36 protein-coding genes are annotated in these 41,083 nt (G+C 72.0%); 21 read left to right on the top strand and 15 right to left on the bottom strand.

Features of this window, described 5'->3' with window-relative positions; all coding sequences use genetic code 11:
* The 3 genes from ACFVYK_RS09565 to ACFVYK_RS09555 all read right to left on the bottom strand — a co-directional run.
* Positions 1-652: chaplin (locus ACFVYK_RS09565; RefSeq protein WP_389770716.1), on the bottom strand; the 652-nt coding region annotated here is incomplete at its 3' end.
* A gap of 105 nt (positions 653-757) precedes the next feature.
* The gene (locus ACFVYK_RS09560; protein ID WP_389770713.1) at positions 758-985 is read right to left on the bottom strand and encodes a chaplin; all 228 of its coding nucleotides are present in this window, start codon (positions 983-985) and stop codon (positions 758-760) included.
* 324 nt (positions 986-1,309) lie between these two features.
* Positions 1,310-1,723, bottom strand: coding sequence for a rodlin (locus ACFVYK_RS09555; RefSeq protein ID WP_389770710.1), 414 nt, complete (start codon positions 1,721-1,723; stop codon positions 1,310-1,312).
* A gap of 230 nt (positions 1,724-1,953) precedes the next feature.
* On the opposite strand from ACFVYK_RS09555, the gene ACFVYK_RS09550 reads away from it, so the two are divergent.
* The 3 genes from ACFVYK_RS09550 (at position 1,954) to ACFVYK_RS09540 (ending at position 4,030) form a co-directional block, all read left to right on the top strand.
* On the top strand, positions 1,954-2,364 hold the full coding sequence (locus ACFVYK_RS09550; RefSeq protein ID WP_329410071.1) for a rodlin: 411 nt from the start codon (positions 1,954-1,956) through the stop codon (positions 2,362-2,364).
* A 106-nt stretch (positions 2,365-2,470) separates the two neighbouring features.
* Positions 2,471-3,502 carry an LCP family protein gene (locus tag ACFVYK_RS09545; RefSeq protein ID WP_389770707.1) on the top strand — a complete coding sequence of 344 codons (1,032 nt, stop codon included), beginning with the start codon at positions 2,471-2,473 and terminating at the stop codon, positions 3,500-3,502.
* Positions 3,503-3,622: 120 nt separating this feature from the next.
* Positions 3,623-4,030 (top strand): rodlin, encoded by a 408-nt coding sequence (locus ACFVYK_RS09540; RefSeq protein WP_389770705.1) that lies wholly within the window; start codon positions 3,623-3,625, stop codon positions 4,028-4,030.
* A 149-nt stretch (positions 4,031-4,179) separates the two neighbouring features.
* Here ACFVYK_RS09540 and ACFVYK_RS09535 read toward each other — a convergent pair whose 3' ends face one another.
* The 8 genes from ACFVYK_RS09535 to iolC form a co-directional block, all read right to left on the bottom strand.
* Positions 4,180-5,034: an ABC transporter permease gene (locus ACFVYK_RS09535; protein ID WP_389770703.1), complete on the bottom strand. Its 855-nt coding sequence runs from the start codon at positions 5,032-5,034 to the stop codon at positions 4,180-4,182.
* Positions 5,031-7,676, bottom strand: coding sequence for an alpha/beta fold hydrolase (locus ACFVYK_RS09530; protein WP_389770701.1), 2,646 nt, complete (start codon positions 7,674-7,676; stop codon positions 5,031-5,033). Before ACFVYK_RS09530 ends, ACFVYK_RS09535 begins: the two co-directional genes overlap by 4 nt.
* A gap of 118 nt (positions 7,677-7,794) precedes the next feature.
* Positions 7,795-9,192: an APC family permease gene (locus tag ACFVYK_RS09525; protein ID WP_389770698.1), complete on the bottom strand. Its 1,398-nt coding sequence runs from the start codon at positions 9,190-9,192 to the stop codon at positions 7,795-7,797.
* A gap of 255 nt (positions 9,193-9,447) precedes the next feature.
* Positions 9,448-10,950, bottom strand: coding sequence for a CoA-acylating methylmalonate-semialdehyde dehydrogenase (gene mmsA / locus ACFVYK_RS09520; protein ID WP_389770697.1), 1,503 nt, complete (start codon positions 10,948-10,950; stop codon positions 9,448-9,450).
* A 14-nt stretch (positions 10,951-10,964) separates the two neighbouring features.
* Complete coding sequence (iolD, locus tag ACFVYK_RS09515; protein ID WP_389770694.1) at positions 10,965-12,842, bottom strand: 3D-(3,5/4)-trihydroxycyclohexane-1,2-dione acylhydrolase (decyclizing); 1,878 nt, start codon at positions 12,840-12,842, stop codon at positions 10,965-10,967.
* Complete coding sequence (gene iolB / locus ACFVYK_RS09510; protein WP_389770691.1) at positions 12,839-13,669, bottom strand: 5-deoxy-glucuronate isomerase; 831 nt, start codon at positions 13,667-13,669, stop codon at positions 12,839-12,841. The genes iolD and iolB overlap by 4 nt, the downstream gene beginning before the upstream one ends.
* A gap of 7 nt (positions 13,670-13,676) precedes the next feature.
* Entirely contained in the window at positions 13,677-14,561 is an 885-nt protein-coding gene (locus tag ACFVYK_RS09505) for a deoxyribose-phosphate aldolase (protein WP_389770689.1), read from the bottom strand.
* Positions 14,558-15,526: a 5-dehydro-2-deoxygluconokinase gene (iolC, locus tag ACFVYK_RS09500; RefSeq protein WP_389770686.1), complete on the bottom strand. Its 969-nt coding sequence runs from the start codon at positions 15,524-15,526 to the stop codon at positions 14,558-14,560. The genes ACFVYK_RS09505 and iolC overlap by 4 nt, the downstream gene beginning before the upstream one ends.
* A 177-nt stretch (positions 15,527-15,703) precedes the next feature.
* On the opposite strand from iolC, the gene ACFVYK_RS09495 reads away from it, so the two are divergent.
* The 3 genes from ACFVYK_RS09495 to ACFVYK_RS09485 all read left to right on the top strand — a co-directional run bounded on the left by ACFVYK_RS09495 (position 15,704) and on the right by ACFVYK_RS09485 (position 17,788).
* Complete coding sequence (locus ACFVYK_RS09495; RefSeq protein ID WP_389770683.1) at positions 15,704-16,621, top strand: sugar phosphate isomerase/epimerase family protein; 918 nt, start codon at positions 15,704-15,706, stop codon at positions 16,619-16,621.
* Between the two features lie 310 nt (positions 16,622-16,931).
* Positions 16,932-17,132, top strand: a complete 201-nt coding sequence (locus tag ACFVYK_RS09490) for a helix-turn-helix transcriptional regulator (RefSeq protein WP_389770681.1) — start codon at positions 16,932-16,934, stop codon at positions 17,130-17,132.
* An 80-nt stretch (positions 17,133-17,212) separates the two neighbouring features.
* Entirely contained in the window at positions 17,213-17,788 is a 576-nt protein-coding gene (locus ACFVYK_RS09485) for a GNAT family N-acetyltransferase (RefSeq protein WP_389770678.1), read from the top strand.
* Here ACFVYK_RS09485 and ACFVYK_RS09480 read toward each other — a convergent pair.
* Positions 17,769-18,812, bottom strand: a complete 1,044-nt coding sequence (locus ACFVYK_RS09480; protein ID WP_389770676.1) for a zinc-dependent alcohol dehydrogenase family protein — start codon at positions 18,810-18,812, stop codon at positions 17,769-17,771. The two genes, ACFVYK_RS09485 and ACFVYK_RS09480, sit on opposite strands and share 20 nt — an antisense overlap.
* Positions 18,813-19,114: 302 nt before the next feature.
* On the opposite strand from ACFVYK_RS09480, the gene ACFVYK_RS09475 reads away from it, so the two are divergent.
* Together ACFVYK_RS09475 and ACFVYK_RS09470 are read left to right on the top strand one after the other, a co-directional pair.
* Entirely contained in the window at positions 19,115-19,354 is a 240-nt protein-coding gene (locus ACFVYK_RS09475) for a heavy-metal-associated domain-containing protein (protein ID WP_389770673.1), read from the top strand.
* A gap of 143 nt (positions 19,355-19,497) precedes the next feature.
* The gene (locus tag ACFVYK_RS09470) at positions 19,498-21,789 is read left to right on the top strand and encodes a heavy metal translocating P-type ATPase (RefSeq protein WP_389770670.1); all 2,292 of its coding nucleotides are present in this window, start codon (positions 19,498-19,500) and stop codon (positions 21,787-21,789) included.
* 806 nt (positions 21,790-22,595) lie between these two features.
* Here ACFVYK_RS09470 and ACFVYK_RS09465 read toward each other — a convergent pair.
* The 3 genes from ACFVYK_RS09465 to ACFVYK_RS09455 all read right to left on the bottom strand — a co-directional run bounded on the left by ACFVYK_RS09465 (position 22,596) and on the right by ACFVYK_RS09455 (position 26,767).
* Positions 22,596-23,894 carry a citrate synthase gene (locus ACFVYK_RS09465; protein ID WP_389770667.1) on the bottom strand — a complete coding sequence of 433 codons (1,299 nt, stop codon included), beginning with the start codon at positions 23,892-23,894 and terminating at the stop codon, positions 22,596-22,598.
* A gap of 240 nt (positions 23,895-24,134) precedes the next feature.
* Positions 24,135-26,393: an ATP-dependent RecD-like DNA helicase gene (locus tag ACFVYK_RS09460; RefSeq protein ID WP_389770665.1), complete on the bottom strand. Its 2,259-nt coding sequence runs from the start codon at positions 26,391-26,393 to the stop codon at positions 24,135-24,137.
* A gap of 50 nt (positions 26,394-26,443) precedes the next feature.
* Positions 26,444-26,767 (bottom strand): hypothetical protein, encoded by a 324-nt coding sequence (locus tag ACFVYK_RS09455; protein ID WP_389770663.1) that lies wholly within the window; start codon positions 26,765-26,767, stop codon positions 26,444-26,446.
* Positions 26,768-26,989: 222 nt separating this feature from the next.
* Here ACFVYK_RS09455 and ACFVYK_RS09450 point away from each other — a divergent pair, with 222 nt between their 5' ends.
* From ACFVYK_RS09450 to ACFVYK_RS09390, 13 genes are all read left to right on the top strand, one after another.
* Positions 26,990-28,024, top strand: a complete 1,035-nt coding sequence (locus tag ACFVYK_RS09450; protein ID WP_389770660.1) for a LacI family DNA-binding transcriptional regulator — start codon at positions 26,990-26,992, stop codon at positions 28,022-28,024.
* Entirely contained in the window at positions 28,021-29,565 is a 1,545-nt protein-coding gene (locus tag ACFVYK_RS09445; RefSeq protein ID WP_389770657.1) for a sugar ABC transporter ATP-binding protein, read from the top strand. The genes ACFVYK_RS09450 and ACFVYK_RS09445 overlap by 4 nt, the downstream gene beginning before the upstream one ends.
* Complete coding sequence (locus ACFVYK_RS09440; RefSeq protein ID WP_389770654.1) at positions 29,555-31,507, top strand: substrate-binding domain-containing protein; 1,953 nt, start codon at positions 29,555-29,557, stop codon at positions 31,505-31,507. Before ACFVYK_RS09445 ends, ACFVYK_RS09440 begins: the two co-directional genes overlap by 11 nt.
* 74 nt (positions 31,508-31,581) lie before the next feature.
* On the top strand, positions 31,582-32,493 hold the full coding sequence (locus ACFVYK_RS09435; RefSeq protein WP_389770651.1) for a ribokinase: 912 nt from the start codon (positions 31,582-31,584) through the stop codon (positions 32,491-32,493).
* Positions 32,490-32,879: a D-ribose pyranase gene (rbsD, locus tag ACFVYK_RS09430; RefSeq protein WP_389770648.1), complete on the top strand. Its 390-nt coding sequence runs from the start codon at positions 32,490-32,492 to the stop codon at positions 32,877-32,879. Before ACFVYK_RS09435 ends, rbsD begins: the two co-directional genes overlap by 4 nt.
* A gap of 290 nt (positions 32,880-33,169) precedes the next feature.
* Complete coding sequence (locus ACFVYK_RS09425; RefSeq protein WP_389770646.1) at positions 33,170-33,502, top strand: hypothetical protein; 333 nt, start codon at positions 33,170-33,172, stop codon at positions 33,500-33,502.
* 46 nt (positions 33,503-33,548) lie between these two features.
* Entirely contained in the window at positions 33,549-33,860 is a 312-nt protein-coding gene (locus ACFVYK_RS09420; protein WP_389770643.1) for a pore-forming ESAT-6 family protein, read from the top strand.
* Positions 33,861-33,918: 58 nt separating this feature from the next.
* A complete protein-coding gene (locus ACFVYK_RS09415) occupies positions 33,919-34,308 on the top strand; it encodes a DUF6507 family protein (protein ID WP_389770641.1) in 390 nt (129 codons plus the stop codon).
* Positions 34,305-36,908 (top strand): hypothetical protein, encoded by a 2,604-nt coding sequence (locus tag ACFVYK_RS09410; RefSeq protein ID WP_389770639.1) that lies wholly within the window; start codon positions 34,305-34,307, stop codon positions 36,906-36,908. The genes ACFVYK_RS09415 and ACFVYK_RS09410 overlap by 4 nt, the downstream gene beginning before the upstream one ends.
* Before the next feature lie 118 nt (positions 36,909-37,026).
* Complete coding sequence (locus tag ACFVYK_RS09405; protein ID WP_389770636.1) at positions 37,027-37,788, top strand: immunity 49 family protein; 762 nt, start codon at positions 37,027-37,029, stop codon at positions 37,786-37,788.
* Between the two features lie 24 nt (positions 37,789-37,812).
* Positions 37,813-38,082 carry a hypothetical protein gene (locus tag ACFVYK_RS09400; protein WP_389770633.1) on the top strand — a complete coding sequence of 90 codons (270 nt, stop codon included), beginning with the start codon at positions 37,813-37,815 and terminating at the stop codon, positions 38,080-38,082.
* 31 nt (positions 38,083-38,113) lie between these two features.
* The gene (gene eccD, locus ACFVYK_RS09395) at positions 38,114-39,484 is read left to right on the top strand and encodes a type VII secretion integral membrane protein EccD (protein ID WP_389770630.1); all 1,371 of its coding nucleotides are present in this window, start codon (positions 38,114-38,116) and stop codon (positions 39,482-39,484) included.
* A 13-nt stretch (positions 39,485-39,497) separates the two neighbouring features.
* Positions 39,498-40,970: a hypothetical protein gene (locus tag ACFVYK_RS09390; protein WP_389770627.1), complete on the top strand. Its 1,473-nt coding sequence runs from the start codon at positions 39,498-39,500 to the stop codon at positions 40,968-40,970.
* The last annotated feature ends 113 nt before the right edge of the window (positions 40,971-41,083 follow it).

The raw sequence follows: 41,083 nt of genomic DNA, 5'->3' as shown, positions 1-41,083 counted from the left end.
ACGAGTGACCACCACCGGGCGGACTGCTGTGCCCGCCACCCGGAGGCGACGAGTGACCACCACCGGGCGGACTGCTGTGCCCGCCACCCGGAGGCGACGAGTGGCCGCCCCCCGGAGGCGAGGAGTGACCGCCACCGGGCGGGGTGCTGTGACCACCACCGCACGTGTCGCCGTAGCCCCCGCAGTCCTCGTCCGGGGCGTGGCTGCCGGTGACCTGGTCCCCGTACCCGGAGTGGCTCTCGTCGGCGCCCCCGTACCCGGAGTCGCTGTCGTCGGCGCCCCCGTACCCGGAGTGGCTCTCGTCGGCGCCCCCGTACCCGGAGTCGCTTTCGTCGGAGCCCCCGTACCCGGAGTCGTCGTCGCCGTAGGGGGTGGCGGCCGAGCGGTGGCGGTGCGCGGCCGTGGCCGACCGGTCGGCGCAGGAGTCGCCGAACGCGGGGTCGAGCGCGGCGACGACGTCGACGGAGTCGCCGCAGGCGTTCGCCGGGACCCGCACCAGCGTCCGGACGTGGTCGCCCGACAGGACTCCGGGCGCTTCCTTGGCCGCCCCCTCGGCCTGCGAGTCCGCGAGGGCGTAGCCGCCCCCGCACAGGGACAGCATGCTCGTCGCGGCGGCCGCCGCGACCATTCCCCTGCTCAGGGTCTGTCGCAATCTCGTGGTCTTCCTGCTCGAAGAAGTGGGAAAGCCGGCCCTGGACCACAGGAATGTCGTCCAAGGCCGGCTCGATCCAGCCGTACAGCCGGAGGTGTCGCGTCGTCAGTCGTTGACGCAGACGTTGCCGCCGGTCGGGTTCAGCGCGGCGATGACGTTGATCGAGTTGCCGCACACGTTGACCGGGATGTGGATCGGAACCTGGACGACGTTGCCCGACAGGACGCCCGGCGAGCCGATGGCCGCACCGTTGGCGCCCGCGTCGGCGAAGGCGGGGGCGGCCCCGCCCATGGCCAGGATCAGACCCGCGACAACAGCAGCGCTCTTCTTCATGGATTTCCCTTCTCTGCGGTCATGCCCAGATGACGGTCGAAACCGAGCGAGCGCAACCGGAAGGGCTCGCACCATGACCCGCAGGCTGCAAACGAGAGATAGACGGCGGAAGAAACTGAGGAACACGCGGCGCGCGGGAATTCACTCGAACGCCTTCATATAATCGACAGGTCGGGCCCATCAGGGGAGAAACGATTCACCTGAACGGCTGGGCAGAACCCGGAAAGAGGGCCGGAAAGAGGGCCGGAAAAGAACCGCGAAAAAACCGGACCGCCGTACGGCCGCCGGAAGAGCGGCGGACCGTACGGCGGTCGGCGGTGAACGTCAGCCGTTGGCCACACCGTTGCCCGAGAGGGCGGAGATGTCGTCCACGAGGTGCGACAGCGGCTCGTCGCCCTTGGCCTGGGTGCTGTTCTCGGCGCACTGCTGGTTCTGCGGAGCGGACAGGACCGGGATGTCCTGGACGCCGATGTTGGCGAGGACGGCGACGAGCGACTGCACGTCGGCCTTGACCGGCAGGCCCACACAGAGCTTGTTGGCGGTGCCCTGGACCAGGGTCGCCTGGGGGCTCATGTCGCCCTTCGTCACCGAGTTGCCGAACGCCTCGTGCGCCCCGTTGCCGCTGGCGGAGGTCGTGCCCGCGTCGTCCCCGATGGCAAGCGCCTGGGGGGCGACAGCCGCCGACACTCCGATGACGGAAGCGGCGACCGCAGCCGCGGCCATTGCCTTCTTCAGCATTTCGCTAGTCCTTTCCCTGTCCTGGCTCCGGGCCAGGACCATGTGCCTGCCACCGAACCAACCGGATCTTCCCCGTTTGGTTGCGGAGCTTCACCCGATCGGTTTTCCCGGAACGCCGGGCCGCGTTCACTCCGATGGGCCATCGGAGTGAATTCGAGGAACCAAAGCGCGAGTCTGCGGTTGAACCAGAGCGCTCCGGTGGACGGGGTTTTCACGAAAGGGACTTACAAGTGATCAAGAAGGTACTGGCCACCGCTGCTGTCGCCGCCTCCGTCGTCGGCGCTTCCGCCGTCGCAGCGGCCCCGGCTCTCGCCATCGGCAACGACAGCGGCACGACGTCGGCCAGCGGCAACGGCGCGAGCCAGTCGTTCGGCAACTCGGCAACCTTCGGCAACATGAGCCCCCAGATGGCGCTCGTCCAGGGCTCCCTCAACAAGCCCTGCATCGGTCTGCCGGCGAAGGCCAACGTGCAGTCGATCCTCGCGCTCGTCAACGTCGGCGTGCAGGACATCCCGATCCTGTCGGCGCCGCAGAACCAGCAGTGCGTCGAGAACAGCACCCAGGCCAAGGGCGACGAGCCGCTGTCGCACATCCTCGACGACATCTCCGCCCTCTCGGGCAACGGTGCGGCCAACCACTGACGCCGACGTGGTGAACGGGTTCTTTTCCTGAGCCCCGGGGTGGATCGGTCCGCCCGGACAGCGGGCCGCCGGATCATCGGCGGCCCGCTGTTCTAGCGTGCGGCGCGTGACGACGAAGAGAAACCTTTGGCCCCGCCGCCTGGCGATTCCCGGGATCGTCCTGGTCTCCGCCGGCGCGCTGCTCGGCAGTTCCGCGCTGCCCGGCCGGTCGGACGCCCCGCGGCCGATGAACGTCCTGCTGATGGGCACCGACGAACGGGACACCATCAGCGAGGCCGAGAAGCACGAGTTCCACGCCGGCGGCCAGCCCTGCGGCTGCACGGACGTCCTGATGCTGGTCCACCTCTCGGCCCACCGGGACCGCGTCAGCGTGATCGGTCTGCCCCGCGACTCCGCAGCGCAGATCCCGCCGTACCGCCAAGGAGCCGACGGCAAGGAACGGCCGCCGCATCCGGCGAAGCTCAACGCCGCCTTCCAGGAGGGCGGACCGGAGCTCGCCGTGCGGACCGTGGAGTCGATGACCGGGGTGCGCGTCGACCGGTTCGTGCAGGTGGACTTCCGGCGCTTCATGGACACGGTGAACGAGGCCGGCGGCGTCGAGGTGTGCACGCCGCGACCGCTGAAGGACTCCGCGACCGAGCTGGACCTCGCACCCGGCAAACACCGGCTGGACGGCGGCCGGGCCCTGCAGTACGTCCGGTCGCGGCACGTCGACTCCAGCGCCGACCTCGGCCGCATCCAGCGTCAGCAGCGGTTCCTGGTGCAGGCGTGGCGCGGGCTGCAGGCGCGCGGGCTGCTCGGCGACCCCGTGCGCACGCTGCGCCTGGTGCGCACGCTGCTCGGGTCCGGTCAGCAGGGTTTCTCGGTGAACGAGCTCGCCCAGGAAGCGGCCGCGCTGCGCGGGCTGCCCGCCTCCGCCACGGAGTTCACGACCGTGCCGATCGCCGGGTTCGTCCCGGCGTCCGTGGGGATCGGCTCGGCGCTGGCCTGGGACGAGCACAGGGCCGAGGCGCTGTTCGCGAAGGTGCGCGCGGACCAGCCGCTGGTCGACGACGGCGAGGACCCCCGGCCCGCCGACCCGCCGACCGTCCTCGGCAGCACGGTGCCGGTGCGCGGGAGCGCGTACGCGTGCACCTGAGGGGTGCGCGTCCGCCGTGCGCTGGGCCGATCGGGGCACACCACGCAACCCGGGGCGGGTTCCGGGCGTTGTGGATCACGCAGCTCCTCCTCCGGAGTCCGCCTTTCGAAGGGAACGAACATGAAGAAGCTGTGGGCATCCGCGGCGCTCGCCGTCTCGGTCGCCGGTCTCGCGGCCGTGACGGCCCCGCAGGCCCTGGCCATCGGCGACGACAGCGGCACCACGTCCGCCAGCGGCAACGGCGCCTCGTCGGAGTTCGGCAACTCGGCCACCTTCGGCGACATGAGCCCGCAGCTTTCGCTGGTCCAGGGATCGCTGAACAAGCCGTGCGTCGGCCTGCCGGTGAAGGCCAACGTGCAGTCGCTCATCGCGGCCCTCAACGTCGGCGTCCAGGACATCCCGATCCTGTCCGCCCCGCAGAACCAGCAGTGCGTCGAGAACAGCACCCAGGCCAAGGGCGACGAACCGCTGTCGCACATCCTGGACGACATCTCGGTCCTGGCCGGCAACGGCGGGGGCAACGGCTGAGCCGCAGCCCCACATAGCGCGACGGCGGGTCACCGGTTCTCCGGTGGCCCGCCGTTCCGTGTGCCGTGCGCCCCGTCGCCCGCGGCAGAGATCCTCGGTCGGGCGCCGGGGGCGGCGGCCGAGCCGACGACAGGCCGCCGGGACGGGCCCTAGGACACCACGTCCTTGCGGGCGAAGCCCCGGAAGGCGAGGGCGAACAGGACCAGGGCGTAGGTCACCGAGACGGCGGCGCCCTGGAGCATGCCGGACCACTCGGGGGTGGGCTGGACGGCGTCGGCCCAGGCGAACTGCCAGTGCGCGGGCAGGAAGTCGCGCCAGTCGCCGAGGGCGGTGACGGCGTCCAGGACGTTGCCGACGATGGTCAGGCCGACCGCGCCGCCGACGGCGCCCAGCGGGGCGTCGGTCTTCGTCGACAGCCAGAACGCCAGCCCGGCGGTGACCAGTTGGGAGACGAAGACGTACCCGACGACGACCACCAGCCGCTGGGCCGCCGTGCCCGGGGCGAGCGCGCCGCCGGTGGGCAGCTCCAGCGGGCCCCAGCCGTAGGCCGCGGTGCCGACGGCGAGGGCGACGACCGGCAGCAGGACCATCGCGGCCAGGCTCAGCCCGAGGCCGACGACGAGCTTGGACCACAGCAGGCGGGCGCGGGGCACGGGCGCGGCGAGCAGGTAGCGCAGGGAGGACCAGCCGGCCTCCGAGGCGACCGTGTCCCCGCAGAACAGGGCGACCGGGATGACCAGCAGGAAGCCGGCCGACACGAACAGGTTGACGGCGGCGAAGTTGGCGCCCGAGGCCGTCGCGGTGTCCATGAGGGTCACCTGGTCGTTGCGGCCGCCGGGCTCGCCGCCGATCGCGAAGGCGATGAGCAGCACGAAGGGCAGGACGGCGAGGACCGCGCCCATGACCAGCGTGCGGCGGCGCTTGAGCTGGCGGACCAGTTCGACGCGCAGCGGCAGGGTCCGGCCCGCCTGGTAGCCGGAGGCGACCTCGGTGAGCGTGCTCATGCGGAACCTCCGATCAGGGTGAGGAAGGCGTCCTCCAGGCGGCGGTGCGGGCCGACCGAGGTCACCGGCACGTCGAGCCGGACGAGTTCGGCGACCAGGCGCTGGGCGGCGCCGTCGGCGTCCAGGCGGATCAGCAGTCCCTCCTCGGCGGGGAGGGCGGAGGCGACGCCGGGCAGCGCGGCGATCTTCTCGACGACCGGCCCCTCCACCGGGGCGGCGGTGCCCACGAGGAGGGTGTCGCCGGAGCCGACGATCTCGGCGACCGGGCCGGCCTGGATCAGCCGGCCGCGGTCCATCACCACGAGGTGCGTGCAGGACTGCTCGACCTCGGACAGCAGGTGGCTGGAGACGATGACCGTGCGGCCGGCCGCCGCGTAGCGGATCATCACCTCGCGCATCTCACGGATCTGCGGCGGGTCGAGGCCGTTGGTGGGCTCGTCGAGGATGAGCAGGTCGGGCAGGCCGAGCATGGCCTGGGCGATGGCGAGGCGCTGGCGCATGCCCTGCGAGTAGGTGCGCACCGCGCGGGCGAGGGCGTCGCCGAGGCCGGCGATCTCCAGGGCCTCGGCGAGGTGGGCGTCCTCGGCCGGGCGGCCGGTGGCCCGCCAGTACAGCTCCAGGTTCTCCCGGCCGGTCAGGTGCGGCAGGAAGCCGGCGCCCTCGACGAAGGAGCCGACACGGGAGAGGACGGGCGCGCCGGGGCGGATCGCGTGGCCGAAGACGCGGACCTCGCCGCCGTCGGGCGTGATCAGGCCCATCAGCATGCGCAGGGTCGTCGTCTTGCCCGCGCCGTTCGGGCCGAGCAGGCCGAGGACCTGGCCCTTCTCGACGCGGAAGGTCAGGTCGCGGACGCTGTAGCGGTCGCCGTTCGCGTACTTCTTGCTGAGGTCGGTGATCTGGAGGGGGACCTCGGCGAGCGCGGGGTCGAGGGTGGGGCCGGCGGTGCGCCGGCGAGCGGACAGGAGCAGGGCGAGCGCGACGGCCGCACCGGCGAGGGGGAGCCACCAGACCCAGGACGGCAGCGGGGCGGCGGCCGTCGTCACGGCGGGTGCGGTGGGGACCTTCAGGTCGCCCTTCACGGAGACGGTGTACGTCGCCGGGGCCGTCGGGGAGGCGTAGCCGAGGTCGGTGGAGGCGAGGACCAGGCGCAGCCGGTGGCCCTCCTCGACCTTGTGATCGATCGCCGGGAGCGTGATCGTGACGTCCTTGCCGGACTCGGCGCCCTCGATGCGGACCGGGGTGACGAGCTGGGAGGGCAGCACCTGGCGCCCGCCGCCGCCGACGTCGTAGACCTTGGCGAAGAGAACGGCGGTGTCGGACGTCGACTTCACGTGGACGGTGACCGTCGGGGAGCCGGTGACGCGCAGGTCGCCGGCGACCGGGGCGGAGTCGAAGGCGGCGAACTGGCCGGGAAAGTCGAGGGAGACGCCGACGCCGAGGGAGGAGAGCTGGGCGAGGCCCCCGCCGCCGAGGCCGGGCAGCGCGGAGACGGCCGGCGGGGTGGCGCCGGGCGGGTTGGCGAAGGACTGCTCCTCGCGGCGGCCGGTGAGCGGGAAGGAGCGGTCGTCGTGGTGCAGGCCGGGGTACCTGTCCGCGCTCGCGCCCCTCAGCCGGGCCGCGCCGTCGGTGGAGTCGACGCCTCCGGTGCGGGTGACGCGGAAGGCGGGGCCGGTGTCGGCGGACTCGTCGCCCTTGAGGTACCGGTCGAACCAGGCGTTCACGCGGGCCTGGACGCGGCCGGCCTCCAGGTCGCCGCCGTCGTGGCCGCCCGCGATCCAGTCGACGTCGACCGGCGCGCCGTTCGCGCGGATCGCCTTCGCGGCCGCGTCGGACTGGGCGAGGGTGAACAGGGAGTCGGTCTGGCCCTGAAGCAGAAGGGTGGGGACCTTGATGCGGGCGGCGACGGCGGACGGCGAGCGCGCTTCGAGGAGTTCGCGGGCGGCGGCGTCCGGGGCGCCTGACTCGGCGACGCGCTCGTACATCGCGGCCAGCGCGGGGGTGAAGCGGGCGGAGCCGCCGCCGGTGTTGAAGAAGACGCCGGCCCACAGCTTCTTGAACACGCCGTCGGGGAACAGGGCGTCCGCGAGGTTCCAGTAGGTGATCGCGGGCGCGACGGCGTCGACGCGGGCGTCGTAGCCGGCGGCCAGCAGGGAGACCGCGCCGCCGTAGGAGGCGCCGGCCACGCCCACGCGCGGGTCGCCCGGCTTGTCGAGCTGCACCTGGGGCTGCTTCGCGAGCCAGTCGATCAGCCGGGAGACGTCGGCCACCTCGCCGTTCGGGTCGTTCAGCCCGATCTTGCCGGTGGACCTGCCGAAGCCGCGCGCCGACCAGGTCAGCACCGCGTACCCGTCACGGGCGAGCTTCTCGGCCTGCGGCCTGACGTCGTCCTTGCTGCCGCCGAAGCCGTGCGCGAGGAGGACGGCGGGGCGGCGGCCGGAGCCGCCGGCGGTGAAGTAGGAGGTGTCCAGCCGTACGCCGTCCACCGCCATGACCCGGTCGGCGCTGTGCACGGCGGGCGTGTCGTCGCCGGCGGCGACGGCCGTCCAGGTACCGGCGCCGGCGAGTACGGCGACGGCGGCCACGGCGGAGACGATCCGTCGTGGCCGCCGTGGTCCTCGCAGACCGGGCAGTCGAAGATCCATGCTTCAACCGTACGGGGTGAACCTGTCGTGGAGTTGTCGACCGTGGGCCGAATCGGCCCCCCTCCCGGCGGCGTACGCGACGGCCCCGGCGTACCGCAGGCGCGGTACGCGGCGAGCCTCAGTCGCGCGCGTCCTCGGGGAGGGACACCAGCCAGCGGGTGGCGCGGCGCGGGCGGAGGTAGAGGCCCCAGTACAGGGTGGCGACGGCGGTGATGCCGCCGGTCCACAGGAGGTAGCGCGTCTCCTGCTGGGTGAGGATGTAGCCGAGGACGGCGATCAGCAGGACCGGCAGGACCGGCCACAGGGGCATGCGCCAGGCGGAGGTGTGCCGGTGGTGGCCGCGGCGGGCGAGCAGCGCGGCGACGGCGACCAGCAGGTACATTCCGGTCACCGAGACCCCGGTGACGCCGTACAGGGTGTCCAGGTTCACGAAGCAGAGCAGCGCGCCGGGGATGCCGACGGCGAGCGTGGCGACCCAGGGGGAGCCGAAGCGGCCGAGCTTGGAGAGGACGTCGTTGACGGGCTGCGGCCAGGCCTTGTCGCGGGCGGAGGCGAACAGGACGCGGGAGTTCTGGATGACCATCACGATGCCGGCGTTGATGATCGCGAGCGCCACGCAGAGGCTGACGAAGGCGCCGACCGCGGAATTTGACCAGGCGGTCACCATGGAGCCGATGTCGCCGCCGGTGAGCTGGGAGAGGTCGGAGGCGCCGATGGTGATGGCGACGACCGGGACCAGGATGATCACCGTGGAGATGGCGAGGGTGGCCAGGACCGTGCGGGCGACGTTGCGGCGCGGGTGCTCCAGTTCCTCGGAGAGGTAGACGGCGGTCGAGAAGCCCTGGGTGACGAAGAGGGCGATGGCCAGGCCGGAGACGACCAGCATGGCGGTGACAGCGTCGGTGTGGCCGTCCGCGCCGGCGACCTGGAGGGACACCAGGCTGCCGGCGCCGCGGTGCCCGTGGGCGAAGCCAAGGACGGCCACCACGGCGGCCGCGATGACCTCCAGGACGAGGAAGACGCCGGTGATCCAGGCGTTGGCGCGCAGGTCGAGCAGACCGGCGAGGGTGGCGAGCAGCATGACGCCGGCGCCCGCGAGGGCGGGGTCCAGGTGGACGATCGGGGCGAGGTAGTCGGCCGTGCCCATCGCGATCACCGGCGGGACGATCATGACGACGAGGAGGGAGAGGACGAAGACCAGCCAGCCGGCGAGCCGTCCGGCCAGGGTCGACACCATGGCGTACTCGCCGCCCGCGCTGGGGATGAGGGTGCCCAGCTCCGAGTAGCAGAACGCCACGGCGATACAGAGCAGGGAGCCGATCGCGATCGTGAGGGCGGTCGCGGTGCCGAGGGTGCCGAACAGGTCGGGGACGACGACGAACAGGGTGGAGGCGGGGGTGACGCAGGAGAGGGTGAGAAGGGTGCCGCCGACGACTCCGATGGAGCGCTTGAGCTTCTGGGGGCTGTCGGACGCCTGAGGGAGGGCGGTCTCGACAGGGCGGAGCGTGTCGGTCATGCGGCGATTCCGATCGACTCGTGCGGATGCCTCCGGCGGCTGTGGTGGTGCTGCATGGAACCCCGACGAAAACCGGTGCGTCAATAGGTGTTCACCTACGGAATCCGTAGGTACAAGGCAGCTTTGGCTGCGCTTATGGTCGTTCGACGCTAGTGGGCACTGCGGCTCGGGGCGTGCTGGAACCGCAGGCCGGACGCCGAAAAAACGGTGAAGCCGTCCGGAGTCCGGACGGCTTCACCAGGAAGAGCGGGTGGGTCAGTGGTTGCGCGGGAAGCCCAGGTCGACGCCGGCGGGGCCGTCCGCCGGGTCGGGCCAGCGGGTGGTGACGACCTTGCCGCGGGTGTAGAAGTGCGTGCCGTCGTTGCCGTAGACGTGGTGGTCGCCGAAGAGCGAGTCCTTCCAGCCGCCGAAGCTGTGGTAGCCGACGGGGACCGGGATCGGGACGTTCACGCCGACCATGCCGGCCTCGATCTCCAGCTGGAAGCGACGGGCCGCGCCGCCGTCCCGGGTGAAGATCGCGGTGCCGTTGCCGAACGGCGAGCCGTTGATGAGGGCCACGCCCTCGTCGTAGGTGTCCACCCGCAGCACGCACAGCACCGGGCCGAAGATCTCGTCCCTGTAGGCCTTGGCCGTCGTCGGCACCTTGTCGAGGAGCGAGATGCCGATCCAGTGGCCGTCCTCGTAGCCGTCCACCGTGTGGCCGGTGCCGTCGAGGACGACCTCCGCGCCCTCCGCCGCCGCACCCGTCACGTAGGACGCCACCTTGTCCCGGTGGACCTTGGTGATCAGCGGGCCCATCTCCGACGCCGGGTCGTTGCCGGGGCCGATCTTGATCTTCTCGGCGCGCTCGCGGATCTTCTGCACCAGCTCGTCGCCGATCGCGCCGACCGCCACCACCGCGGAGATCGCCATGCAGCGCTCGCCGGCCGAGCCGTACGCGGCGGACACGGCGGCGTCGGCAGCCGCGTCCAGGTCCGCGTCGGGCAGGACCAACATGTGGTTCTTCGCGCCGCCCAGGGCCTGCACGCGCTTGCCGTTGGCCGAGGCCGTGGCGTGGATGTAGCGGGCGATCGGCGTCGAGCCGACGAAGGAGACGGCCTTGACGTCCGGGTGCTCCAGCAGGCGGTCGACGGCCACCTTGTCACCATGGACGACGTTGAACACGCCGTCCGGCAGACCTGCCTCGGCGAGCAGTTCGGCCAGCCTGACCGCCGCCGACGGGTCCTTCTCGCTGGGCTTCAGCACGAAGGTGTTGCCGGTCGCGATGGCGATCGGGAACATCCACATCGGGACCATCGCCGGGAAGTTGAACGGCGTGATGCCCGCGACGACGCCGAGCGGCTGGCGGATGGACGACACGTCCACGCGGCTGGCCACCTCGGTGGACAGCTCGCCCTTCAGCTGCACGGTGATCCCGCACGCCAGGTCCACGATCTCCAGGCCGCGCGCGACCTCGCCGAGCGCGTCGCTGTGCACCTTGCCGTGCTCGGCGGTGATCAGCTCGGCGATCTCGTCCCGGTGCGCGTCCAGCAGCGCCCGGAACGCGAAGAGGATCGTGGTGCGCTTGGCGAGGGACGACGTGCCCCAGGTGGCGAACGCGTCCTTGGCGGCGGCGACCGCCGCGTCGACCTCGTCGACGGTGGCGAACGCGACCTTCGTGGTGACCGCGCCGGTCGCGGGGTCGGTGACCGGCCCGTACGTGCCCGACGCGCCCTCGACGGTCTTGCCGCCGATCCAGTGGTTGACGATCTTCGTCATGACCGAGTGCTCCTTCACAGATGGCGGCGTCGGGTGGAGACGTGCCGTTCGTACAGCTCACGTGCCTTCACCGCGGAGGGACGGGTCGCGGTCTCGGCCACAGGTACATCCCACCAGGCCTGCGCCGGCGGCGGGCCCGACACAGTGTCGGCCGTTTCGGTCTCGACGTAGACACATGTGGGAGTGTCGGCGCGCCGCGCCTCGGCGAGGGCCTCGCGCAGTTCGCGGACTGTCTTGGCTCGCAGCACGCGCATGCCGAGGCTGGCCACGTTCGCGGCCAGGTCGACGGGCAGTGGGGCCCCGGTGAACGTGCCGTCGTCCGCGGTGTAGCGGTAGGCCGTGCCGAACCGCTCGCCGCCCACCGACTCCGAGAGGCCGCCGATCGAGGCGTAGCCGTGGTTCTGCACGAGCAGGACCTTGATCGCGATTCCCTCCTGCACGGCCGTCACGATCTCCGTCGGCATCATCAGATACGTGCCGTCGCCCACCAGCGCCCAGACGGTGCGCTCGGGAGCGGCCAGCTTCACGCCGATCGCGGCCGGGATCTCGTAGCCCATGCAGGAGTAGCCGTACTCCAGGTGGTACTGGTCCCGTGACCGCGCCCGCCACAGTTTGTGCAGGTCGCCGGGGAGCGAACCGGCCGCGTTGATGATCACGTCCGACTCGTCGACGAGTGCGTCGAGCGCGCCGAGCACCTGCGACTGGGTCGGACGGACGTCGGGCTCGTCGGCCTCGTAGCAGGCGTCGACGCGCTGCTCCCAGCGCTCCTTGTCCTCGCCGTACTCGGTGACGTAGGCGTCGGCGACCCGGTGGCCGTGCGAGCGCAGCGCCTCGGTCAGGGCGTCCAGGCCGCTGCGGGCGTCCGCGACCAGCGGGAGGCCTGCGAGCTTGTGACCGTCGAAGGAGGCGATGTTCAGGTTGAGGAAGCGGACGCCGTCGCCCTGGAACAGGGTGTTGGACGCCGTGGTGAAGTCGGTGTAGCGGGTGCCGACGCCGATCACCAGGTCGGCCGTGCGGGCGAGTTCGTCCGCCGTCGCGGTGCCGGTGTGGCCGACGCCGCCCACGTCCTGGGGATGGTCGTGGCGCAGGGAGCCCTTGCCGGCCTGGGTGGAGGCGACCGGGATGCCGGTGGCCTCGGCGAAGGCGGCGAGGGCCTCCTCGGCGCGGCTGTGGTGGACGCCGCCGCCCGCGACGACGAGCGGGCGGCGGGCCGCCCGGACCGCCCGGACGGCCTCGGCCAGCTCGGCCGGGTCGGCGCCCGGACGGCGCACGGTCCAGGTGCGTTCGGCGAAGAACTCGTCGGGCCAGTCGTAGGCCTCGGCCTGGACGTCCTGGGGCATGGCCAGCGTCACGGCCCCGGTCTCCACCGGGTCGGTGAGCACCCGCATCGCCTGGAGCGCCGCCGGGATCAGGGCCTCGGGACGGGTGACGCGGTCGAAGTACCGCGACACCGGACGCAGGCAGTCGTTGACCGACAGGTCGCCCGCGTACGGCACTTCGAGCTGCTGCAGGACCGGGTCCGCGACCCGGGTGGCGAAGATGTCGCCGGGCAGCAGCAGGACCGGGAGGTGGTTGACGGTGGCGAGGGCGGCGCCGGTGACCAGGTTGGTCGCGCCGGGGCCGATCGACGTCGTCACCGCGTGGGTGGACAGCCGGTTGGACTGGCGGGCGTAGCCGACGGCCGCGTGGACCATCGACTGCTCGTTGCGGCCCTGGTGGAACGGCATGTCGTCGCCGTACTCGACCAGCGCCTGGCCGAGGCCCGCCACGTTGCCGTGGCCGAAGATGCCCCAGGTCGCGCCGATCAGCCGCTGCCGTTCGCCGTCGCGCTCGGTGTACTGGGCGGCGAGGAAGCGCACCAGCGCCTGGGCCACGGTGAGCCTGGTGGTCATCGGTAACCCCCTTCTGCGTGGGCCGGGTGGAAGCAGATCCGCCACTCGCGGGTCTCGCCCGGGCCGGCCATGACGTTGAGGTAGTACATGGCGTGACCGGGCTGGGCGATCGACGGGCCGTGCCAGCCGTCGGGGACGAGGACGGCGTCGCCGGAGCGGACCTCGGCGAGGACGTCGGATCCTCCCTCGCGGGAGGGGGACACGCGCTGGTAGCCGAATCCGTGCGGGCCGTCGATCTCGAAGTAGTAGATCTCCTCCAGCTCGGCCTCCTCGCCCGGCCGGTGCTCGTCGTGCTTGTGCGGCGGATACGACGACCAGTTGCCGCCGGGGGTGATCACCTCGACGGCGATCAGCCTGTCGCAGTCGAAGGCGTCGGCGGAGGCGAAGTTGCGCACGTGGCGAAGCCGGTTGCCGCTGCCGCGCTCTTCGACGGGGACCTCCGGCGCGGGGCCGTAGCGGGCGGGGAGTCGTCGCTCGCACTTCGCTCCTGCCAGGGCGAAGCGGCCTCCCGCGCCGGAGGCGATCTGGACCCGGGCGTCGCGGGGAACGTACGCGAAGTCGGAGACCGACGCGAACACCGTTTCCCTGCCCAGGAGTTGGAACTCTTCTTCGTCTGCTCGCACGGTACATCCGCCTTCCAGGGGAAGGACGATCCACTCGCTGCCGCCGGTGGCGAAGGTGTGGGCGCCGCCCGGCTCCAGCTCGACGATCCGCAGGCTGGAGTAGCCCCAGCCGGCCCGCTCGGGGCCGATGTCGAGGGCGTAGCCGTCGCCGGCGGTGGCGCCGTGCGGGAGGTACAGGTCGGGTTGCGGCTCTGTGTTCGTCATGCGGCCCTCACAGCAGTCCTACGGCGGTGTCCACGGCGGCGGCGACGTCCCCGTCGGCCGGGTACAGCAGCGAACGCCCGACCACCAGGCCCCGGACGGTGGGCAGGTGCAGCGCCCCGCGCCACTTCTCGTACGCGCCGTCCTGGTCGTCGCCCACCTCGCCGCCCAGCAGGACGGCGGGGAGGGTGGAGGTCTCCATGACCTGGGCCATGTCGTCGGGGTTGTCGGTGACCGGGACCTTCAGCCAGGTGTAGGCGGAGGTCCCGCCCAGGCCGGAGGCGATGGCGATCGACTTGGTGACGGCCTCGGCGGACAGGTCGTTGCCCAGCCTTCCGTCGGGGCCGCGCCGGCTGATGAACGGCTCGACGAAGAGGGGGAGCCGGCGGGCGGCCATGTCGTCGACGGCGCGGGCGGTGGTCTCCAGCGTGGTGAGGGAGCCCGGGTCGTCGTAGTCGATGCGCAGCAGCAGCTTGCCCGCGTCGAAGTTCAGCCGCTCGATGTCCTCGGCGCGGTGGCCGGTGAAGCGGTCGTCGAGTTCGAAGACGGCGCCCTGGAGGCCGCCGCGGTTCATGGAGCCCATGACGACCTTGCCGTCCAGGGCGCCGAGCAGGAGCAGGTCGTCGAGGATGTCGGCGGTCGCGAGGACCCCGTCGACGCCGGGCCGCGACAGCGCCAGGCAGAGGCGTTCCAGCAGGTCGGCGCGGTTGGCCATGGCCAGCTTGTCGCCGCCCACGCCGAGCGCGCCGCGGGCCGGGTGGTCGGCGGCGACGATCATCAGCCGGCCGGAGTCGCCGAGCAGCGGGCGGCGCGGGCGGCGGGCGGCCGCCTCGGCGATCGCCTCGGGGTACTGCGTGCGCAGCCGGACCAGTTCGGAGACGTCGACGTTCGTCACAGGACGGCCCCCGCCTCGATGGCCGCTTCCACTTCGTCCGGGGTCGGCATCGCGGAGGAGCACTCCAGACGGGAGGCGACGATGGCGCCGGCCGCGTTGGCGTGGCGCATGATCCTCTCCAGGTCCCAGCCGGCGAGCAGGCCGTGGCAGAGGGAGCCGCCGAAGGCGTCGCCGGCGCCGAGGCCGTTGAGGACGTTCACCGGCAGCGGCGGGACCTCGGCGGACACGCCCTGGCGGTCGACGGCGAGGACGCCCTTGGGACCCTGCTTGACGACGGCCAGCTCGACGCCCGCGTCCAGCAGTGCCTGTGCCGCCGCCCGCGGCTCGCGCAGCCCGGTGGCGACCTCCACCTCGTCGAGGTTGCCGACGGCGACCGTGGCGTGCTTCAGGGCCTCGGCGTAGAACGGGCGGGCGACGCCGGCCGGGTCGCCGCCTGACGGGTCCTTCCAGAACATCGGCCGCCAGTCGAGGTCGAAGACCGTGATGCCGGCCTTGGCCCGGTGGGCGAGGGCGGCGAGGGTCGCGGTCCGGCTGGGCTCCTCGCTCAGACCGGTGCCGGTGACCCAGAAGACACGGGCCTCGCGCACCGCGTCGAGGTCCAGCTCATGGGCGTCGATCTCCAGGTCCGGCGCCTTGGGCTGCCGGTAGAAGTACAGCGGGAAGTCGTCCGGCGGGAAGACCTCGCAGAAGGTGACCGGCGTGGGCAGCCCGGGCACGGGCGTGACCCAGCGGTCGTCGACGCCGAAGCCGCGCAGGGCCTCGTGCAGATACGCGCCGAAGGGGTCGTCGCCGGTGCGGGAGATCACCGCCGTCTCCCGGCCGAGGCGGGCGGCGGCCACGGCGACGTTGGTCGCCGAGCCCCCCAGGAACTTCCCGAAGGACGTGACCTGCGGGAGCGGGACGCCCGTCTGCAGCGGATAGAGGTCCACCCCTATCCGCCCCATGGTGATCAGGTCGTACGCCATCGAGTTCCCTTCGCAGTCGGCACAGCCCCCGAAGACCGCTCACGGCACGTCCTCGGCGCACGTCCCGTATCGGCTCTCACGGCTTTCTAGCCCCGCACGGCGGGCCCTGTCAATGTTTTGTCCAGACATTCGGACCAGCCCTTGACACCCCTCCGGCGACACCGCACGCTGACGGCCATGACGTCGTTGTCACCTGAGTCCTCACTTTCCCGCATCCGGATCGGATCGGCCCCCGACAGCTGGGGCGTCTGGTTCCCCGACGACCCCGCCCAGGTCCCGTGGCGGCGCTTCCTCGACGAGGTCGCGCAGTCCGGCTACGAGTGGATCGAGCTCGGCCCCTACGGCTATCTGCCGACCGATCCCGCGGTCCTGGCCGAGGAGACGTCCAGGCGCGGGCTGAAGGTGTCGGCGGGCACGGTCTTCACCGGCCTGCACCACGGCGAGGCCGTGTGGGAGAAGACCTGGGCGCACGTCGCGGACAACGCGGCCCTCGCCCAGGCGATGGGCGCACGGCATCTGGTCGTCATCCCCTCGTTCTGGCGGGACGACAAGACCGGCGACGTGCTGGAACCGGACACGCTGACCCCCGAGCAGTGGCGCGCCCTGACCTCGCTGACCGAACGGCTCGGCAAGGAGGTGCGGGAGCGCTACGGGCTGCGGATCGTCGTCCACCCGCACGCCGACACCCACATCGACAGCGAGGAGAACGTCGTCCGGTTCCTGGACGGCACCGACTCCGACCTCGTCTCGCTGTGCCTGGACACCGGCCACTACGCGTACTGCGGCGGCGACAGCGTCAAGCTGATCGAGACCTACGGCGAACGCATCGGCTACCTGCACCTCAAGCAGGTCGACCCGGAGATCCTGGCGGACGTGCGGGCGAAGGGCACGCCGTTCGGGCCGGCCGTCGCCCAGGGCGTGATGTGCGAGCCCCCGACCGGCGTGCCCGCGCTCGGACCCGTCCTGGAGGCGGCGCAGAAACTGGACGTGGACCTGTTCGCGATCGTCGAGCAGGACATGTACCCGTGCGCGCCGGACACCCCGCTGCCCATCGCCCGGCGGACGCGGGCCTTCCTGCGGTCCTGCGGGGCGTAGCCCTCAGGGACGCCATCGCGCCGCCGACGCCGTCCGCGCTCGCGGCGCCCGCCGCGGCGCGAGCACCCCGAGCGTCGCGTGTGCCGCGTGTGCCGCGTGTGCCCTCGTGTGGCACGCGTGTCACAAACACCTCTCTTCTGTCACACATGTCGCGCCTACGCGGGTTGTCCGTCACCAACCGTCGACATTCGCTTCCGCAAGGTCACCGGCTGCCGTTCACCGGGCACAGGCTCGTTGATCGCCAGCGCAGCGCCGGGCTCCCCCCGGCGGCCTCCCGGCCGCCGCCCGCGCGCGCGGGGAGGTGCAGCTCATGACCGACCGAAGGCTCTGGTCCTACAAGGAGATCGCGGCGCACATCAAGGTGCAGCCGGACACCGTACGGTCCTACCGCAAACACGGACTGCTGCCCCCGCCCGACCGGGTCGAGGGCGGCAAGCCCTACTGGTACGCCGACACCGTCCGCGCCTGGGTCGCCTCCCGACCGGGCAACCGGGGACGCGCTCTGGACTGACCCGGCCGAAGAGGAAAACCGACCCGGCCGAAGAGGAGATTCGCCTGTGCCCCACCGACGCGTGGGGCACACTGCCGTGGGTGGACTTCTCCGACAAACCCCTGCTCAGCGGCCCCAGGACCGTGCTGCGGCCCTTCACCGAGGCCGACGCCGAGACCATGGGCGAGATCATCGCCGACCCCGAGGTCGTCCGCTTCACCTTCCCGGCCGACGCCGACCTCACCCCGGAGCGGCTGCGCTCCTGGTACGGCTCCCGCTCCGCACAGCCCGACCGTCTGGACCTCGCCGTCACCGACCGCGCCACCGGCGAACTCGTGGGCGAGGTGGTGCTGCACGAGTGGGATCCGGACGCCCGCAGCTGCACCTTTCGCACGCTGATCGGCCCGCGGGGCCGCGACCGGGGGCTCGGCACCGAGGCGACCCGGCTCGTCGTCGGCCACGGTTTCGAGCGACTGGGCCTGCACCGCGTCCAGTTGGGGCTGTACGGCGACAACGGCCGGGCCCGCCGCGTCTACGAGAAGGTCGGGTTCGTGGTCGAGGGAGTGCGGCGGGAGGCCGCGCTGCGCGAGGGCGTGTGGGTGGACGAGGTGCTCATGGCGATCCTGGACCGCGAATGGAGCGGGCCGCGTGCCGCCGTCAGGCCCACGGCTCGATGACCGTCACCCCCGCGCCCTGGGCACCGCCCAGGTCCGCCAGCGCGGCCGGCGCGGCGTCCAGCGCGATCACCGACGTCACCAGGAGGTCGGGGCGCAGCGCCCCGGCCCGCACCAGCTCCAGCATCTCGGGGTAGGCGTGGGCGGCCATGCCGTGACTGCCCAGGAGCTCCAGCTCCAGGGCGATGACCCGGGCCATCGGCACCGGGGTGACGCCGTCGGGCGAAGGCAGCAGTCCCACCTGGACGTGCCGCCCCCGGCGGCGCAGTCCGTTCACCGAGGCGGCACAGGTCACGGGTGAGCCGAGGGCGTCGAGCGAGAGGTGCGCGCCGCCGCCGGTCAGCTCGCGCACCGCCGCCGCCGTGTCCGGCACGCGGGTCGCGTCCACGCACTCCGCCGCGCCGAACCCGCGCGCCAGCTCCAGAGCCCGGGGTGAGACGTCCACGGCGACCACCCGCGCCCCGCTCGCCGCCGCGATCATCACCGCCGACAGGCCCACGCCTCCGCAGCCGTGCACCGCGACCCACTCCCCCGCCGCGAGCCGGCCCTGCCGCACGACCGCCCGGAACGCTGTGGCGAACCGGCAGCCGAGGGAGGCGGCGGTGGCGTACGACAGGTCGTCGGGGAGCCCGACCAGGTTCACGTCGGCATGGTCCAGGGCCACGTACTGGGCGAAGGAGCCCCAGTGCGTGAAGCCCGGCTGGGTCTGGCGTTCGCACACCTGGTGCTGACCGGCCGCGCAGGACGGGCAGCCGCCGCAGCCGCACACGAAGGGGACGGTGACCCGGTCGCCGGGCTTCCAGCCGGTGACCCGGGGTCCCGTCTCGACCACCACTCCGGCGAGTTCGTGACCGGGGACGTGCGGCAGGGCGATGTCCGGGTCGTGGCCCATCCAGCCGTGCCAGTCGCTGCGGCACAGGCCGGTGGCCTCGACGCGGACCACCACGCCGTGCTCCGCGGGCCGCGGGTCGGGCGTCTCCCGCACCTCGGCCCGCTCCCCGAACCGCTCGAACACCACAGCCCGCATACGCCCTCGCCTCGCCTTCCCCTTCGGGCTTCGCCTTCGCCTTCCCCCTCGGCTTCGGGCTTCGCCTTCGGCTTCGGGCTTCGGGCTTCGCCTTCGGGCTTCGCCTGTTTCGCCGAAGATCACCGCGAACGCTAGCCGTGCGCGGCGCCCCTGTCGCCCGCCGCTCCCCGACGCGGGCGCCCGCCACGCCGGACCATCCTTGGGGGAAATACCCCCTAGGGGTATAGTGGTCGAGGGATGGGACACCCCTCGAAGGCCCCGCCCTGCCTCACCTGCCCCGCCTGCCCCACGAGGAGAACGACATGACCGCTCAGACCGACACCCCGGGCTCCGTCACCACCGTCTACCAGGTGACCGGCATGAGCTGCGGCCACTGCGAGGGCGCCGTCTCCGGCGAGATCTCGGAGCTCGCCGGCGTCACCTCGGTGAAGGCCGTCGCCTCGACCGGCGAGGTCACGGTGGTCTCCGCCGCCGCGCTCGACGAGACCGCGGTGCGCGCCGCCGTCGCCGAGGCCGGCTTCGAACTGGTCGGCCAGGCCTGAGTCCCCGCTCGGCGCTCCCGCGGCGCCACCCTCGCGGCGTCGCTCTCCCGCGCGGCCCGAGGAACCCCTCCTGCACCCGCCGGGCCGTACCGACCAGCTGATACTGGTTCCGTACGGCCCGGCCCGCTTCCTGGAGCACGGACATGACCAGCACCGCCACCCCACCGCCGATAGCCGAACCGCCGGGCCCGACCGCCGAGGTGGAACTGATCGTCGGCGGGATGACCTGCGCCTCCTGCGCGGCCCGCGTGGAGAAGAAGCTCAACCGCATGGACGGCGTCACCGCGACGGTCAACTACGCCACCGAGAAGGCGAAGGTCCGCTACCCGGCCGGCGTCGAGGTCGCCGATCTCATCGCCACCGTGGTCAAGACCGGATACACCGCCGAGGAGCCCGCGCCCGAGCCGGTGCGCCACCGTCGGACCGACGGGACGGACGAGGCCGACCGGACGGGTGAGGAGAGGGGGGAGAGCCGGTCCGGGGATCCCGAACTCGCGGGCCTGCGCCACCGGGTCCTCGTCTCCGCCCTGCTCGCCGCGCCGGTCGTGCTGCTCGCGATGGTCCCGTCGCTGCAGTTCGACAACTGGCAGTGGCTGTCGCTGACGCTCGCCGCGCCCGTGGTCGTCTGGGGCGGCGGACCGTTGCACCGGGCCGCCTGGACCAACCTGCGGCACGGCGCGGCCACCATGGACACCCTGGTCTCCGTCGGCACCCTGGCAGCGCTCGGCTGGTCGCTGTGGGCGCTGTTCCTCGGCGACGCGGGCATGCCCGGCATGCGGCACCCCTTCGAGCTCACCGTCTCGCGCACGGACGGCGCCTCGACGATCTACCTGGAGGTCGCCGCCGGCGTCACCGTCTTCATCCTGCTCGGCCGCTACCTGGAGGCCCGCTCCAAGCGGCGCGCGGGGGCGGCGCTGCGCGCGCTGATGGAGCTGGGCGCGAAGGACGTGGCCGTGCTGCGCGAGGGCAGGGAGGTGCGGATCCCCGTCGACCGGCTGGCGGTCGGCGACCGGTTCGTCGTCCGGCCCGGGGAGAAGGTCGCCACCGACGGCACGGTCGTGGACGGCGTGTCCGCCGTGGACGCCTCGATGCTGACCGGCGAGTCCGTGCCGGTGGACGTCGGGCCCGGCGACGCCGTCACGGGCGCGACGGTGAACGCCGGCGGCCGGCTGGTCGTGGAGGCGGCCCGGATCGGCGCGGACACCCGGCTCGCCCGCATGGCCCGTCTCGTCGAGGAGGCGCAGACCGGCAAGGCCGAGGTGCAGCGGCTGGCCGACCGGATCTCCGGGGTCTTCGTGCCGGCGGTGCTGCTGCTCGCGGTCGCCGTCTTCGCCGGCTGGCTCGGCGCCACGGGAGACACGGTGGCCGCGTTCACGGCGGCCGTCGCCGTGCTGATCATCGCCTGCCCGTGCGCGCTCGGCCTCGCCACGCCCACCGCGCTGATGGTGGGCACCGGGCGCGGCGCCCAGCTCGGCATCCTCATCAAGGGCCCCGAGGTCCTGGAGTCCACGCGCCGCGTCGACACGGTCGTCCTGGACAAGACCGGAACGGTCACCACCGGCCGTATGACCCTGCAGGACGTGTGGAGCGCCGACGGCGTGGACGAGCGGGAGCTGCTGCGGCTGGCGGGCGCCCTGGAACACGCCTCCGAGCATCCGGTCGCCCGGGCGGTGGCGGCGGGCGCCGAGGAACGGGTCGGCGGGCTGCCGGCGGTCGAGCGGTTCGAGAACGTGCCGGGCCGGGGGGTGCGCGGGCGCGTGGAGGGCCGCGAGGTGGCCGTCGGGCGCCTCTTCGAGTCCGTCCCGCCGCAGGTGGCGCACGCCGCCGCCGAGGCCGAGCGGGAGGGCCGCACGGCCGTCGTCGTGGGCTGGGACGGAGTGGCGCGCGGTGTGCTCGCCGTCGCGGACGCGGTCAAGGAGACCAGCGCCGAGGCGGTGCGGGAGCTGCGCGCGCTGGGCCTCACGCCGGTGCTGCTGACCGGCGACAACCAGGTGGTCGCCGAGGCGGTCGCCCGGGCCGTCGGGATCGACCGGGTGATCGCCGGGGTGCTGCCGGAGGACAAGGTCGACGTCGTGCGGCGGCTCCAGGACGAGGGACGGGTCGTCGCCATGGTCGGGGACGGGGTGAACGACGCGGCCGCGCTCGCCGCGGCCGACCTGGGGCTGGCCATGGGGACGGGCACGGACGCGGCGATCGAGGCGAGCGACCTGACGCTGGTGCGCGGGGACCTGCGGGTGGCGGCGGACGCGATCCGGCTGTCGCGGCGGACCCTCGCCACGATCAAGGGCAACCTGGTGTGGGCCTTCGGCTACAACGTGGCCGCGCTGCCGCTGGCCGCGGCGGGGCTGCTGAACCCGATGATCGCGGGGGCGGCGATGGCGTTCTCGTCGGTGTTCGTCGTGACGAACAGTCTTCGGCTGCGCACGTTCACGTGAGACGCGCGGAGATACCGCCGAGTAGGACCAGGCCTTTGGCTGAGACCCCTGGAGTCCTGCGCGAGCCTCACATAAGCTCTTCACAAGGCTCGCGCATCATCCTTACGCTTGGGCCCCCATCGCCGTATCCGGGCTCTTGCGCATCTAACGGACATATGCAAGAGACACAGATCACAGTGATGCGAACGTAACCATCGAAGGGCTTCGACGGTCTAAGTTGACGATGTCGGCAAGCGTCTTGGGGGGCGCGACCTGACATCTGAGGATGTCTTGGGGGACGTCCTCGGAGATGCGTTGCCGGGGCACGTACACCGGGAAGCTTTGAGCGGCCCTCCCAGCGTGCGCTGTCCCGGCAGATCGCACACAGCGGTGGTACGGCGAGTTCTGCTCGTTCTGCTCAACCGCGGGCACGACAACCGAAGATGGTCACACAACAGCGAATTCAGGCGCTGTCCTCACAACGCCCGGCCGGATCCCGTGGGGGGAATCCGCACCGGGACATGGGAAGGCGCCCTGGTCGTCGGCCCGTGGGGGGACCGCCGCCGGGGCGCCTTCCGTATGCCCGCGCCCATCACGGCACACCGCGCAGGCGTGCTCTTCGAGAAGGACCGGCCCGTGCTCACGTCAGGGGCGCGGGGAACCGCACGACCAGCCACCGCGCACCCGCACCCGCACCCGCACCCGCACCCGCACCGGAACGAACCGCCCGCGCACACGACTGCCCGGGACGCAGGCCCCGGGCAGTCGGACATCACACGCGGATCACACGCGGGCCACCTGACGACGTGGCCCCACCGCCGGAGGCGTCAGCGCTCCTCGACCGGAACGAAGTCACGCTCGACGACACCCGTGTAGATCTGGCGCGGGCGGCCGATGCGGGAGCCGGGCTCCTTGATCATCTCGTGCCACTGGGCGATCCAGCCCGGGAGGCGGCCCAGGGCGAACAGGACCGTGAACATCTCGGTCGGGAAGCCCATGGCCCGGTAGATCAGGCCGGTGTAGAAGTCGACGTTCGGGTAGAGGTTGCGCGAGACGAAGTAGTCGTCGGAGAGCGCGTGCTCCTCCAGCTTCAGCGCGATGTCCAGGAGCTCGTCGGACTTGCCGAGGGCCGAGAGGACGTCGTGCGCCGCAGCCTTGATGATCTTGGCGCGGGGGTCGAAGGACTTGTACACCCGGTGGCCGAAGCCCATCAGGCGGACGCCGTCCTCCTTGTTCTTCACCTTGCGGATGAAGGAGTCGACGTCGCCGCCGTTGGCCTGGATGCCTTCGAGCATCTCCAGGACGGACTGGTTGGCGCCACCGTGCAGCGGGCCCCACAGGGCGTTGATGCCGGCCGAGATCGACGCGAACATGTTCGCCTGGGACGAGCCGACCAGACGGACCGTCGACGTCGAGCAGTTCTGCTCGTGGTCGGCGTGCAGGATCAGCAGCTTGTCGAGCGCGGAGACGACGACCGGGTCCAGGTCGTACTCCTGCGCCGGCACCGAGAACGTCATGCGCAGGAAGTTCTCGACGTAGCCCAGGTCGTTGCGCGGGTAGACGAACGGGTGGCCGATCGACTTCTTGTACGCGTACGCCGCGATCGTCGGGAGCTTGGCGAGCAGCCGGATCGTGGAGAGGTTGCGCTGCTTCTCGTCGAACGGGTTGTGGCTGTCCTGGTAGAACGTGGACAGCGCGGAGACCACCGACGACAGCATGGCCATCGGGTGGGCGTCGCGCGGGAAGCCCCTGTAGAAGTTCTTGACGTCCTCGTGCAGCAGGGTGTGCTGCGTGATGTCGTTCTGGAAGACGGTGAGCTCGTCGACGGTCGGCAGCTCGCCGTTGATCAGGAGGTAGGCGACCTCGAGGAAGGTCGACCGCTCGGCCAGCTGCTCGATCGGGTAGCCGCGGTACCGGAGGATGCCCTGCTCGCCGTCGAGGTACGTGATGGCGGATTTATAGGCGGCGGTGTTGCCGTAGCCGCTGTCCAGGGTCACCAGACCGGTCTGGGCGCGGAGCTTCCCGATGTCGAAGCCCTTGTCGCCGACGGTGCTGTCGATCACCGGGTAGGTGTACTCGCCGTCGCCGAACCGCAGTACTACAGCGTTGTTGGTGTGCTCGCTCACGTCATCCCTCACCGACGTTGTGCCTCTTCTTCGAGGTTGCCCTGACTGTCTCTACCATCCCCCATTTGGCGCAGGAGAGTGCACTCGGGGTCGACCATTGGGCTTATCGGCGGCACTCAGTGCCGCCAACCAGCTCATCCTGCCGCCTTGGTCACGGTTGGGGAAGTGCTCTGTGACCTTCGTGACTCATTTGATCGATCATTTTTTACACGGCCTCCGCACCATGCCCCGGCGGCCGGGTCATCGGCCGGCGAGCCGGAAGTCGAGGGCCGTGCAGCGGCGGCCCGCCGACACCGTGCGCACGGCCTGGCCGATCGCCTTGCGGGAGCCGACGAGGACGACCAGCTTCTTCGCGCGGGTGACGGCCGTATACAGAAGATTCCGCTGCAGCATCATCCATGCTCCGGTGGTGACGGGGATCACCACCGCGGGATATTCACTTCCCTGTGAACGGTGGATGGTCACGGCGTACGCGTGGGCCAGCTCGTCCAGTTCGTCGAATTCGTAGGGCACTTCCTCGTCCTCGTCGGTCAGCACCGTCAGGCGCTGTTCGACGGGATCGAGCGAGGTGACGACGCCCACGGTGCCGTTGAAGACGCCGTTCTCCCCCTTGTCATAGTTGTTGCGGATCTGGGTGACCTTGTCGCCGACGCGGAACACCCGGCCGCCGAACCTCTTCTCGGGGAGGTCGGGGCGGCCGGGGGTGACGGCCTGCTGGAGCAGCCCGTTGAGGGCGCCGGCGCCGGCCGGTCCGCGGTGCATGGGCGCGAGGACCTGGACGTCCCGGCGCGGGTCGAGGCCGAACCTGGCCGGGATGCGGCGCGCGGCCACGTCCACCGTGAGCCGTCCGGCCTCCTCCGTGTCGTCCTCGACGAAGAGGAAGAAGTCCTTCATGCCGTCGGTGAGGGGGTGCTGCCCGGCGTTGATCCGGTGCGCGTTGGTCACCACGCCGGACTGCTGGGCCTGGCGGAACACGCGCGTGAGACGCACGGCGGGCACCGGGCCGCCGTCGGCGAGCAGGTCGCGCAGCACCTCGCCCGCACCGACGCTGGGGAGTTGGTCGACGTCCCCGACGAAGAGCAGGTGGCCGCCCGGGGGGACCGCCTTGACCAGCTTGTTGGCGAGGAGCAGGTCCAGCATCGACGCCTCGTCGACCACCACCAGGTCGGCGTCCAGCGGGCGGTCGCGGTCGTAGGCCGCGTCCCCGCCGGGCTTGAGCTCCAGCAGGCGGTGCACGGTGGACGCCTCGGCGCCGGTCAGTTCGGCCAGCCGCTTCGCGGCGCGGCCGGTGGGCGCGGCGAGCACGACCTTCGCCTTGCGCGCGCGGGCCAGCTCCACGATCGAGCGGACCGTGAAGGACTTGCCGCAGCCGGGGCCGCCTGTGAGCACGGCGACCTTCTCGGTCAGCGCGAGCCGGACGGCCGCCTCCTGCTCGGGCGCGAGATCGGCCTTCGTCCGGCTCCTCAGCCAGGCCAGCGCCTTGTCCCAGGCCACGTCCCGGAAGGCCGGCATGCGGTCCTCGTCGGTGCGCAGCAAACGCAACAGCTGCGCCGACAGGGAGAGTTCGGCGCGATGGAAGGGGACGAGATAGACGGCGGTGACGGGCTCCCCTCCGTCGGCCGCCGGGACCTTCTCGCGGATGACTCCGGGGTCCTCGCCCTCCTGCGGCGCCGTCGCGAGCTCCGCGAGGCACTCGATGACCAGACCGGTGTCGACCTGCAGGAGCTTGACCGCGTCGGCGATCAGCCGTTCCTCGGGGAGGTAGCAGTGCCCCTGGTCGGTGGCCTGGGACAGCGCGTACTGCAGGCCCGCCTTGACCCGCTCGGGGCTGTCGTGCGGGATGCCGACGGACTGGGCGATCTTGTCCGCGGTGAGGAAGCCGATGCCCCAGACGTCGGCGGCCAGCCGGTAGGGCTGGTCCTTCACGACGGAGATCGAGGCGTCGCCGTACTTCTTGTAGATGCGGACCGCGATGGAGGTGGACACCTCGACGGTCTGGAGGAAGAGCATGACCTCCTTGATCGCCTTCTGCTCCTCCCAGGCGTCGGCGATCTTCTTCGTGCGCTTCGGACCGAGGCCGGGGACCTCGACGAGCCGTTTCGGCTCCTCCTCGATGATCTTCAGGGTGTCCATGCCGAAGTGCCGGGTGATGCGGTCGGCGAAGACCGGGCCGATGCCCTTGACCAGGCCGGAGCCCAGATAGCGGCGGATGCCCTGGACGGTGGCGGGCAGCACGGTGGTGTAGTTCTCGACGGTGAACTGCTTGCCGTACTGCGGGTGGGAGCCCCAGCGGCCCTCCATGCGCAGGGACTCGCCGACCTGGGCCCCGAGCAGCGCGCCGACGACCGTGAGGAGGTCGCCGCCGCCTCTGCCGGTGTCGACCCGGGCGACCGTGTAGCCGTTGTCCTCGTTGGCGTACGTGATGCGCTCCAGCACGCCTTCCAGCGTGGCGAGCCGCCGCTCCTCCGCCCCCTGGGCGGCCCCCGTCTGTTGGGACATGATCCGACGGTACCGCCCGCCACCGACAGGGCCGCCCGGGCCGCCTCGGGTCAGTCCTGCGCGATCGTCACGCAGGTGCCGACGACATAGCCGGTGACGCCGCTGCGGGTCACCTTCACCCAGCGCTTGCTGACGATGCCGCACTTCTCGTACGAGGCCGTGCCGTAGTACATCGTGCAGGAGGCCGAGGCGCTCTGACCCTTGTTCAGCTGGGCCAGGGCCGTGCCGCCGGTGCTGGTCGTGGAGCGGATGACCACGGTCTCGAGAGCCTTGGCCGTGCAGCTCGCCGCGGCGGCCGGGGCGGCGGCCACGAACGAGGCGCCGACCAGGGCGACGGCCCCCACGGACGCACCGAGTATCCGGCTTGCTCGCATGTCTGTTCTCCCCTGTTTCCTTGGCGCGGGCATGCCACCCGCGACGGTCGAGGGCAGCCTAGAGCCCCGCGGGTGCGCGTTCATCACGATCGGGTTTCAGCCACGCCAGGGTCTTGATTAACCCCCGTGTAATCGATTCCAATCCTTCGTACACGTCGATGTAATCGATTCCATGACTGCACGGCGTTCACGAAACCGAGTCCACGAGGAGGTGGAGCGGCGATGGCGAGCATCAAGGACGTCGCTGCCGAGGCGGGCGTCTCCGTCGCCACGGTGTCACGCGTCCTGAACGACCATCCGTCGGTCAGCGACGACGCACGCACGCGCGTGCTGGCCGCCGTCGAGGCGCTGGGCTACCGCCCGAACGCCGTCGCCCGGTCGCTGCGCACCGACCAGACCCGCACCCTCGGCCTGGTCATCAGCGACGTGATGAACCCCTACTTCACCGAGCTGGCCCGCTCCGTCGAGGAGGAGGCCCGCGCCCTCGGCTACAGCGTGATCATCGGCAACGCCGACGAACGGCCGGACCTCCAGGACCATCACGTCACGACCCTGCTGGACCGCCGGATCGACGGTCTGCTGGTCTCCCCCACCGACGGCGGCTCCCCGCGGATGCTGGACGCCGCGCGCGCGGGCACCCCGATGGTGTTCGTCGACCGGTGGATCCCCGGCCTGGACGTGCCCGTGGTCAGGTCGGACGGCCGGGCCGCCGTGCGCGACCTCGTGGCGCACCTGCACGGCCTCGGCCACCGCCGGCTCGCCATCATCGCGGGGCCCGCCGCCACCACCACCGGCAGCGAGCGCGTGGAGGCCTTCCGCGCCGCCCTGGCCGAGTACGGGCTCCCCCTCCCGGACGCCTACACGGGACAGGGCGACTTCCAGGCCGAGAGCGGCCGGCGGGTCACCGAGGGCTTCCTCGACCTGCCCGAGCCGCCCGAGGTCGTGTTCGCCGCCGACAACCTGATGGCGCTCGGCGCGCTGGACGCCGTCCGCGCGCGTGGGCTGCGCGTCCCGCAGGACCTGGCGCTCGCCGCCTTCGACGACATCCCGTGGTTCGTGCACACCGATCCGCCGATCACGGCGATCGCCCAGCCGACGGGCGAGCTGGGGCGGGCCGCCGTGCGCGCGCTCGTCGACCGCATCGAGGGACGCCCCCCGCAGTCCGTCACCTTCGCCGCCCGCCTCGTCGTGCGCCGCTCGTGCGGCGAGTCAGCGACGTGCGCGGAGTCCCCCGTAACGAACAGGAGCCAGACGTGAGCAACGCGGACGAGTTGCTGCGCATCGAAGGCATACGCAAGACCTTCCCCGGCGTGGTCGCGCTCGACGGCGTCGACTTCGACCTGCGGCGGGGCGAGGTGCATGTGCTGCTCGGCGAGAACGGCGCGGGCAAGAGCACCCTCATCAAGATGCTCTCCGGCGCCTACCGGCCCGACGCCGGGCGGATCTGGGCGGGCGGCGAGGAGGTGCGCATCCACAGTGCGCAGGACTCCGAGCGCCTCGGGATCGCCACCATCTACCAGGAGTTCAACCTCGTCCCCGATCTGACGGTGGCCGAGAACATCTTCCTGGGACGGCAGCCCCGCCGGTTCGGCGTGATCGACCGCAAGCGGATGGAGGCGGAGGCCGCCGCCCTGCTCGAGCGGGTGGGCGTGCGCGTCTCGCCCCGCGCGCGGGTGCGCGAACTCGGCATCGCCCGGCTGCAGATGGTCGAGATCGCCAAGGCGCTCAGCCTGGACGCGCGCGTGCTGATCATGGACGAGCCGACGGCCGTGCTGACCTCCGAGGAGGTCGACAAGCTCTTCGCCATCGTGCGCAGGCTGCGCGAGGACGGCGTCGGCATCGTGTCCATCACGCATCACCTGGAGGAGATCGCCGCCCTGGGCGACCGCGTCACGGTCATCCGGGACGGCAGAAGCGTCGGACAGGTGCCCGCCGCCACCCCGCAGGACGAGCTGGTCCGGCTCATGGTGGGCCGCTCCATCGAGCAGCAGTACCCCAGGGAGCGCGCCGGAACGGGCGCCGCCCTGCTGTCCGTCGAGGGCCTCACCCGCGACGGCGTCTTCCACGACGTCGGCTTCGAGGTGCGCGCCGGCGAGGTCGTCGGCATCGCCGGGCTCGTCGGCGCCGGTCGTACCGAGGTCGTACGGGCCGTCTTCGGGGCCGACCCCTACGACCGGGGGACCGTGCGGGTCGCGGGGGCGCCGCTCCCCCGGCACGACGTCAACGCGGCGATGGCCGCCGGGATCGGGCTGGTGCCCGAGGACCGCAAGGGCCAGGGGCTCGTGCTCGACCAGTCGGTCGAGGAGAACCTCGGGCTCGTGACCATGCGGGCCGCGACCCGTGGCGGGCTGGTCGACCTGAAGGGCCAGCGCGAGGCGGCGGCGCGGATCGCCGCGCAGCTGGGCGTGCGGATGGCCGGCCTCGGCCAGCAGGTGCGCACCCTGTCCGGCGGCAACCAGCAGAAGGTCGTCATCGGCAAGTGGCTGCTGGCCGACACCAGGGTGCTGATCCTCGACGAGCCCACCCGCGGGATCGACGTCGGCGCCAAGGTCGAGATCTACCAGCTGGTCAACGAGCTGACGGCGGCCGGCGCCGCGGTCCTGATGATCTCCAGCGACCTGCCCGAGGTGCTCGGCATGAGCGACCGGGTGCTGGTGATGGCCCAGGGCCGGATCGCCGGCGAACTGCCTGCCGAGCAGGCCACCCAGGACGCGGTGATGGCGCTCGCCGTCAGCGCGCCCGCCACCCCCCGTACCACCCCTACGACCACGGAAGTGGAGGCCGGCCGTGGCCGCTGACACGCATCTGAGCACTTCGGGCGCCGGTGGCGCCGCGGCGGTCCGCCGCCTGCTCCTCGACAACGGCGCGCTCACCGCGCTGATCGTCCTCGTCATCGCCATGTCGGCGCTGTCGGGCGACTTCCTGACCACGGACAACCTGCTCAACGTGGGCGTCCAGGCGGCCGTGACCGCGATCCTCGCCTTCGGCGTGACGTTCGTGATCGTCTCGGCGGGCATCGACCTGTCGGTCGGCTCGGTGGCGGCGCTGTCGGCGACCGTGCTCGCCTGGAGCGCCACGCAACACGGCGTCCCGGTGGTCGTGGCGCTGCTCCTGGCCGTCGCCACCGGCATCGCCGCCGGTCTGGTGAACGGTTTCCTCATCGCCTACGGCAAGCTGCCGCCCTTCATCGCGACGCTCGCCATGCTCTCGGTCGCGCGCGGTCTGTCGCTGGTGATCTCCGAGGGCTCGCCGATCGCCTTCCCCGACTCCGTCTCGCACCTCGGCGACACCCTCGGCGGCTGGCTGCCGGTCCCGGTGCTCGTGATGGTCGTGATGGGCCTGATCGCCGCGTTCGTGCTCGGCCGCACCTACATCGGACGGTCGATGTACGCCATCGGCGGCAACGAGGAGGCGGCCCGGCTGTCAGGGCTGCGCGTGAGGCGGCAGAAGCTGGCCATCTACGCCCTGTCCGGCGTCTTCGCGGCCGTCGCGGGCGTCGTGCTCGCCTCCCGGCTGTCGTCGGCGCAGCCGCAGGCCGCCGACGGTTACGAGCTGGACGCCATCGCCGCGGTCGTCATCGGCGGAGCCTCCCTCGCGGGCGGCACCGGCAAGGCGTCGGGCACCCTGATCGGCGCGCTGATCCTGGCGGTGCTGCGCAACGGGCTGAACCTGCTGTCGGTGTCCGCGTTCTGGCAGCAGGTCGTCATCGGCGTCGTCATCGCGCTGGCGGTGCTGCTCGACACCCTGCGCCGCAAGGCCGGAGCGACCCCGGCGGCGGCCGGGACGGGCAGCCGCGCGGGCAAGGGGCGGCAGGCGGCGACGTACGGTCTCGCGGCCGTCGTCACCGTGGCGGTCGTCGGCGCGACGTCCCTCCTGCACGGCGGGAACCCGGCGAGCGTCAACCCGAGGATCGGCCTGGCGCTGTCCACGCTGAACAACCCGTTCTTCGTGCAGATCCAGTCCGGCGCCAAGGCCGAGGCGAAGAAGCTGGGCGTGGACCTGACGGTCACCGACGCGCAGAACGACGCCTCGCAGCAGGCCAACCAGTTGCAGAACTTCACCAGTTCCGGCTACGACTCGATCATCGTCAACCCGGTCGACTCGGACGCGGCGAGCAACTCGGTGAAGGCCGCCGACAAGGCGAAGATCCCGGTCATCGCCGTCGACCGGGGCGTCAACAAGGCCACGGTGGACACGCTCGTCGCCTCCGACAACGTGGCGGGCGGCGAGCTGGCCGCGAGGACGGTCGCCGAGAAGCTGGGCGGCACCGGCAAGATCGTGATCCTCCAGGGCCAGGCCGGCACCTCCGCCGCCCGGGAGCGGGCCGCGGGCTTCGCCAAGGGCCTCAAGGCCTACCCCGGCATCCAGGTGCTCGCCCAGCAGCCGGCCGATTTCGACCGCACCAAGGGACTCGACGTCATGTCGAACCTGCTCCAGGCGCACCCGGACGTCCAGGGCGTCATCGCGGCCAACGATGAGATGGCGCTCGGCGCGATCAAGGCGCTGGGCTCCAAGGCCGGCACGTCCGTCCAGGTCGTCGGCTTCGACGGCACGCCCGACGGCCTCAAGGCCGTCGAACAGGGCACGCTGTACGCGTCGGTGGCGCAGCAGCCGTCCCAGCTGGGCAAGATCGCCGTGGACAACGCGCTGAAGGCGCTGCGGGGCAAGAAGGTCGAGGAGACGGTGAAGGTGCCGGTGAAGGTGGTCACCGAGAAGAACGTGGCCGGTTTCAGCGGCTGACATCGCACGGGAAGGCGGGCGGTCCCCCGAGCGGGACCGCCCGCCTCACGTCACGTATCAGGGGAGTTCTTTCCATGTACGACTACGACCTGCTGGTCGTGGGCTCGGCCAACGCCGACCTGGTGATCGGCGTCGAGCGCAGGCCGGGGGCCGGGGAGACGGTGCTCGGCTCCGACCTGGCCGTGCACCCCGGCGGCAAGGGCGCGAACCAGGCCGTCGCGGCCGCGCGCCTCGGGGCCCGTACGGCCCTGCTGGCCCGGGTCGGCGACGACGCGCACGGACGGCTGCTGCTCGACGCGCAGCGGGCGGCCGGGGTCGACACGGCGGGCGTGCTGGCGGGCGGGGCGCCGACGGGGGTCGCGCTGATCACCGTGGACCCCTCGGGCGACAACAGCATCGTGGTGTCGCCGGGCGCGAACGGCCGGCTGACCCCGGCGGACGTCCGCGCCGCGAGCGGCCTGCTGCGCGCCTCGCGGGTGGTGTCGGCGCAGTTGGAGATCCCCTTGGAGACGGTCGTGACGGTCGCGGCGAGCCTCGGGCCGGACAGCCGGTTCGTGCTCAACCCCTCCCCGCCGCGCCCGCTGCCCGTCGCGCTGCTCGCGGCCTGCGACCCGCTGATCGTCAACGAGCACGAGGCGAAGGTGATCCTCGGCGGGACGGGCGGCGACGTGGGCGGCGGACCCGAGGACTGGGCGCGGCGGCTGCTCGCGAAGGGGCCGCGGTCGGTGGTAGTCACGCTCGGCGCGCGGGGCGCGCTGGTGGCGTCGACGGACGGCGGCGTGCAGCACGTCGCCCCCGTCAGGGTGGACGCCGTGGACACGACGGGCGCGGGCGACGCGTTCACCGCGGCGCTGGCCTGGCGGCTGGGCCAGGGCGCCTCGCTCGCGGAGGCGGCGGCGTACGCGGCGCGGGTGGGGGCGGTGTCGGTGACCCGCAGGGGCGCGCAGGAGTCGTTCCCGACCGCCGACGAGGTCGACGCGCTGTGAAGAAGGCGGGGATCCTCAACCGTCATCTGGCCGGGGCACTCGCCGAGTTGGGGCACGGCGACGGGGTGCTGGTGTGCGACGCGGGCATGCCGATACCGGACGGGCCGCGCGTGGTCGACCTCGCCTTCCGGGCGGGGGTGCCGTCGTTCGGGGAGGTGGTCGACGGGCTGCTCGCCGAACTGGTCGTGGAGGGCGCGACGGCGGCGGCGGAGGTGCGGGACGCCAACCCGGCGGCGCACGCGCTCCTGACGGACCGCCTGACGGGGCTGTCCTACGTCCCGCACGAGGAGCTGAAGAGGCTGTCGGCGGGGGCGCGGCTGGTGGTGCGCACGGGCGAGGCACGGCCGTACGCGAACGTGCTGCTGCGGTGCGGGGTGTTCTTCTGACCCTGCGCGGAGCCGCCGCCCGACGGGCGGCGGGCGTCGGGCGGGCGACGGGCGGGCGCCTCCCGGCGTCGGCTTCGTCCCGAACGTGTCCGGATCAGGAAGCGGGCGGCGGGCGGGCGTCGGGCGGCCCTCGGTCGGGCCTCGGGCGGGCGCCTCCCGGCGTCGGCTTCGTCCCGAACGTGTCCGGATCAGGTCACACGGCGATCAACGACGTTGCGTCCGCAACGGGTTGTGAGACAGCATGTTCGAACGGGTATGTGATGTGTACGTGACGCACGGGGGTGACACACGTGAAGTTCGACATGGGATCCACGGCTCTCTCTGACCTGGGCAAGAGCACGGTCGGTTCGAGCACCGACCTGGGCACGCTGATCCGCGGACTCGTCCAGGCTGCCGAGCCGCTGGAAGGCAAGTTCAACGGCTCCGGCAAGGTCGCCTTCGACTCGTTCAAGCTGCGGGCGGACGAGATCACCGCCGCGCTCAACGAGTCGCTCGGCGCGATCCTCGAAGGCCAGGGCGGCATGGACACCGCGTTCGCCGGCGGTGACACCGAGCAGCATGACAACGCCCACAAGAACATGGGCGCCGCCAACTTCGACGCGGCCCGCTTCGGCGCGCGCTAGCCGCAGGGCCAGGACGCAGACAGACAACCACAGGGGGTTGGTGACCATGGGTCAGAATCTGGACCGCCGCTCGTACGACACCGACGCGTCGAGCGAGGTGCAGGGTGGACTGCAGGGAATCGTCGGTCAGTTGGAGCGCGTGCTCGCCGACCGCGACAAGGCCGTGAAGGCCGCCATGGCCGACTTCCAGGCCGACGGGGTGTCCGAGGAGTACCACGGCAAGGAACTGCGCTGGAACCGGGCGGCCAACGAGGTGCGCAGCATCATCCAGCTGGTGCGCAGCACGCTGGAGGACAACGACGGGACGGCCCAGTCGACGATGGCGAAGGCGCGGGCGGCGGTCGACAACATCGGCTGATGCGCGGCGTCGACGCGGCGACGGAACACGTAGGTCACGGGGAGTACGGGGTATCCACATGACGGGGTGGGACATCTCGCCGTCGGGCGTGCAACACGTTCTCACGGAGACGGCGAAGGCGGCCGAGGGCCTCTCGAACACCGGTAAGGCGCTGCAGGAGACGGGGCCGAGCGCGGCCGCGTCCGCCGGCACGATCCAGCAGGGCGGCGTGGAGAAGAGCGGCGTCCAGGGACCGGTCGCCGCGGCGCTGGGCGAGTTCTTCACGGCCTACCAGGAAAAGCTGGCGTACGTCGCGGTGCGCACGTCGAACTCCCTCAACGGGGCGGCCACCGCGACCAACGCCTACGTCAAGGGCGATCTGGACATGGCCGCGCAGGCTCAGGCGAAGGCGCTGAAGGAACCGAAGATCGACCTGCCGGGAGCGGGCGGACAGCAGGGGGGCCAGTGACCGCGGACCTCATCGACCCGCAGAACATTCCGCAGTTCACCGGCGACCTGGAGCAACTGGGCACGGACTCGATGCTTCTGACGGCGGAGGCGCTCGCCTTCCGGCAGTCAGGGTCGGACGTGCACACCCGCTTCCAGGGGCTGTCGGCGTGCTACTCGGCCCCCGAGGCCGACCAGCTGTTCGCCACGACAGCGCCGGTGGCCGCCAAGGCCGACGAGTTCGCCGACGACCTGGAGAAGGTGGCGGCCGCCCTCACCTCGTACGAGACCGAGGTCCAGCCGCTCGTGGCCAAGCTGAGGAGCCTCAAGCAGCGTGCGGAGGCTTTCCGCAGCGACATCGCGGGAGACGACCACTGGCGCGAGGACGACGACAACGTCCAGCTCAACAACGACCTGGTGCACGACGTCACCGCCACCTCGGTCGCCTTCTGGCAGGCGGAGATCACCTGCCACAACACGATCACCGCGCTGGTGGGCGGGACGACGCTGATCCTCGAGGACGGCGCACAGAAACGGCTGCTGAAACGCGGCACCAGCACCTACGGCTTCACCGCCGACCTCCTGAACCAGTCCGAGGAACTGCCCTGGGGCAAGACCGTGGAGAAGGAGCGTCACGGACTGGACTGGCTGGGCCACCAGCTGCTCGACTTCGGCAAGGGCTTCGTCGTCGACGGCGTGTGGGGCACGATCCGCGGCCTGGGCACCTTCGTCGGCGTCGACGGCTGGGACGCGGCCGGCCAGGCCTGGACAGGCCTCGGCAAGCTCGCGACGGGCCTGGCCATCACCGCGACCCCGGTCCTCGGGAGCGTGTACTGGACGATGCCCGAGGACAAGCTGCCCGGCTATCTGCGCGAGTCCCGCAACACGGTCAAGGAGGCGGGCAAGGCGCTGGTGGCCTGGGACGAGTGGGGCAAGAACCCCGCCCGGGCGGGCGGCGCGGTCACCTTCAACGTCCTGACCACGATCTTCACCGGAGGCGCCGGCACCGCCGCGAAGGGCGGAGCGCTCGCCCGCACCCTCGGCGCACTCGGCAAGACGGCACGTCTGGTCGACCCGATGACCTACCTCGGCAAGGCCGCGAAGTTCGGCACGGTCAAGGTCGCCGACCTGTTCGCCGGCCTGAAGGGCGTGCACGCGGGCGCCTACGACGACCTCCTCACCGGAGCGGGACGTGTCCAGCCGGACGGCAGCGTGCTGCGGATCGCCGACGACCTGCCGGTCATCCGCGACAACGTCGTGGAGTGGCCGGACGGAACCCGCCTCAACCTCGACGACGGCTCGGTCCTCCGACCGGACGGGACAGCGGCCCCGGCGAAGGTCGAACTGTCGGCGGCGGACCGGGACTTGCTGCGGCACAGCCTGCCGCACGACGAAGGGGCGCTGGTCGGTGCGGGCGACCGGGCAGGCGCCCACGCCGCCGGGGACACGGCCGGCCACGTCGGCGGCGACGCGACGGCCCGGGGCGGCGGGAACACGACGCCGACCGCGCACGCCACCGACCACGCGGGGAGCGGCCGGGGCACCGACACGGTCCCGGCACGCGACACCGGCGGACATGCGACGGGCGGCGACCACGGTCACACGGGCGGCGGCACAGACTCCGGGCACGTTCCCGCCCAGCACGGCGGGACCGGGGGCGGCCACGGGGGCGGTCACGGTGCGGACGGAACGCCGTCCGGCAGTCACAACCCGCTGGAGCACGAACGCGAGATCATGCGACGGCAGGTCGAGCGGGCCAACAACGATCCCCAGTGGTTCAAGGAGAACTACCGCGACAACGGCTACCGACTCTCGACGGAGGCCAAGGGGGGCTACAGCCAAGCCGTGCCCCAGCTCGTACGCAATCCGTTCGCGCCGCCCGAGTGGATCGCGGCCAGCGACATGCCACCGGCGATCAAAGAGCACTACGTGCACAAGGATCCCGTCGTCGGCCACCGCTCGGACCTCTCCCCCGAGACCCTGCACCACCTCGACGACCAGGCGGCGAAGCGGCACGCGGCCGTCACGGCCGACAACGCCGCGGAGCGCAGGCTCGAGGCCGCTGAAAAGGCGTACACCGCGCACCCCACGGACGAGTTGTCCGCCGCCAGGGACCACGCCAACGCGGCCCACAAGCCGCTCCACGCCGACGCGAACCGACAGAGCGAACTGCTCGGCGAAGACGCCGCCGAACACCACGCCATACCCGAGCACTACGAGGGCGCGGTGCGCCTGGACGACGGGGCGTTCGGGAACAACCGCTTCGACCAGGTGTACCGGGCCCAGGACGGCCGGTACGTCGTCGTCGAGGCCAAGGGTTCCACGAAGGCCGACCTCGGCGTGCGCAAGGGGCACAGCGGGCGATTGGTGACCCAGGGGACGCGGGAGTACTTCCAAACCATTCTCGACCAGATGGAAATGCGGGCTGAAAGAAACGAAATCAAGGCCGAGAAGACCGGAAACCAAGACCTGCTCAAAGCAGCTGAGGCCGAACGCAAGCTGGCGGAGGATCTGAGCACGGCTCTCAAGCGGGGCCAGGTGGACTACGTCCTCGTCAAAGCCAAGTTCGACGGGCCTAAGTACGCTGGCTACGAGATGCTGCAGTTCAACATCACGAAATGAGGACCCGCACATGCCGACGAGGATTTCGCGGCCGCCGGCGGAAGGAAGTCACCCCGATCCGGAAGGGCTGCGGCAGAGAATCAATGCGCGCACCCTGAAGGACGTTGAGGACCTGGAGGTGTATCCCGACAGCCTCGGTATGACGTTCAGCCGGGCGAGTCAGAGGGCCGCGCTCCTGTGCACCGAGGATCCCACCGCCAAGATGCTCGAGACCTGGGAGGCCTGGGTCATGGCCATGCAGGTGGGGTCGGCGCTCTTCGCCTCGGCGACCGCTCCCGAGGGTTCCACCGTCGAGTGTGTGATCGCTCATGAGGTCCGGACGATCCCCGCCGTGGGGCCCACCCACTTCACGGACGCCGGGACCTGGCTGGACGCCTTCTGGCTGGCGGTCGTCTGCCGGGACCAGGCGCGGATGACCGCGTTGTGCCAGGTGCCGATCGAGACGCTGCGGGCCTCCGGGGCCGTGTTCGAGGAGTACATCTACCACTGGGTGGACGCCCTCCAGACGTACTGGCTGGAACGGCCGGGCCTCGGGGACAAGCTGGTCGCCGCGTTCGACGGGACCGACCCGGACCGGCTGCGGATCGTGGACCGGGAACTGATGCTCAAGGTCCTGTTCCCGCCGCTCAACCTCTTCCACCGGTTCGTCGCCCAGGACCCCGTCAAGTTCAACGAGGCACTCGTCCGCGCGCTCGAACTGCACAAGGAGTACTGGACCGCCGACCCGGAACGCGAGGAGTCCGGCGACGGTGACGTGCCTCTCGCCATCCTCGCGATCACCTGCCTCGCGTACGATGCCGGCCGCCCGATCGACGTCGAGTCCGAGTACCTTCCCGAGCACTTGCTCAAGCGCAGTTGGCTGGGCGAGTTCCCGACGTGAGGGACGTGAGGCAGGTGAACCGGTTTGACCGCTCAGGAATATGACAGTCAGCTTCTCGAGTCCGTTTCCGTGCGGCGGCGGCGGTTGCGGGACGCCTTGTTGTTCGGGGCTCAGCGGCAGCGGCGAGCCGTGGACGAGCGGGTGGGGAAGGTGGTCGCGGGAATGGTCATCGCGGCCGTGTTGTGCGCGGGGTGCGTTGGGTGGTCGTTCGTGTCGCACCGGGTGATCGGGCAGGGCACGAGCCCGTACTCCCCCGGAGTTTCCACGCCTTCCGGCAGTCCTACGAGCCGGTGATAGGTTCGCGAACGTGATGTCTACGGGGGCCATGAGTCGTCAGGCGGCCGGCGGGCCGGCAGTGCTGAGTCGCGTCACCCTCGTCGGTGAGCGGCGACGCGTCGACCTCGTGCTGCCGGCGCAGGAGCCGGTCGGGGTGCTGCTGCCCGAGATCATGCGGTTGCTGGACGACCGCGTGGAGGGCCGGCCCGCGTCGCGTCACCTCGTGACGGTGGACGGCTCCGCGCTCGATCACGACAGCACACTGGAGACGGCGGGCATCCGCGACGGCGCCGTGCTGCGTCTCGTCCGCGCGGAGGACGCTCCGCCCGCCCCCGTCGTGCACGACGTCAGCGACGAGGTGGCGGAAGGTCTCGGCCACCGGTCGGGGCAGTGGGGCCCTGTCGCGCGGCGGATCACCGCGGGGGTCGCGTGCGTGGGCTGGGCGGTCGTGGCCGCCCTGTTCGCACGTGCGCAGTACGACCGTTCCGTCGTCGCCGGTGCGCTGCTCGCCGCCGCCGGTGCGGCCGGGGTGGCCGGCGCGGTCCTGGGGCGGCTGCGCAGGCAGGCGCCGGCGGTGACCCTGCTGTGCGCCGGTGGCGCGCTCGGCGTGCTGGGCGCGTGGAGCCTCGTCGACGTACTCGGCGGGGAATCCGCGGGCGCTCTGCGGCTTGCCGGGGTGGCCGCCGTGAGCGCGCTGGTCCTCGTCCTGCTCGGGCTGTTCACGCCCCTGGGGCGGGGCGGTGTCGTGGGCGCCGCCGCCGTGGCCCTGACCGCCGTCGGCTGGGAGGCCGCCGTCGCCGTGCAGTCCGGCGCCGGGACGGCGGAGCAGCAGGCCCGGGTCGGCGCGGTCCTCGGCGTGGTCTGCGTGGTGGCGCTCGGCGTGCTGCCGCGGCTCGCGCTGATGGCGTCCGGTCTCTCCGGGCTCGACGACCGGCGGGCCGGCGGGGTCTCCGTCAGCCGCTACCAGGTGTCCGCCGCTCTGGCCGCGGCTCATCGCGGGCTGGTGCTCGCCACGATCACCGTGGCCGGGTCGGCTGCCGCGGCCGCCGTCCTGGCGGTGCGGTCCGTCTCCGCGTGGACGGTGTCGCTCGCCGCGGTCGTCGCGGTGGTGCTCGCTCTGCGGGCCCGGGCGTTTCCGCTGATCGCCGAGGTGGTCGCGCTGCTGGCCGCCGCGGCCGGGGTCGCCGTACGGTTGCTGACGGTATGGGCGGAGCGGTCCTCGACGGCTGCTCCGCTGGCCGTGCTCGTCGTGTTGGCGGTCCTGCCGCTGGCCGTGCTCGCCGTGCAGCCGGCCGAGCATGTGCGGGTGCGGTTGCGGCGGTTCGGCGACCTGCTCGAGTCGGTGGGGGTCGTCACGCTGCTTCCGCTGCTCGTCGGCGTGTTCGGTGTGTACGGGCGACTGCTCGACACCTTCGCTTAGGAGGCGCGGCGGCATGACGCAGGGGGACCAGCGGCGGCAGCGGCCGTCGGCGCGCGGCGGCGGTGACTGGCAGCGGGATGTGCTGCGGGAGCTGGGCGGCGCCGTGGGAGGCGGCCGGCCCGACGCGGGTGCGCCGGCCGGTACGGGAGCGGGTGGCGGCCGGGAGGCTGCCTCCGGGCGGCCCGCGGAGCCCGCGCTCCGGCTCGTACACCCCGCGCCCGAGCGCCCCTCGGCCACCGAGGCGGAAGCTGGAGTGGAAACGGGAGCGGGAGCGGACGCCGAAGCGGGAGCGGGAGCGGGAGCGGGAGCGGAAGTCGGCGCCGGGAGCGACGCGTCCGGCCCGCACACACCCGGCCCGCACCTTCCCGGTTCGTCCATACCCGGCTCGCCCGTATCCGGCCCGCACATACCCGGCCCGCACATACCCGGCCCGCCCGTATCCAGCCCGCACCTGTCCGGCCCGGTGCCGCAGCCTTCCGACGAGCCGGGACGGGAGCGGCCCGCGGCGTCCCCGCCGCCCGCGACGCCCGCCGGGCCCGTGCGCGATCCCCGCCTTCCGGCGGCCCCCGCGCCCGAGTCGTCCCCCACCCTCGATCCGCGTCTCCTCCTCGCCCTGGGACGGCCCCTGCACGGCGATTCCGTGACCCGGCGCACGGGGCGGGCGTTTCGCAAACTCACCTCGTCCGTCGCGCAGGACGTCGCCGAACAGACGCGGATCGCGCGCGAGTTGCAGCAGCCCGTGACGACGGGCCGGGTGGTGGCCGTCACCTCCATTCGCGGGGGCGTCGGCAAGTCCACCGTCTCCGCGTTGCTCGGACGCACCCTCAACCACTACCGGCACGACCTGGTGCTGACGATGGAGGCGGACGCCGCGCTGGGCACCCTGCCCGTGCGCATGGGCGCGGAGGCGGTGCGCTGGACGTGCGCCGATCTCGCGCCGATCCTCAACCCGTCCATGCGGCTGACGGACGTGACCGGCTATCTGGTGCCGGTGTCGGACGGCGGCTGGCTGCTGCCCGCGAGCCGGGGCCAGGTCGGCGCGCCGCTCGACATGAGGACGTACCGCAAGGTGACGCTGGCGTTGCGCCGCTACTTCGCCGTGACCGTCGTCGACTGCGAGTCGCTCCCGGGCGAGGTGGCCCGTACGGCCATGGACACCGCGCACGCCCGGGTCGTGGTCGCGCCGATGACGGCGGAGGGCGTCGGCGCGACCCGTCACGTGCTGGACTGGCTGGCGCGGCTGCCGCACTCGGCGCTGGCCTCCACGGTCGTCGCGCTGGTCTGCGGCAGTCCCGACACCGTCCTCGACGACAAGGCGGCCGCCGGGCATCTCCGGGAGACGGGCGTCACCGTCGTCACCGTGCCGTACGACCGTCATCTGGCCGGGGGCGGGCCCATCCGCACCGACCTGCTGGCGCAGACCACGCAGCACGCCGTTCTCCGGCTGGCCGCCGAGGTGATGGGGCGCGCGGTGAGGGTGCGATGAGCACCCGGCCGCCCCGGACCCGCCCGCGCTCGACACGGAGTCGTCCGTACTCGACACGGAGTCGTCCGTACTCGACACGGAGTCGTCCGTACTCGACACGGAGTCGTCCGTAC

This window comes from Streptomyces sp. NPDC058291 (assembly GCF_042880855.1).
Lineage (GTDB): Bacteria > Actinomycetota > Actinomycetes > Streptomycetales > Streptomycetaceae > Streptomyces.
The sequence above is the reverse complement of the archived record's forward strand: the minus strand, read 5'-3'. Positions and strand labels throughout refer to the sequence as shown.

Excerpts from the sequence above, each read along its gene's own strand:
- ACFVYK_RS09560 (WP_389770713.1), bottom strand. The coding sequence starts at position 985 with ATGAAGAAGAGCGCTGCTGTTGTCGCGGGTCTGATCCTGGCCATGGGC.
- ACFVYK_RS09555 (WP_389770710.1), bottom strand. The coding sequence starts at position 1,723 with ATGCTGAAGAAGGCAATGGCCGCGGCTGCGGTCGCCGCTTCCGTCATC.
- ACFVYK_RS09540 (WP_389770705.1), top strand. The coding sequence starts at position 3,623 with ATGAAGAAGCTGTGGGCATCCGCGGCGCTCGCCGTCTCGGTCGCCGGT.
- ACFVYK_RS09535 (WP_389770703.1), bottom strand. The coding sequence starts at position 5,034 with ATGAGCACGCTCACCGAGGTCGCCTCCGGCTACCAGGCGGGCCGGACC.
- ACFVYK_RS09530 (WP_389770701.1), bottom strand. The coding sequence starts at position 7,676 with ATGGATCTTCGACTGCCCGGTCTGCGAGGACCACGGCGGCCACGACGG.
- ACFVYK_RS09525 (WP_389770698.1), bottom strand. The coding sequence starts at position 9,192 with ATGACCGACACGCTCCGCCCTGTCGAGACCGCCCTCCCTCAGGCGTCC.
- mmsA (WP_389770697.1), bottom strand. The coding sequence starts at position 10,950 with ATGACGAAGATCGTCAACCACTGGATCGGCGGCAAGACCGTCGAGGGC.
- iolD (WP_389770694.1), bottom strand. The coding sequence starts at position 12,842 with ATGACCACCAGGCTCACCGTGGCCCAGGCGCTGGTGCGCTTCCTCGCC.
- iolB (WP_389770691.1), bottom strand. The coding sequence starts at position 13,669 with ATGACGAACACAGAGCCGCAACCCGACCTGTACCTCCCGCACGGCGCC.
- iolC (WP_389770686.1), bottom strand. The coding sequence starts at position 15,526 with ATGGCGTACGACCTGATCACCATGGGGCGGATAGGGGTGGACCTCTAT.
- ACFVYK_RS09495 (WP_389770683.1), top strand. The coding sequence starts at position 15,704 with ATGACGTCGTTGTCACCTGAGTCCTCACTTTCCCGCATCCGGATCGGA.
- ACFVYK_RS09490 (WP_389770681.1), top strand. The coding sequence starts at position 16,932 with ATGACCGACCGAAGGCTCTGGTCCTACAAGGAGATCGCGGCGCACATC.
- ACFVYK_RS09480 (WP_389770676.1), bottom strand. The coding sequence starts at position 18,812 with ATGCGGGCTGTGGTGTTCGAGCGGTTCGGGGAGCGGGCCGAGGTGCGG.
- ACFVYK_RS09475 (WP_389770673.1), top strand. The coding sequence starts at position 19,115 with ATGACCGCTCAGACCGACACCCCGGGCTCCGTCACCACCGTCTACCAG.
- ACFVYK_RS09470 (WP_389770670.1), top strand. The coding sequence starts at position 19,498 with ATGACCAGCACCGCCACCCCACCGCCGATAGCCGAACCGCCGGGCCCG.
- ACFVYK_RS09460 (WP_389770665.1), bottom strand. The coding sequence starts at position 26,393 with ATGTCCCAACAGACGGGGGCCGCCCAGGGGGCGGAGGAGCGGCGGCTC.
- ACFVYK_RS09455 (WP_389770663.1), bottom strand. The coding sequence starts at position 26,767 with ATGCGAGCAAGCCGGATACTCGGTGCGTCCGTGGGGGCCGTCGCCCTG.
- ACFVYK_RS09450 (WP_389770660.1), top strand. The coding sequence starts at position 26,990 with ATGGCGAGCATCAAGGACGTCGCTGCCGAGGCGGGCGTCTCCGTCGCC.
- ACFVYK_RS09435 (WP_389770651.1), top strand. The coding sequence starts at position 31,582 with ATGTACGACTACGACCTGCTGGTCGTGGGCTCGGCCAACGCCGACCTG.
- ACFVYK_RS09420 (WP_389770643.1), top strand. The coding sequence starts at position 33,549 with ATGGGTCAGAATCTGGACCGCCGCTCGTACGACACCGACGCGTCGAGC.
- ACFVYK_RS09415 (WP_389770641.1), top strand. The coding sequence starts at position 33,919 with ATGACGGGGTGGGACATCTCGCCGTCGGGCGTGCAACACGTTCTCACG.
- eccD (WP_389770630.1), top strand. The coding sequence starts at position 38,114 with ATGAGTCGTCAGGCGGCCGGCGGGCCGGCAGTGCTGAGTCGCGTCACC.
- ACFVYK_RS09390 (WP_389770627.1), top strand. The coding sequence starts at position 39,498 with ATGACGCAGGGGGACCAGCGGCGGCAGCGGCCGTCGGCGCGCGGCGGC.